Annotated in this window: 54 protein-coding genes (2 of these 54 only partly in view); 36 read left to right on the top strand and 18 right to left on the bottom strand. The window is 68.8% G+C overall.

Going from position 1 to position 56,117, the window contains the following annotated elements:
* The 6 genes from ABT313_RS40290 to ABT313_RS40265 form a co-directional block, all read right to left on the bottom strand.
* Positions 1-298, bottom strand: the 5' portion of a protein-coding gene (locus ABT313_RS40290; protein WP_350865535.1) for a hypothetical protein. It extends 203 nt beyond the left edge of the window; 298 of the gene's 501 nt are visible here — the first part of the coding sequence; its start codon is at positions 296-298; the stop codon falls past the left edge of the window.
* A 17-nt stretch (positions 299-315) separates the two neighbouring features.
* Positions 316-2,790, bottom strand: a complete 2,475-nt coding sequence (locus tag ABT313_RS40285) for a GH116 family glycosyl-hydrolase (protein ID WP_350865532.1) — start codon at positions 2,788-2,790, stop codon at positions 316-318.
* Positions 2,774-3,403 carry a hypothetical protein gene (locus tag ABT313_RS40280; RefSeq protein ID WP_350865529.1) on the bottom strand — a complete coding sequence of 210 codons (630 nt, stop codon included), beginning with the start codon at positions 3,401-3,403 and terminating at the stop codon, positions 2,774-2,776. Before ABT313_RS40280 ends, ABT313_RS40285 begins: the two co-directional genes overlap by 17 nt.
* Positions 3,400-4,212: a carbohydrate ABC transporter permease gene (locus tag ABT313_RS40275; protein WP_350865526.1), complete on the bottom strand. Its 813-nt coding sequence runs from the start codon at positions 4,210-4,212 to the stop codon at positions 3,400-3,402. Before ABT313_RS40275 ends, ABT313_RS40280 begins: the two co-directional genes overlap by 4 nt.
* Positions 4,209-4,874, bottom strand: coding sequence for a carbohydrate ABC transporter permease (locus ABT313_RS40270; RefSeq protein ID WP_350865523.1), 666 nt, complete (start codon positions 4,872-4,874; stop codon positions 4,209-4,211). The genes ABT313_RS40275 and ABT313_RS40270 overlap by 4 nt, the downstream gene beginning before the upstream one ends.
* A 197-nt stretch (positions 4,875-5,071) precedes the next feature.
* Positions 5,072-6,370: an ABC transporter substrate-binding protein gene (locus ABT313_RS40265; protein ID WP_350865521.1), complete on the bottom strand. Its 1,299-nt coding sequence runs from the start codon at positions 6,368-6,370 to the stop codon at positions 5,072-5,074.
* A gap of 331 nt (positions 6,371-6,701) precedes the next feature.
* Between ABT313_RS40265 and ABT313_RS40260 the strand changes: the two genes are divergently transcribed.
* Complete coding sequence (locus ABT313_RS40260) at positions 6,702-7,910, top strand: S53 family peptidase (RefSeq protein WP_350865519.1); 1,209 nt, start codon at positions 6,702-6,704, stop codon at positions 7,908-7,910.
* A 210-nt stretch (positions 7,911-8,120) separates the two neighbouring features.
* Positions 8,121-11,045 (top strand): M36 family metallopeptidase, encoded by a 2,925-nt coding sequence (locus ABT313_RS40255; protein WP_350865517.1) that lies wholly within the window; start codon positions 8,121-8,123, stop codon positions 11,043-11,045.
* Between the two features lie 50 nt (positions 11,046-11,095).
* Here the strand turns inward: ABT313_RS40255 and ABT313_RS40250 are convergent, their stop codons facing one another.
* Positions 11,096-11,638: a helix-turn-helix transcriptional regulator gene (locus ABT313_RS40250; protein ID WP_350865515.1), complete on the bottom strand. Its 543-nt coding sequence runs from the start codon at positions 11,636-11,638 to the stop codon at positions 11,096-11,098.
* 107 nt (positions 11,639-11,745) lie between these two features.
* On the opposite strand from ABT313_RS40250, the gene ABT313_RS40245 reads away from it, so the two are divergent.
* Positions 11,746-12,576 carry an SDR family NAD(P)-dependent oxidoreductase gene (locus tag ABT313_RS40245; RefSeq protein WP_350865512.1) on the top strand — a complete coding sequence of 277 codons (831 nt, stop codon included), beginning with the start codon at positions 11,746-11,748 and terminating at the stop codon, positions 12,574-12,576.
* A 96-nt stretch (positions 12,577-12,672) separates the two neighbouring features.
* Here ABT313_RS40245 and ABT313_RS40240 read toward each other — a convergent pair whose 3' ends face one another.
* Positions 12,673-13,683 carry a LacI family DNA-binding transcriptional regulator gene (locus ABT313_RS40240; protein ID WP_350865509.1) on the bottom strand — a complete coding sequence of 337 codons (1,011 nt, stop codon included), beginning with the start codon at positions 13,681-13,683 and terminating at the stop codon, positions 12,673-12,675.
* A gap of 116 nt (positions 13,684-13,799) precedes the next feature.
* Here ABT313_RS40240 and ABT313_RS40235 point away from each other — a divergent pair, with 116 nt between their 5' ends.
* From ABT313_RS40235 to ABT313_RS40220, 4 genes are all read left to right on the top strand, one after another.
* Positions 13,800-14,708 (top strand): amidohydrolase family protein, encoded by a 909-nt coding sequence (locus ABT313_RS40235; protein ID WP_350865506.1) that lies wholly within the window; start codon positions 13,800-13,802, stop codon positions 14,706-14,708.
* Entirely contained in the window at positions 14,705-15,265 is a 561-nt protein-coding gene (locus ABT313_RS40230; protein WP_350865503.1) for a cysteine dioxygenase, read from the top strand. Before ABT313_RS40235 ends, ABT313_RS40230 begins: the two co-directional genes overlap by 4 nt.
* Before the next feature lie 363 nt (positions 15,266-15,628).
* The gene (locus ABT313_RS40225; RefSeq protein ID WP_350865500.1) at positions 15,629-16,447 is read left to right on the top strand and encodes a class I SAM-dependent methyltransferase; all 819 of its coding nucleotides are present in this window, start codon (positions 15,629-15,631) and stop codon (positions 16,445-16,447) included.
* Positions 16,448-16,460: 13 nt separating this feature from the next.
* Positions 16,461-17,333, top strand: a complete 873-nt coding sequence (locus ABT313_RS40220) for a GNAT family N-acetyltransferase (RefSeq protein WP_350865498.1) — start codon at positions 16,461-16,463, stop codon at positions 17,331-17,333.
* A 3-nt stretch (positions 17,334-17,336) separates the two neighbouring features.
* On the opposite strand, the gene ABT313_RS40215 is transcribed toward ABT313_RS40220, so the two are convergent.
* Positions 17,337-18,431, bottom strand: coding sequence for a TIGR03118 family protein (locus ABT313_RS40215; RefSeq protein WP_350865495.1), 1,095 nt, complete (start codon positions 18,429-18,431; stop codon positions 17,337-17,339).
* Between the two features lie 132 nt (positions 18,432-18,563).
* Between ABT313_RS40215 and ABT313_RS40210 the strand changes: the two genes are divergently transcribed.
* Together ABT313_RS40210 and ABT313_RS40205 are read left to right on the top strand one after the other, a co-directional pair.
* Positions 18,564-18,956 (top strand): RidA family protein, encoded by a 393-nt coding sequence (locus ABT313_RS40210; RefSeq protein WP_350865492.1) that lies wholly within the window; start codon positions 18,564-18,566, stop codon positions 18,954-18,956.
* A gap of 61 nt (positions 18,957-19,017) precedes the next feature.
* Entirely contained in the window at positions 19,018-19,824 is an 807-nt protein-coding gene (locus ABT313_RS40205) for a PhzF family phenazine biosynthesis protein (RefSeq protein ID WP_350865489.1), read from the top strand.
* Here the strand turns inward: ABT313_RS40205 and ABT313_RS40200 are convergent.
* Complete coding sequence (locus tag ABT313_RS40200) at positions 19,821-20,444, bottom strand: hypothetical protein (protein WP_350865487.1); 624 nt, start codon at positions 20,442-20,444, stop codon at positions 19,821-19,823. The genes ABT313_RS40205 and ABT313_RS40200 overlap by 4 nt on opposite strands.
* Before the next feature lie 247 nt (positions 20,445-20,691).
* Between ABT313_RS40200 and kdpF the strand changes: the two genes are divergently transcribed.
* The 7 genes from kdpF (at position 20,692) to ABT313_RS40165 (ending at position 29,320) form a co-directional block, all read left to right on the top strand.
* The gene (gene kdpF / locus ABT313_RS40195; RefSeq protein ID WP_131283897.1) at positions 20,692-20,781 is read left to right on the top strand and encodes a K(+)-transporting ATPase subunit F; all 90 of its coding nucleotides are present in this window, start codon (positions 20,692-20,694) and stop codon (positions 20,779-20,781) included.
* Complete coding sequence (gene kdpA / locus ABT313_RS40190; protein WP_350865484.1) at positions 20,781-22,442, top strand: potassium-transporting ATPase subunit KdpA; 1,662 nt, start codon at positions 20,781-20,783, stop codon at positions 22,440-22,442. Before kdpF ends, kdpA begins: the two co-directional genes overlap by 1 nt.
* Positions 22,443-22,519: 77 nt before the next feature.
* A complete protein-coding gene (kdpB, locus tag ABT313_RS40185) occupies positions 22,520-24,517 on the top strand; it encodes a potassium-transporting ATPase subunit KdpB (RefSeq protein ID WP_350865858.1) in 1,998 nt (665 codons plus the stop codon).
* Between the two features lie 13 nt (positions 24,518-24,530).
* A complete protein-coding gene (gene kdpC / locus ABT313_RS40180) occupies positions 24,531-25,163 on the top strand; it encodes a K(+)-transporting ATPase subunit C (protein WP_350865481.1) in 633 nt (210 codons plus the stop codon).
* Between the two features lie 17 nt (positions 25,164-25,180).
* Positions 25,181-27,751, top strand: a complete 2,571-nt coding sequence (locus ABT313_RS40175) for a sensor histidine kinase (protein ID WP_350865478.1) — start codon at positions 25,181-25,183, stop codon at positions 27,749-27,751.
* Complete coding sequence (locus ABT313_RS40170) at positions 27,748-28,425, top strand: response regulator (RefSeq protein ID WP_130442706.1); 678 nt, start codon at positions 27,748-27,750, stop codon at positions 28,423-28,425. Before ABT313_RS40175 ends, ABT313_RS40170 begins: the two co-directional genes overlap by 4 nt.
* A gap of 52 nt (positions 28,426-28,477) precedes the next feature.
* The gene (locus ABT313_RS40165) at positions 28,478-29,320 is read left to right on the top strand and encodes a prenyltransferase/squalene oxidase repeat-containing protein (RefSeq protein WP_350865475.1); all 843 of its coding nucleotides are present in this window, start codon (positions 28,478-28,480) and stop codon (positions 29,318-29,320) included.
* Positions 29,321-29,362: 42 nt separating this feature from the next.
* On the opposite strand, the gene rpmG is transcribed toward ABT313_RS40165, so the two are convergent.
* Complete coding sequence (rpmG, locus tag ABT313_RS40160) at positions 29,363-29,530, bottom strand: 50S ribosomal protein L33 (RefSeq protein WP_350865472.1); 168 nt, start codon at positions 29,528-29,530, stop codon at positions 29,363-29,365.
* A 102-nt stretch (positions 29,531-29,632) separates the two neighbouring features.
* On the opposite strand from rpmG, the gene ABT313_RS40155 reads away from it, so the two are divergent.
* Positions 29,633-30,715: a CobW family GTP-binding protein gene (locus ABT313_RS40155; RefSeq protein ID WP_350865470.1), complete on the top strand. Its 1,083-nt coding sequence runs from the start codon at positions 29,633-29,635 to the stop codon at positions 30,713-30,715.
* Positions 30,712-30,957 carry a type B 50S ribosomal protein L31 gene (locus tag ABT313_RS40150; RefSeq protein ID WP_134110539.1) on the top strand — a complete coding sequence of 82 codons (246 nt, stop codon included), beginning with the start codon at positions 30,712-30,714 and terminating at the stop codon, positions 30,955-30,957. The genes ABT313_RS40155 and ABT313_RS40150 overlap by 4 nt, the downstream gene beginning before the upstream one ends.
* 12 nt (positions 30,958-30,969) lie before the next feature.
* On the opposite strand, the gene ABT313_RS40145 is transcribed toward ABT313_RS40150, so the two are convergent.
* On the bottom strand, positions 30,970-31,374 hold the full coding sequence (locus tag ABT313_RS40145; protein WP_350865467.1) for a nuclear transport factor 2 family protein: 405 nt from the start codon (positions 31,372-31,374) through the stop codon (positions 30,970-30,972).
* A gap of 86 nt (positions 31,375-31,460) precedes the next feature.
* Between ABT313_RS40145 and ABT313_RS40140 the strand changes: the two genes are divergently transcribed.
* Positions 31,461-32,882, top strand: coding sequence for an aromatic amino acid lyase (locus ABT313_RS40140; protein ID WP_350865464.1), 1,422 nt, complete (start codon positions 31,461-31,463; stop codon positions 32,880-32,882).
* Between the two features lie 5 nt (positions 32,883-32,887).
* Here the strand turns inward: ABT313_RS40140 and ABT313_RS40135 are convergent, their stop codons facing one another.
* Genes ABT313_RS40135 through ABT313_RS40125 form a run of 3 tightly spaced genes read right to left on the bottom strand, consistent with a single transcriptional unit; the run spans position 32,888 to position 34,755 of the window.
* The gene (locus ABT313_RS40135) at positions 32,888-33,646 is read right to left on the bottom strand and encodes an IclR family transcriptional regulator (RefSeq protein WP_350865461.1); all 759 of its coding nucleotides are present in this window, start codon (positions 33,644-33,646) and stop codon (positions 32,888-32,890) included.
* Between the two features lie 24 nt (positions 33,647-33,670).
* Positions 33,671-33,862, bottom strand: a complete 192-nt coding sequence (locus tag ABT313_RS40130; protein ID WP_350865459.1) for a hypothetical protein — start codon at positions 33,860-33,862, stop codon at positions 33,671-33,673.
* On the bottom strand, positions 33,859-34,755 hold the full coding sequence (locus tag ABT313_RS40125) for a GNAT family N-acetyltransferase (protein ID WP_350865456.1): 897 nt from the start codon (positions 34,753-34,755) through the stop codon (positions 33,859-33,861). Before ABT313_RS40125 ends, ABT313_RS40130 begins: the two co-directional genes overlap by 4 nt.
* Positions 34,756-34,862: 107 nt before the next feature.
* Here ABT313_RS40125 and hutH point away from each other — a divergent pair, with 107 nt between their 5' ends.
* From hutH to hutI, 9 genes are all read left to right on the top strand, one after another.
* A complete protein-coding gene (hutH, locus tag ABT313_RS40120; protein WP_502884059.1) occupies positions 34,863-36,404 on the top strand; it encodes a histidine ammonia-lyase in 1,542 nt (513 codons plus the stop codon).
* A 17-nt stretch (positions 36,405-36,421) separates the two neighbouring features.
* Positions 36,422-38,077, top strand: coding sequence for a urocanate hydratase (gene hutU, locus ABT313_RS40115; protein WP_350865452.1), 1,656 nt, complete (start codon positions 36,422-36,424; stop codon positions 38,075-38,077).
* 125 nt (positions 38,078-38,202) lie between these two features.
* Positions 38,203-39,201, top strand: coding sequence for an ABC transporter ATP-binding protein (locus ABT313_RS40110; protein ID WP_350865450.1), 999 nt, complete (start codon positions 38,203-38,205; stop codon positions 39,199-39,201).
* Positions 39,198-39,854 (top strand): ABC transporter permease, encoded by a 657-nt coding sequence (locus ABT313_RS40105; RefSeq protein WP_350865449.1) that lies wholly within the window; start codon positions 39,198-39,200, stop codon positions 39,852-39,854. The genes ABT313_RS40110 and ABT313_RS40105 overlap by 4 nt, the downstream gene beginning before the upstream one ends.
* Position 39,855: 1 nt before the next feature.
* The gene (locus tag ABT313_RS40100; protein WP_350865446.1) at positions 39,856-40,506 is read left to right on the top strand and encodes an ABC transporter permease; all 651 of its coding nucleotides are present in this window, start codon (positions 39,856-39,858) and stop codon (positions 40,504-40,506) included.
* A 78-nt stretch (positions 40,507-40,584) separates the two neighbouring features.
* Positions 40,585-41,508: an ABC transporter substrate-binding protein gene (locus ABT313_RS40095; protein ID WP_350865443.1), complete on the top strand. Its 924-nt coding sequence runs from the start codon at positions 40,585-40,587 to the stop codon at positions 41,506-41,508.
* Positions 41,509-41,855: 347 nt separating this feature from the next.
* Complete coding sequence (locus ABT313_RS40090) at positions 41,856-42,926, top strand: allantoate amidohydrolase (RefSeq protein WP_350865856.1); 1,071 nt, start codon at positions 41,856-41,858, stop codon at positions 42,924-42,926.
* Positions 42,923-44,233 carry a formimidoylglutamate deiminase gene (locus tag ABT313_RS40085; protein WP_350865441.1) on the top strand — a complete coding sequence of 437 codons (1,311 nt, stop codon included), beginning with the start codon at positions 42,923-42,925 and terminating at the stop codon, positions 44,231-44,233. The genes ABT313_RS40090 and ABT313_RS40085 overlap by 4 nt, the downstream gene beginning before the upstream one ends.
* The gene (hutI, locus tag ABT313_RS40080) at positions 44,230-45,393 is read left to right on the top strand and encodes an imidazolonepropionase (RefSeq protein ID WP_350865438.1); all 1,164 of its coding nucleotides are present in this window, start codon (positions 44,230-44,232) and stop codon (positions 45,391-45,393) included. The genes ABT313_RS40085 and hutI overlap by 4 nt, the downstream gene beginning before the upstream one ends.
* Positions 45,394-45,459: 66 nt before the next feature.
* Here hutI and ABT313_RS40075 read toward each other — a convergent pair whose 3' ends face one another.
* Positions 45,460-46,335 carry a DUF559 domain-containing protein gene (locus tag ABT313_RS40075; RefSeq protein WP_350865436.1) on the bottom strand — a complete coding sequence of 292 codons (876 nt, stop codon included), beginning with the start codon at positions 46,333-46,335 and terminating at the stop codon, positions 45,460-45,462.
* A 301-nt stretch (positions 46,336-46,636) separates the two neighbouring features.
* On the opposite strand from ABT313_RS40075, the gene ABT313_RS40070 reads away from it, so the two are divergent.
* On the top strand, positions 46,637-47,071 hold the full coding sequence (locus ABT313_RS40070; protein WP_350865433.1) for a phosphoribosyltransferase family protein: 435 nt from the start codon (positions 46,637-46,639) through the stop codon (positions 47,069-47,071).
* Here the strand turns inward: ABT313_RS40070 and ABT313_RS40065 are convergent.
* Complete coding sequence (locus ABT313_RS40065; protein WP_350865430.1) at positions 47,068-47,538, bottom strand: GNAT family N-acetyltransferase; 471 nt, start codon at positions 47,536-47,538, stop codon at positions 47,068-47,070. The genes ABT313_RS40070 and ABT313_RS40065 overlap by 4 nt on opposite strands.
* A 233-nt stretch (positions 47,539-47,771) precedes the next feature.
* Here ABT313_RS40065 and dnaK point away from each other — a divergent pair, with 233 nt between their 5' ends.
* The 5 genes from dnaK to ABT313_RS40040 all read left to right on the top strand — a co-directional run bounded on the left by dnaK (position 47,772) and on the right by ABT313_RS40040 (position 52,823).
* Complete coding sequence (gene dnaK / locus ABT313_RS40060; RefSeq protein ID WP_350865427.1) at positions 47,772-49,637, top strand: molecular chaperone DnaK; 1,866 nt, start codon at positions 47,772-47,774, stop codon at positions 49,635-49,637.
* Entirely contained in the window at positions 49,634-50,341 is a 708-nt protein-coding gene (gene grpE / locus ABT313_RS40055) for a nucleotide exchange factor GrpE (protein ID WP_350865425.1), read from the top strand. The genes dnaK and grpE overlap by 4 nt, the downstream gene beginning before the upstream one ends.
* Positions 50,342-50,371: 30 nt before the next feature.
* The gene (gene dnaJ, locus ABT313_RS40050) at positions 50,372-51,544 is read left to right on the top strand and encodes a molecular chaperone DnaJ (protein WP_350865422.1); all 1,173 of its coding nucleotides are present in this window, start codon (positions 50,372-50,374) and stop codon (positions 51,542-51,544) included.
* Positions 51,544-51,999, top strand: coding sequence for a heat shock protein transcriptional repressor HspR (locus ABT313_RS40045; protein ID WP_134110498.1), 456 nt, complete (start codon positions 51,544-51,546; stop codon positions 51,997-51,999). The genes dnaJ and ABT313_RS40045 overlap by 1 nt, the downstream gene beginning before the upstream one ends.
* Positions 52,000-52,286: 287 nt before the next feature.
* On the top strand, positions 52,287-52,823 hold the full coding sequence (locus ABT313_RS40040; RefSeq protein WP_350865418.1) for a GNAT family N-acetyltransferase: 537 nt from the start codon (positions 52,287-52,289) through the stop codon (positions 52,821-52,823).
* On the opposite strand, the gene ABT313_RS40035 is transcribed toward ABT313_RS40040, so the two are convergent.
* Positions 52,790-53,965: a glycosyltransferase 87 family protein gene (locus ABT313_RS40035; protein WP_350865415.1), complete on the bottom strand. Its 1,176-nt coding sequence runs from the start codon at positions 53,963-53,965 to the stop codon at positions 52,790-52,792. The genes ABT313_RS40040 and ABT313_RS40035 overlap by 34 nt on opposite strands.
* Positions 53,966-54,132: 167 nt before the next feature.
* Between ABT313_RS40035 and ABT313_RS40030 the strand changes: the two genes are divergently transcribed.
* On the top strand, positions 54,133-56,040 hold the full coding sequence (locus ABT313_RS40030; RefSeq protein WP_350865412.1) for a sensor histidine kinase: 1,908 nt from the start codon (positions 54,133-54,135) through the stop codon (positions 56,038-56,040).
* A protein-coding gene (locus tag ABT313_RS40025) for a response regulator (protein ID WP_350865409.1) crosses the window boundary here: on the top strand, positions 56,037-56,117 show its 5' portion. The gene runs 582 nt beyond the window's last position; the window shows 81 of its 663 coding nt (coding positions 1-81); it begins with the start codon at positions 56,037-56,039; its stop codon lies off the right edge, out of view. The genes ABT313_RS40030 and ABT313_RS40025 overlap by 4 nt, the downstream gene beginning before the upstream one ends.

Below are 56,117 nucleotides of genomic sequence, written 5' to 3'. Positions count from 1 at the left end.
CGGCGTAGAAGCGTTCGTCGGTGGGGGCTGGTGTTGGGCGGCGGTCGGCGCGTTCGTCGCCGAAGTCGGCGGTTAGTCGGTCGACGCGGGTCGCCAGGGTGGTCAGGCCTTTGAGGATCTTGGGGGCGGTTGCGTCGGGGGCGTCGAACATGACGTCGAGGTCGCGGTCGACCATCAGGCCGGAGAGGGCGCTGCCGATCAGGACTGGTTGCCAGGGGAAGGCTGTGCCGAGGTCCAGTTGGGTGAAGAGGGACTGGGCCTCGGCCTGTAGAGCCTGGGCGTCGTCGACGAGGGACATGTCTTCGACGGTAGGGGTCAGGTTGTGGGGATGACCAAAGGTTTTCCGGGAGAGACGCGCGCGTTGACCGAGTGGGTGGTGCCGTCGACGGTGATGGTTTCGAGGTCCAGGTGGCCGGACTGGCAGGCAATTGTCAGGTTGTCTGCGGAGTGGGTGGCGGTGGCCCAGCCGGTGTTGGTGGTGAAGGGGAACTGCCACGTGTCGGCTGAGCGGGCTATCGGCAGCGGGGCGAAGGTGATGGTCTTGGTGAGGGCGTTGTGGTGGTAGCCGGTCAAGGCTTCCAGGACGGACCAGCCGGCGGCGTTGCGGATGTAGTGGTCGCCGCATTCGATCGGGTTGAAGGGGTTGCGACGGCTGCCGTCGTACCGGGTCCAGAGGCCGTTCAGGATCGACATGCATTCGTCGGTGAGGCCTTCGTACAGGCAGTGGGCGGCGACCTGGTACTCCGATCCCGTCCACACCTCGTCGCAGTACCGGGTGGGTACGTCGGGCCGCCCGCCGTGGGGCCACGTGCACATCAGGAGCCCGGTGTCGTCCGCGTCGGCGAAGACGCGGTACGGGTGGTCGAAGTCGTGGAACCCGGTCCGCAGGTTGTGCCGTACGACGTTGCGCAGCGCCGTCCGCACGTGGTCAGCCGGAAGGATGTAGCCGAGCTCGAGCTGATGAGCCCACCACTGCCCGATCAGCTGGTCCGCAAGGCAGCCATCGCCCCACTGGAAGTCCCTGGTCTCGTCGGGTTCGAGGACCTGCCGGTAGTACTCGCCGGTGAACAGCAGCTCGTCGTACGCCGTACTGCCCGCCTCGAAGAGCGCTCTGAAGCCTTTGGAGTCCTCACCGAGCAGCAGCGCCATCTCCTCGGCAGCACGCAACGCAGCCAACCAGAGCGTGCCCATGAACGAGTTGACCCCACACAGGTCGATGTCGTGCGTGCTGGGCTGGATGCCACGCAGTACATCGTCTCGCAACCACTTGCCATGGATGTGGTCGAGCAACCGGACCACCTGGGGCCAGCGTCGACCCAGCCAGTCCAGACCGGCGCCCTGGCGCACCTCGCGGTACGTCTTCAGCACGCTGCCGAGCATCCCGTCCAGTGCGGGCTCCTCCGGCCCACCGATCACCACGTCCCACACCTGCTTCATGTAGAGCGGTGCGCGGACCCGGTGCGGGATGTAGCCCTCGGGCGCCTGCATCACGTCGTACTCCGTGTCCCGCATGTTCTGATCCAGCGACGGGAAGAGGCGGGAGAGCGTCTGCTCGTAGTTCCACACATGCGTGCAGTTGAGCGGACACGAGCCGCCGTACCGGCCGCCCCACATCGCTGTGGACGCACCGAGCACACCCTCGAACCCCAGCACGTCGCCGTCCGCGGTCCGGAAAACCGTCGGGCTCCGTACGTCGGCCACCAGTGCAGCGATCCGTGAGCCCGCCTCACCGGGCAGACTGCTCGACTCGAACGCCTCGGCCCACGCAGTGGTCAGCTCCTTATGCTCGGACCACTGGGCGATGAAGGACTCGGCCGCGGCGACGGCGTCCGGCGTACGACGGGTGTACGCGTTGCCGAGCCAGAAACGGCTGTGGCCGTACTCCGGGTGCGGGCCGAACTGGTTGAAGTCGACATATCGGTTCGGGAAGTGCCAGGCGATCAGGAACCGCACCTGCTTGGTCTCACCCGGCTCGAGGTGGAAGGGAACCGCCAGGCCACCGTTCCAGGTCGTGCCCGCCGCGCTGGAACCGCTGACCGGGTTCACGGGTCCGTTGAGGAAGGCAACGAACTCCTCGGGGCGTGACCATTGCGGGTGGGCGAGCGCGTCAGCTGTGTCGGCCGCCAGCACCAGCTGGCCAGCGCCGGGATGGTCAATGGGCAGGGTGGTGTTCTCGAGGACCAGGTGCGTCCAGTCGCTGGTACGGCGGATGCGGTTGGTGTTGCCGCCGTACTGGCTGCACGTGGTGCCGTCGATGGGGGTGACGCCGTCCCAGCCGACCGAGTTCTGCAACGCACCCGCCAGCTTGCCGTGCAGTGCGATCTCGCCCGGGTTGTGCAACGTGAACGTGAACCCCACCACCGGCTGCGAGCTGACGTCGACATCAGCTGCAACCAGCGGGTTGAACACGTCCAGGCTCAGCCGAAGAGGCAGCTCAGTCTCGTAGTCCACACGTGCCCGGGGGTACGTCGCAGTCACCGTCGTCGGACCGATCGGCCGGATGACCTCCTGCAGGTGCTTCTCAGCGGCGGGCACCACGTCGTCGGTGACCAGCGGAGTCTCAGTCGGCTCCAGCGCTGGCCCTTGCAGCAGGCGGATCTCGTCCAGCGGCGGCTCGACCTGTGAGAGCCGGAGGGCGAAGAAGCTGTCCGGCACGTGCCCCTCGTGGTTGCCGATGTTGTGCAGTTGCCACTGGCGCAGCGCACCGTTGCCGGCCAGCGCGACCGTGCCGGTGCCGAGGCCACCGAGAGGCAGGGCGAAGTGTCGAAGGTTGTCACCGGTGTAGTGCATGTTTCTCCGTCCATGTACCAGCAGAGGCGAACAACGCCACCGGACCGGGGGCGAGCAGAAGTAGTGAGGCAGTTACCGAGGTCCCGAGAACTAGTGCCAACAGAACTAGTGCCAGGACGCCGAGGGGGACAAGTGGTGCACGTGCAACTAGTTGCAATGAAGCTAGCCAGAGCGTCTTACCGCGTAGCCCAGCGGTCACGCGGAGGCTGAAGGCGTGGCAGGCGGCGAGTAGTAGGAGGACGCTCGCGCAGCCGCTCAAGGCCAGCGGGAGGGCGAAGAGAGGCCCGGAATACAGCTGCCAGTTGAGCAACGTGAGTGCAGTGCCGACGGCCGGCACGCAGGCGACCTCGAGACCGGCCGGCGCCTGGCGCTTGATGTTGTGGAGCAGGAGCAGGACGCCCCCGCGATCGTCGCGGACGATCGCGTCGGTTGTGGCGGTGACGGCTGCCCACGTCGGTCCCACGACGACGGCGCCCAGCAGGAGGCTGAGCGGAGACAGGCCGGGGCTGATGAGGACGACGAGGGCCGAAGCGACGCAGACCAGCACACCGGCCGCGGCCAGCACCGGGAGCTCGTGCCACAAGGCCTTGAACGCCCTGGGTAAGTAGGTCATGCGCGAAGGCCCGTCGACGCGATGGAGGCGATGAACGAGCGCTGGAAGATCAGGAACAGCACGAGGATCGGCAACACCACCAGAGTGATCGCGGCGAACAGCACCACCGCCGGACCGCCGCCCATCGCCCCCTGCAACGACACCAGTCCCACCGGCAGCGTCATCTTCTCCGGCGACGACAGGAAGATGTACGGCCAGAAGAAGTTGTTCCACGACGCCTCGAACACGAAGATCCCCAGTGCGGTCAGGCCGGGCCGCGCGAGCGGCAGGATGACCCGGAACAGGATCCAGAAGTGCCCGGCGCCGTCCATGATCGCGGCCTCGTCCAGCTCCCGCGGGATCGAGGCGATGTACTGCCGCAGGAAGAAGATCCCGAACACGTTCACCAACGCCGGCAGCCAGATCGCCACGGTCGTGTCGACCAGATGCAGCCAGCGCATCATGATGAAGATCGGCACCACGGTCAGCTGCACCGGTACGACGAGCGCCGCGAGCAGCACCGAGAAGATCTGATCGCGGCCCGGGAAGCGCAGCCGGTTGAACGCATAGGCCGCCAGCGCGCTGGTCAGCAACGCACCCGCCGTCGTCAGCACCGCGATCTGCAAGCTGTTCCACGCCATCTGCGCGAACGGGATCAGATCCGGCACCTGCTGGAAGTTCTGCAGCGTCGGCGGCCGCGGGATCCACTGCGGCGGCAGCTGGAACGCGTTGATCGGCTCCGACAGCGCGTTCACGATCAGCCACACCAACGGCGCGATCATCACCAGCCCACCGAGTACCAATACCAGGTCGAGCAGCTTTCCCCTCATTGGTGTACCCACCGACGCGAAAGCCGGAACTGCAGGCCGGTCACGACCATGATCACCACGAACAGCACGAGCGACAGCGCGGCGGCGTACCCGACCTCGAAGGACTGGAAGCCCTTCTCGTACGTGTACTGCACGATGCTGCGGGTCGCGCCGTCCGGACCGCCCTGCGTCATGATCACCATCGGATCGAAGATCTGGAACGCGCCGATGAACGTGATCACGGTCGCGAAGAAGATCGTCGGTGACATCACCGGCAGCGTCACGCTCCAGAACCGCCACCACGCGTTCGCGCCGTCCACCCGCGCGGCCTCGTGCAACTGTGCAGGCACCGTTTGCAGCCCGGCGAGCAGGATGATGAACGTGTACCCGATCGTGTGCCACCAGTCGACGACGATCAGCGTCGGCAACGCCCATGTCGGCGACGCCAGCCAGTTCGTCGTCGTCGAGAGGTAGTAGTTCGCCAGTCCGAACGCCGGATCGAGAACGTACTTCCAGATCAGCGCGACCGCGGCCCACGACACCAGGAACGGAAAGAAGTACGCCGTCCGCACGAAGTACTTCGTTCCGCGCGTCATCGTCCGGTGCACGCCGAGGGCCAGCAGCATGCCCAGGCCGATATGCGTCACCACCGACGCCAGCGCGAACACGAACGTGTTGATCACCGCGCGGATCGTGGCGCCGTCGCTGACCAGTTGCTTGAAGTTGTCCAGCCCGGCGAACTCCGGCGTACTCAGCAGGTCCCAGTGGAACAGGCTGAGGCCGAAAGCGGCGACCAGCGGCAGCGCGACGAAGACCAGGAAGAGCAGTACGGCCGGGCTGATGAACAGGTACCCGGGCAGCCAGTCGCGACGTTGGGGCTTCAGACCAATCCCTCCAGCGCGGTCTGCGCCTTGCCGAGCGCGTCGGCCGGCGCGGCGTTGCCGGTCAGCACCTGCTTCCAGCCGTCCTCGATCGCCTTCTGTACGGCGGCGCCCTTGTCCGGCGACGGGATCGGCGTCGCGTAGGACAGCGCCTGGTACAGGTACTCCGTACCCTTCGGCGCGTCCTCGAGGAACGACTGGCTGTTCGCGACCGACTTACGGGCCGGCACGATCGTCCCGCCGAGCTGGGCGAAGAACGACGAGCCTTCCTTCGAGATCAGGAACTTGATGAACGTCCAGGCGTCGTCCTTCTTCTTCGACGCCTTCAGGATCGGGTACCCGTTCCAGCCGACCGGCGAGCCCGGCCCGGCCTTCACCGGCCACGGCACGATACCCATCTTCGCGGTCGCCTTCAGGTTCCGGATGCTGATGATCGGCCAGCGCCCGCCGCCGAACATGGCCAGCTTGCCCTGCGCCGCCGCGGTCGTCGCGTCGAACGTGCCACCCGGTGGCGGCGACAGCTTGTCCGCGACCAGCTTCCGGTTGAAGTCGGCGGCCTCGATGACGCGGGGATCGTCGTACGTCGGGTTCGACCAGTCGTCGCTGAAGCTGCTGGTCCCGTTCGTCAGCAGCCACGGCATGATCGCGGCGAAGTACTCCGGCCCGGCGGCGTACCCGAACGCGCCGGTCTTCGCCTTGATCTGCTCACACGCGTGCCGGAAGTCGTCCCAGGTCCACTTCGCCGTCGGCTCCGGTACGCCGGCCTTGGCGAACAGCTCCTTGGAGTACCACATGCACATCGTGTTGAACTCGCCCGGCAGGTAGTACGTCTTGCCGTCGGTCGACGCGTACTTCTTGTCCCACTCGACCAGGTTCGGGTCCATGTCGCCGTAGTACTCGTCGATCGTCGACTTGTCCTTGGCGATGTAGTCGTCGAGCGGCGCGAGCAGACCCTTCGAGGCGAACAGCCGCTGCCCCTCGGTCGCGATCTGGATGACGTCGGGCACCTGACCGCCGGCGATCCGGGTGGACAGCTTGTTGAAGAAGTCGCCCCAGTTCGACAGCGGGATGCCTTCGGCCTTGAGCTTGATCTCCGGGTGCTGCTCGGTGAACTTCGCGAACAGCTTGTTCCAGGTCGCCTGTTGCTCGGCCGTACCCATGTAGACGAACGACAGCTCCTTGGACGACGAGCCGCCGCCGCTTCCACCGCCGCCACCGCAGGCGGCCAGGCCGGCGGCGAGCGCCGTACCACCCGTCACCTGGAGGAAGTGTCGTCGACTCAACAGGGGCTGATCCATGTCCGCGCCTCCAGGCAGGGAAATCGATTTCTCGAAGGTTCCCGGCAGCATAGCCCCGGCTGTCCAAACCGTGTCAAGACTCGGGCGCCGGGAAACTCAGGGGGAAACCTTCACCGCTTCGCGCACCCTGCGTAAGCCCGTGATTACGCGGAAATTCCGGTCCGATCGGTGCGGGTGTCATGGATTCACCTATGACATTTGTCAGTGGTCCGATCGCTGGCATCGGCTCGCCCGGCGGACGGACGATGCGAACACCCCCCAATAAATGCTGGCCTCCGCCCCGGCCGTCAGGGTTCTCGGAGCGGAGGTCTGCCCAACTCGAGGAGTCCAGTTGAGGCAACGGATTCTCGTGTCCGCCCTGGGCGTCGGCGCACTGGCCGTCGCGGGACTGACCGTCCAAACACTGTCCGCATCGGGAGCCGACGCGGCGACCCCCTACACCGCGGGGAAGCACGCCGCCCGCGTGTGCTCGACCGCCAAGGCCAAGCACACCGCGAGCTGCAACGCGGTGAAACTCGTGAACCCCGACGGGTTCGCGCCGAACGCGAGCGCGCCGCCGTCGACCGGCCTGACCCCAACCGGTCTGCGGGACGCGTACAAGCTCAACGGACTCAGCGCCGGCGGCCGCACGGTCGCCATCGTCGACGCCTACGGCTATCCGAACCTGGAGCGCGACCTCGGCGTCTACCGCTCGCAGTTCGGCCTGTCCGCCTGTACGACAGCCAACGGCTGCCTGAAGGTCATCAACCAGACCGGCGGTACGTCGCTGCCGAGGTTCAACGCCGGCTGGGCCGGTGAGCAGGCGCTCGACGTCGACGCGGTCTCCGCAGCGGCGCCGGACGCGAAGATCGTCGTCGTCCAGGCCAACTCCGCCAGCTTCGCCGACCTCGGCACTGCGGTCCAGACCGCGGCCAAGCAGGCCGGTGTGGTGGCGATCTCGAACAGCTACGGCGGCGGCGACGCCTCCGACTCCACCTACGGCCAGTACTACAACCACCCGGGTATCGCGGTCACCGCGTCCACCGGTGACGACGGCTACCAGGGCGGCAGCTACCCGGCCTCCTCGTCGTACACGACGGCCGTCGGCGGTACGTCGTTGGTTGCCGCCAGCAACTCCCGGGGCTGGAGCGAGAGTGTGTGGAGCGGCGCGGGCTCGGGCTGCTCGACGTACAACACCGCACTGCCGGGCGCTGCGTCGTTCAGCACCGGCTGCTCGAAGCGTGCGATGGCGGATGTCTCCGCCGCGGCCGACCCGGGCAAGGGCGGCATGGCGATCTACTACCCGACGAGCAAGACCGCGTCGACCTGGGCGCAGTTCGGCGGGACGAGTGAGGCCGCACCGATCATCGCCGCGGTCTACGCGCTGTCCGGCAACACCAGCGGCTACGCGAATGCGTTCCCCTACGCCCACCCGGGGTCCCTGTTCGACGTGACCAGCGGCAGCAACGGTTCGTGCCCCACGACCCAGTGGTGCAACGCCCGGACCGGTTGGGACGGCCCGACCGGCCTCGGTACGCCGAACGGCGCCGGCGCTTTCTGAACCCGCGTTAAAACTCAGGGCGACCGGACTGTGGCTGCGTGCAACCATTGTCCGGTCGCTCCTAGTACTGTTCCGAGCACGAAGGACAACCCTCGACTCCGCGACATTCCGGGGATTTCTCTTCCCCGGAAGCCCCCGCAGGCTTAAGGTCAGCCCCCGGGACGGGTCGTGGAGGGCGACCCGCTAATTCGAACTCCATGGAGATTTGCTGTGACAACATCACGCAGAGGGCGGGGGCTCCTGGCAGTCTCAGCCGTCTCCGCGGCCGCCGTCGTGCTGGCCATGACCGCCGGTGGCGCGGACGCCGCGCAGAAGCCCGGCGGCGGCGACGCCAAGAAGCCGGCCCAGGCCGACAAGCCGGCGTCGGGCAAGGAGCGGAAGGGCAACTACGACGCCCGGACGCCGAATGCCAAGACCACCTACGCCCGTAGCGCCAAGGTGCAGGGCAAGGAGACGGCCGCGTCGAAGAAGTTCCGCGACTCGCTCGGCGCCCAGGGTGTCGTCGAGGTCGACCCGAACACCGGCACCCCGGCCCAGGTCACCAAGCTGAACGGCTTCCTGACCGGCAAGAGCGCCAAGAAGGCCACCGACGTCGCCCTCGGCTACGTGCAGGCCCACCCGGAGATCTTCAAGCTCTCCGACGCAGACCTCGGCACGCTGAAGCTGCGCAAGGACTACGTCGACGATCTCGGCACGCACCACATCTTCTGGACCCAGGTGGTCGACGGCGTCGAGGTCTTCGGCAACGGCCTGAAGGCCAACGTCACCAAGAACGGCCAGCTGATCTCCGTGATGGGCTCGCCCGTCGCCGGCCTCACCACGGCCGCGCAGACGCGCTCCGCCGAGGCCGCGCCGAAGGTCTCCGCGTCCGGTGCCCGCAGCGCCGCCATCAAGGACGTCGGCGGTACGGCGAAGTCCGCGACCGCGACCACGTCCGGTGTGAACACCAAGTGGAGCAACGGCGACACCGCCCAGCAGGTGTGGTTCCACACCGCCGACGGGCTGCAGAAGGGTTGGCTGACCTACACCAACTCCGGCGGCCAGAACATCTACAGCCACGTCGTCGACGCCCAGACCGGTGCCACGCTCTACCGCAAGGACCTGGTCAGCGAGGGCAACGGCGACGCGCTGGTGCAGGACTACTACCCGGGCGCGGCCGTGGGCGGCACGCAGCGCACCGAGAACCTGATCTACAACAAGTGGCTGCCGAAGAACGCGAAGACCCTCCTCGACGGTACGTCGGTCTCCGCCTTCGCCGACGTCAACGACGACAACCAGCCGAACCCCGGTGAGACGGTCAAGGTGCCCGGCACCAAGACCGGCTCGGAGTACAAGCTGACGACGTTCCAGAGCGCCTCGTCGTTCTGCTCGGCCGCGTTCATCTGCACCTGGGACCCGGCGAAGCCGGACTCCTGGAAGACCAACATGAATCAGGACGTCACCAACGCGTTCTACCTGGCCAGCAACTTCCACGACTGGCTGGCGAAGCCGCCGATCAGCTTCACCCCGGCGGCCGGCTCGTTCGACGCCGCGGGCGGCGACCCGGTGATGCTGAACGCGCTGGACGGCGCGGCCACCGCCGCGAACGGCGGCCCGGACGCCAACCACATCGACAACGCGAACATGTCGACCCCGCCGGACGGCCAGTCGCCGACCATGCAGATGTACCTGTGGCACTTCCCGGGCACGACCGACCAGCAGGAGGGCTACGTCCCGTCCAGCGGGGCGAACGACGCCAGCATCCTGTACCACGAGTACACCCACGGTCTGTCGAACCGCCTGGTCGTCGACGCCACCGGGAACTCCACGCTGAACAGCATCCAGGCCGGCTCGATGGGCGAGGCGTGGAGCGACTTCTACGCGATGGACTACCTGGTCTCGCACGGCCTGGAGAAGGACACCACCGCTCCCGGTGAGGTCCTCGAGGGCCGGTACGTCTCGCACGGCGAGCTGTTCCGCACGCAGGCGATCGACTGCCGCGTGAAGGCGGTCAGCCCGAACTGCATCCAGCCCGACGGTTCGAAGGGCGGCTACACCTACGCCGACTTCCCGACCATCGGCGGCTCGCCCGAGGTGCACGCCTCCGGTGAGGTGTGGGCGCAGACCCTGTGGGACCTGCGTGAGCGCTTCGGCCGCAGCTACGCGATGAGCATCATCACCCGCGCGATGGAGCTGTCGCCGGCCGACCCGACGATGCTCGACATGCGCAACGCGATCGTCCAGGCCGACCTGGTCGCCAGCGGCGGCAAGAACGCCGACATCATCTGGACCGTCTTCGCCAACCGCGGCATGGGCTGGTACGCCGGTGTCGTCGACGGCGGCGACGCGTTCCCGGCCGAGGACTTCCACAAGCCGCCGACGGGTGCGACCACGACCCTGACCGGCAAGGTGTTGGACAAGGACACCGGCGCTCCGGTGGCCGGCGCGCTGGTCTACGTCGGCGGCCACTCCTCCGGGTACGCCGGTGACTACGCCGGTACGACCGATGCCAACGGCAACTACTCCATCACCGGTGTCGCGGCGGGTACGTACCCGAAGCTCGTGATGTCCGCTCCGGGCTACGAGCTGCTGGTCCAGCCGGCCACGGTCAAGCCCGGCGCCAAGGCGAACTTCGCACCGCGCCGTAACTGGGCCGCCGCTTCCGGCGGTGGCACGGTGGCCGACTTCAACGGTCCGGACTTCTCGCCGCAGTGCGGCCCGGGCTTCGCGATCGACAACGCCCAGGGCACCGGCTGGGGCAGCACGACCGGCGACGACAACGGCACGCCGACCAACACGATGATCGAGAAGCACATCGACATCAAGCTGCCGGCCAAGGTCAACGTCAGCGGGTTCAACATCGACCCGTCCAACACCTGTGGTGACCCAGGCAGCGCCTCGACCGGTGGCTACCGCGTCGAGACGTCGGCCGACGGCACCACCTGGGCAGTCGCGGCGTCGGGCACCTTCGACGCCACGAACCGGGGCAAGTACAACCTGGTCGCCCCGACCGGCAACGCGGCCGGCGTCCAGTACGTCCGGTTCGTGATGACCAGCCCGCAGGTTCCGGACTTCAAGACGAACTGCCCGGACGGCGCCTTCGGCGGTTGCCAGTTCACCGACATGACCGAGATCCAGGTCTTCGGCACGAAGTAACGCAGTACTGCTGAAGTGAAGGCCGGCCGGGCTTCTTGCCCGGCCGGCCTTCACGCATGTTTCGGGGGTTTGGCCGGCGGGACGGTCTGCGCCCATTCGGCCCAGTCGGCGAGTGCGGAGTACAACCGGATGCCGGCTTCGATCGTGACGCGCATCGACTGGGTCTGTTCGCTGTACCCGAACTCGCCGCGGTCCTTGCGGGCGGCGTAGTCGCGGTACTGGTCGGCGAGCTCGCGGTAGTAGGTCGCCTCGGCCTCGAGGTGGCGCTGCAGTTCGTCGGTGTCCATCATCCAGAAGAACAGTGAGCGCAGCAGCGGCTGCAGCCGCATCGTGTGGTCGACGTCGACTTCGGTCAGCCAGCGCTTCACCTCCGCCACGCCGGCCGCCGTGATCCGGTACGCCTTCCGCCGCCGCGGCCCCTCGCTCTCGACCTCGACCAGACCCTCCGCGGCGAGCTTGTTCAGCTCGGCGTAGATCTTCGGGTGCTGCGCCGGCCAGATCGAACCGAGCACCTCGGTGAACCGTCTGGCCAGGTCGTACCCACTGGCCGGCCCTTCGGCGAGCAGTCCGAGCAACCCGTGCCGCAGTGACATGTCCACCTCCTTCGCTGTTCGGCCATCTTGACATGTCCGGTGGGACATGTGCATGCTCAGATATGTCCCTAGGGACATGTCCATGAGAACATCTGTGAGGGGTTTCTATGACTGAGACACGGGCGGTTCTCGTCACCGGCTCGACCGGCGGCATCGGTACGGCGACAGTCCGGCTACTGCAGAGCCGAGGGTTCACGGTGTACGCCGGGGCCCGCGGACCGGCTGCCTTCGAGCCGGGGGTGCGGGTGGTGCCGTTGGACGTCGCGGACCCGTCGAGCGTCGCCGCGGCGGCCAAGCGGGTCGCGGGCGAGGTGGACGGGCTGTGGGCGGTGATCAACAACGCCGGCGTCATCGTGCAGGGGCCGCTCGAACTGGTCCCGGCCGACGAGTGGCGGCGACAGCTGGAGGTGAACACGCTCGGCCCGGCCTCGGTCATCCGCGAGTTTCTGCCGCTACTGCGGTCAGGGGCTGGGCGGATCGTCAATGTCAGCGCGGCGACCGGGCGGGTGGCGATGCCGTTGCTGGGCGCGCTCTCGGCCAGTAAGGCCGGGCTGGAGGCCCTCTCGAACGCACTCCGCCTGGAGTTGACCCCGTGGAAGATCCCGGTGATCGTGATCGAGCCGGGCACAACCGAAACCCAGATCTTCACCCGAGCCGGCGCTGCCGCCGATGCCGCGATGCAGCAGTCCGATCGCGACCAGGTGGACTTGTACGCGGCCCACCTAATGGCGTACGAGAAGGCAATGTCCCGCTTCAAGCCAGGCCCGGTGGACAAGGTCGCCAAGGTCATCGTCCGAGCCGTCGAAGCACGTAGGCCACGGCGCCGGTACGCCATCGCCGAAGCCCGCACCCTCGGCGCCATCCTCCCGAAACTCCCAGCCGGCTTGAGAGACCGCGTCGTCAGCGGAGCCGTCGGCCTGAACGGCATCAAGCCGTGAGCGCGCCGTCCGGATCTTGGACAACGGACAGTAAGTGTAGTGAATTAGTCTAGTTTCGGGCGGGTGGATGTTGCTGTGGATCGGGGGTCGGCTCGCCTAGGTGGAGGGTGGGGCGGCTACCGAGCCGCGTTCGATCAGCGTCGGTGTGAGGGTGGTGCGGCGGACGCGGCGGTTGGTGTCGACGGCGGAGGTGACGCGGGTGACGACGTGGGTGACCAGGTCGTCGAGCGGCCAGTGGAACGTCGACAGGGGTGGCGTGAGCAGCTGGGACATCGGCTGGTCGTCGTAGCCGAGCAGGGACAGGTCCGCCGGGATGCGCAGGCCGAGCTCGCGGCTGGCGGCGTACACGCCGAAGGCCATCGAGTCGGCGAGCGCGAGGATGCCGGTCGGGCGGGGCGTGCTGGTCAGCAGCGTGCGGGCGACCTCGGTCGCGCCGGCCAGGTCGTGCGGGCACTGCAGCAGACGGATCTCCAGCCCGAGGTCGGCCGCCACCCGCTGGGCGAGCTCCTCGGCGGGGCGCTCGACCTCGAAGCGCCGGGTCGGGCTGAGCACGGCGACGCGGCGGTGACCGGCGTCCGCGAGCCGGCGCAGCGCCGTACTGACGCCGGTTTCGTTGTCGAAGACGACCTCGGACTTCGCCTTCGCGCCGGGCAGGGCGTCGCCGATCGCGATCACCGGCGCCTGCTTGGCGATCTCGGCCCAGGCCTTGGCGGCCGGGTCGATCGGGATCACGACGATCGCGTCGGCGCGGTGGTCGACCAGATGCTGGGCGAGCTCGAGCTGCCGGTCCGCGTCGCCGGCGGAGTCGATGATCCAGGCGTTCCGGTCCGGGGCGAGGAGCTCCCGGCCGAGCGCAGCCGCGACCCGCTGCTGCCAGAGGTCCTCGAGGGACGCGCACAGTACGCCGATCGAACCGCTCCGGCCAGAGGCCAGCGCGCGGGCGACCGGATCGGCCTGGTATCCGAGGCGGTCGGCCGCGTCCTGGACCCGCTGCCGGGTCTCGGGCGTGCCGTGCAGACCGCGCAGTGCATACGACACAGCGGCCATCGAGAGCCCGGTCTCGGCGGCGATGTCCTTGAGGGTTGGCCTCCGGCCGGTTCCGGACATGCCCACGACCCTAGCCGCAGCCGTGGACAAAAACTTGACAACGTGGCCTTTGAAGCGCTTCACTCTAAGCATCCTGAAGCGCTTCAATCTGATCAAACCGCGGAGAGGAGGAGCCGATGATCGACGTCCACCAGCATCTGTGGCCGGAAGCGTTCGTCGACCGGCTCCAGGCCCGCGGGAGTCATCGGGAGCCGCCGTACCTCGACGGCTGGACGCTGCACACCGCGACCGAGGCGCCGTACGACGTGGATCCCGCGGCGCACGAGCTCGGCAAGCGGGTGGCACTGGAGCAGGACGCCGGTACGACGCTTGCCGTGGTCTCGCTGTCTAGTCCGCTGGGCATCGAGGAACTCGGCGACGAGCAGCTGCTGGCCGCCTGGCACGAAGGCGCTGCGAGCTTCCCCGAGCCGTTCAGGGCCTGGGCGTCCGTCGCGCTGCCCGAGCCCGACCTCGAGGAGCTGGAATCCCTTCTGGACAAGGGATTTCTCGGCTTGCAGCTGCCTGCGCACGTGCTGAGCGCGCCGTCCTCATGGGAAGCGTTGGGTGAGTTGCTTCAGACCATGGAGCGGTTGAACAAGCCGATCCTCGTGCACCCCGGCTCAGCCCGGTCGAACGAGGCGCCCTGCTGGTGGGCGCCGGTCGTCGACTACACCACTCAGCTGCAAGCGGCCTGGTGGGCGTGGCACGCGTTCGGCGGACGGCGTACGTACCCGCGCCTGCGGTTGTGCTTCGCCGCCGCGGCCGGTCTCGCGCCGGTGCACCACGAGCGGCTGGCCGCGCGCGGCGGGCGGCTCGGCACCATCGACCCCAATCTGTACGTCGATACCTCGAGCTACGGCCCGCAGGGGATCGACGCGGTCGCGCGGATCCTCGGCATCGACCAGGTCGTGCACGGCACCGACCGGCCGTACGCCGGAACCACCGACCTCCGCCAGGGCGACGCCGCAACCGCGGTGATCCGCCACGACAACCCACACCGGCTCCTGTTCGGGGCCGGACCTACTCCTGAGAGGGGAGTGCAGTGACTGCTCAGCCGATCGACGTACCGAACGTTCCGGCTCGCCAGGCCAGCCGGCTCGTGGAGCTCAACAACTGTTTGTCGCTGGACGACCTTCCGGGGCGGGACCTGACGCCCGCCGAGCTGTCCGAGCTGGCCGCGTCGATCGCCGCGCAGCCGCACCTGTGGGAGGACCAGGTCGCGTACTCCGACGAGGAGCGCGTCTTCGCCTCCCTGCACCGGGACGCGAACGTCGACGTCTGGCTGATCTGCTGGACCCCGGTCAACGACACCGGCTGGCACGACCACGACGTGTCCTCGGGTGCGGTCGCGGTCGCCCGCGGCAAGCTCGTCGAGCACAACCTCGCGATCGGCGTCGAGTCGATCGAGACCGAGGTCGAGGCCGGCGACGTCTACGGCTTCGGCCCCGACCACATCCACCGCCTCACCGGCCTCGACAAGGGCAGCGTCACCGTCCACGCCTACAGCCCACCCCTGTGGCGCATGGGCCAGTACTCCGTCAAAGAAGGCGTCCTCCGCCGAGTCTCCGTCTCCTACGCCGACGAACTCCGCCCCATCGACTGACCGACAACCAAAAGAAGCACAAACAAAGACGAAGATGGAGTGGAGGGTTGGGCGCCTGGCTGGATCCGGCAGTCCGCGTCAGCCAGCATCTCGACGGGAGCTCGGCGGTCGCCTGGTTCGCCGAGTCGTGGCGAACGGCCCCTGGACGGTACGCCGAGTCGTGGACCCTGGCTGCAGAAATCTCGCCAGGACCCACCTCCGGCGGACCGCCGAAGGTGGCCACCACTCTAAATCTCTTCTCTTCTTTGTTCTTTATCTCTTCTTTCCTTTCCTCTCGGTCTGTTTGGGGCATCCCGGGGCAGATTGATCTGCCCCGGGATCTGGCCTGCCTGGGGGTGGGTTTTGTGGTCAGGCTTGGGTGTCATGACGATGCACTTGGAGCTCGAGGAGCACTACGGCGAGCGGTACGACGAAGCGAGTCGGCTGGGGTCGACGGTCAAGGGGCGGTTGGAGCTGGCCCGGGTGCAGGACCTGCTGAACAGGTATCTGCCGGCGCCTCCCGCCGCGGTCGCGGACATCGGCGGCGGACCCGGCGTACACGCGAGCTGGTTGAAACGCCGCGGGTACGACGTCGAGCTGCTCGACCCGGTCGAGCGCCACGTCCGGCAGGCGACCGAGGCCGGGATCAGCGCGGTACAAGGAGACGCGCGGCGGTTGCCGTGGGAGGACGAGGAGTTCGACGCGGCGTTCGTGGCCGGGCCGATGTATCACCTGCGGCAGCCGGACGAGCGGCAACTCGCGCTGCGTGAGGCGATTCGGGTGACGAAGCTCGGCGGGTTCGTCGCGGTGGTCGCGATCAACCGGGCGGCGAACCTGATCGGCTCCACCCTGGCGAACACGTTGATCGAACGGCAGGCCGTGGTGACGGACATCCTGCGCGACGGGTACAGCCCGCGCAACGACCGGATGGCGCACACGACTTACCACACCGTGGCCCAGCTTCGGGCCGAGCTCACTCATGCCGGCCTGCGCGGTGTGATGATCCACGGCCTGACCGGGCCGGGCGGCTGGCTGACCGTGATGATCGACGCGCACTACGGGGACCGTCCGCTCCCCGACAGCCTCCTGGAGCCGGATCCGCTACGTACGGCGCTCGAGTGCGCGCGCCTCGCGGACAGGTATCCGGACATGGTCCAGTCGAGTTCTTTGCTGTTCGGGGTAGGCCAACGGGCAGATCTCTGACTAAAGTCAGAGGATGGGTGTTGGCGAGGTGCGGCGGTTCAATCGGATGGTGACGCAGCGGGTGGGGGCGTTGCAGGAGGACTATCTGGCGCGCGGTCGTCCGCTGGGGGAGGACCGGGTGCTGTGGGAGATCGGCGCGGACGGGTGCGACGTGCGGACGTTGCGCGCGAGGCTCGATCTCGACTCCGGGTACATGAGCCGGTTGCTCAGGTCGTTGACGGGCGCCGGGCTGGTGCGGGTCGAGCCGAGTGCGGCGGATGCGCGGGTGCGGATGGCCACGCTGACGACGGAGGGGCTCGCGGAGCGGCGGGTGCTCGACGCGCGGTCGGACGAGTTGGCGGCGTCGATCCTCGAGCCGCTCGACGAGCGGCAGCGGGAGCGGCTGACGGCGGCGATGGACGAGGTGACCAGGCTGCTCACCGCGTCGATGGTCCGGGTCGAGATCGTCGATCCGCGGCTGCCGGCGGCGCAGTACTGCTTGAACGCGTACTTCGAGGAGCTCGGGCGCAGGTTCGAGACCGGGTTCGACCCGGCGCGGAGCATCTCGGCTGACCACGCCGAGTTGACGCTCCCCGCCGGGTTGTTGCTCGTAGCAACGTTGCGGTCGGAGCCGGTCGGCTGCGGTGCCCTCAAGCTGCACGGCTCCGAACCGGCCGAGATCAAACGGATGTGGGTCTCCCCGGATGCGCGCGGGCTCGGCCTCGGCCGCCGGCTACTGGCCGAGCTCGAGCGTACGGCGGCCGCCCACGGCGCTACCGCCGTACGCCTCGAGACCAACCACAACCTGAAGGAGGCGATCGCCCTCTACCGCTCCGCAGGCTTCAAGGAGGTTCCGGCGTTCAACGCCGAGCCCTACGCGCATCACTGGTTCGAGAAACCGCTCTGATTCCTACGGCATCCGGAGTTGGCCGAGGAGCCCGTGGGTCTCGTTGGCGGGACCGGCAGAGAACCAGAGGGTTTCGGTGCCGCCGGTGGTGGCGGTGCCGGGCAGGAGCGCCCAGAGGCCGTCGATCGTCAGCGGCTTGCCGTGGGTGTTGCGGACCTGGCCGGCGAAGTCGAACCTGCCGTGGGACTTCGGATGCAGGATGTTGATCCGGCCGTCGCCGAAGTTGCCGACGAGGAGCGTGCCGGCGGGCTCACCCCAGGACGCGGGTGCCAGCGTCAGACCCCACGGTGCGTTCAGCATGCCCCGGGAGGCGACCCGGGTGACGAACCTGCCGTCGGCGGTGAACTCGTCGACGTACCCGAGTCCGCGTCCGGCCTGGCTGCGGCCGGTCTTCGGGTCGGGCTTGGCGTACGTCACGAAGATCCGGCCGTTCAGGGTCTGCACGTTGAACGGCGCGTACCCGCGCGGCAGCGAGAAGTCGCGGAACGCCCACTTCGACAGCTTCACCGGCATGAACTCGCCGTCGAACACGTCGACCCGGCCCTGCGCGAAGTTCGCCGCGAACAGCCGGTCGGGCATCGCCGCGATGGCGAGACCGGTGTACGCCGCGCCCTTCGTCGTCGCCTTGATGTCGGCGGGTCCCATCAGCGGGTTGATCGTCGGGTTCCAGGCGGCGATCTGCCCGGTCAGGGTGGCGAAGATGAACCGGGCCGGAGCGGACGCGGTCGCGTTGCTGACCAGGAACGCGCCGCCGGCGTTGGACACCTGCCCGGTCGGCAGCGGCACCGTCACCCGGACGGCCGGCGACTTGGTCACCGCGTCCGAGCCCGGCGCGGCGGAGTACAGCGTGGACGTCGACGTACCTTGGTTCGACACCCAGAGCGGGGTGGTCGCGCCGAGCGACAGCCCCCACGGGTTCACCAGGTCAGGGTCGGTCAGGACGGCTTTGCCCGCCTGGTCCGAGACCAGGTTGACCTGTTGTACGGCGAGCGCGTGGTGCGAACCGTGCGCGCTGGCGGTCACCGGGGTGACAAGTGCGAGGCCGCTGACCAGTGCGGTGGCTACCGCGAACGGCCGGCCCTTCGAGCGGAGTGACATGTCACTTTCCTGTCGGTAGGGATGCGGAACACCATCGATACGACCGGGTGGGCTAGGCGGTTCAATCGGCGCAGGGTAGACATGGCGGAGTACTCGGGTGGGGAAGCATTGAGGAAGTCGAAGGGGGAATCCATGCCAGATCTAGCGATCGAGCAGCTGAATCCGTCGATCCTGCCGATGTCGGGCAAGTACAGCCACGGTGTCCAGGTCGACGGCGCGCAGCGGATGGTGTTCGTCAGCGGGCAGGTGCCGTGGGGCAACGAGCACGGCCGGGTGCCGGAGACGTTCGAGGCGCAGTGCCGGATGGTGTGGCGGAACGTGCTGGCGGTGTTGTCCGAGGCGGGGATGGGGATCCGGAACCTGGTGAAGGTGACGACGTACCTGTCCGACCGGCAGTACCGCGCGCTGAACGCGAAGATCCGCGAGGAGGTCCTCGGTGACCACGCCCCGGCGCTCACGGTCGTCATCGCTGACATCTACGCGGAGAACTGGCTGCTCGAGATCGAGGCCGTCGCGATGGCCTGACCGGTCCACCCGGTCCGGAATGGCTATGGAAACCCGCTGCCGTCCTGTTTAGCGTCAGGTTATGAGGATCAGGGTTGTCGACGCGTTCGCCGCTCGTCCGTTCACCGGGAATCCGGCCGCCGTGTGTCTCTTCGACGCCGGGGAATGGCCCGACGAGGCCTGGCTGCAGGCCGTCGCCACCGAGATGAACCACGCCGAGACCGCGTTCGCCAGGCCCTCCGAGCGAGCCGACGCGGACTGGGATCTGCGCTGGTTCACGCCGACGAACGAAGAGGTGCTCTGCGGGCACGCGACGCTGGCGACCACCCACGCGCTGGCCGCGGACGGCAAGGTGTCCGGCAAGGTCGGGTTCGCAACCCTCAGCGGGATCCTCGTCGCGACGGTCGAGGACGACGGGATCAGGCTGGACTTCCCGGTCAATCGACCGTTCGAGGTGCCGGTCCCGGACGGGCTGGCTGCGTCGCTGGCGGTCGAGCCCCTCGAGGTGTACGTCGCGGGCGAGCTCCGTGACCTGCTCGTCGTCGTCCGTGACGAGGCGACCGTGCGCGCGGTCGTGCCGGACTACGACGCGATGGCCGGGATCATCCGGCGCGAGAAGCTGCGCGGCGTGATCGTGACGGCGCAGGGTTCGGAGTACGACTTCGTCTCGCGGTTCTTCGCGCCGGGCAGCGGGATCCCGGAGGACCCGGTGACCGGGAGCGCGCACACCAGCCTGGCGCCGTACTGGGGTGAACGCCTCGGGCGGAACGAGCTGGTCGGCTACCAGGCGTCCGCCCGAGGCGGGGTCGTACAGGTCAGCTCGTCCGGCGATCGCGTCTACCTGAAGGGCCAGGCGATCACGGTCCTGGACGGCGAACTGCTCGTCTAGGCCCAGGTCTCGGCGTGGGTGGCCACGCCGTTCGGGGCGATGAGTTCGGTGACGACGTCCTCGGCGTCGGCGTCGAGCGGCTCGAACGGCGGCTCCGGTACGACGTACGCCCGCGCGCCGGCGACCATCTCGATCCCGGGCAGCTCGAACCAGGCCTCGCCGACCTCGCGGCTGATCTCGTAGATCGCCTGCTCGGCGGAGTCGACCGGCTCCCGCTCGCCGGACTCGTCCAGCTCGGCCGGGTGCCGCTCCTGCGCGGCCCGGCCGGCCTCCAGCAGCGCGTCCAGGTCGACCACGCGCAGGTCGAACCGGGACACCACACTGATCACCTGGTCCGGCTCGACGTCTTCCTCGTCCTCGTCGTCGTCGGACTCGTCCAGCAGCAGCGGCGTCGTACCGGTGTGCTCGAAGACGGCCTCGTTCCAGTCTTCGACCACGCCTTCGAGTGCGGCGTTGTGCTCGAAGAGCTCGGCGTTGTCCTCGTCGCCGGTCATCGCCAGCAGCGCCTCGGTGTGGGCCAGCAGGCGCTCGGCCAGCTTCTGGCTGGCGTCGGCCAGCGCGGCCCGGGTCTCCGCGGAGAAGAACTGCTCGGCGGGGGCGGGGGTGTCCAGTTCAGTCACGTGCGGGATCTTCCCTTGTCTGTCGGTGGGGATGCCAGCCGTAAGTATGTGAGAAGCCTGTGAGAGCTGTGTCAGCGGGTGTGAGAGGCCTGCGAGAACCCTCCTGACCAGGCAGCAAGCGGTGTGCAGTGAACCCATGAGCACTTTTGCAGCGAGGTGGCGCCGTCATGGGTGACGTCGTCTACCTCGCCCTCACCGTCGTCGTGTTCGCGGCCGTCTGGTTCGCGTTGCGTGGAGTGGAGAAGTTGTGAGCGCCGAGAACATCGCCGGCCTGGTCGTGGCCGTTGCTCTGGTCCTCTATCTGATCGCCGCCCTGGTCTTTCCCGAGAGGTTCTGATGTCCGACACCGCAGCCGGCCTGCTCCAGGTCGGCCTCCTCCTCGTGTGCCTCGCGGCCGTGTACCGCCCGTTCGGCGGCTACATGGCCAGGGTCTACACGTCCGACAAGGACCTGCGCGTCGAGCGCTGGACGTACAAGCTGTTCGGCGTCGACTCGAAGGCCGACCAGACGTGGGCCGTGTACGCCCGGTCGCTGATCGCGTTCTCCGCGCTCAGCGTCGTCCTGCTGTACCTGCTCCAGCGCCTGCAGCACTGGCTGCCGCTGTCGCTGGGCCTGCCGAACGTCGAGTCCGGGCTGGCCTTCAACACCGCCGCGTCCTTCGTCTCGAACACCAACTGGCAGAGCTACGTGCCGGAGGCGGTGATGGGCCACCTGGTCCAGTTCGCCGGACTCGCGGTCCAGAACTTCCTGTCGGCGGCTGTCGGCATCACCGTCGCGATCGCCCTGATCCGCGGTTTCACCCGGTCGAAGACCGACCGGGTCGGCAACTTCTGGGTCGACCTGGTCCGGACCGTACTGCGGGTGCTGCTGCCGATCGCGATCGTGGGCACCGTCCTGCTGGTCGCGATGGGCGTCGTACAGAACTTCTCCGGCGGCCACGAGGTCACCTCGGTGGTCGGCCAGACCCAGCACCTTCCGGGTGGCCCGGTGGCCAGCCAGGAGGTCATCAAGGAGCTGGGCACCAACGGCGGTGGGTACTACAACGCGAACTCCGCGCACCCGTACGAGAACCCGAACCCGCTGTCGAACCTGTTCGAGATCTTCCTGCTGCTGCTCATCCCGGTCTGCCTGACCCGGACCTTCGGCGTAATGGTCAAGGACAAGCGCCAGGGGTACGCGATCCTCGGCGTGATGGGGACCATCTGGTCGGCGTTCGTCTTCCTGGCCACCTGGTTCGAGGTCCAGGGCGCGGGTACCGCGACCCGGGCCGCCGGCGCCGCGATGGAGGGCAAGGAGACCCGGTTCGGGGAGTGGGCGTCCTCGCTGTTCGCCGTCTCGACGACCGGTACGTCGACGGGCGCGGTGAACTCGATGCACGACTCGTTCACCCCGCTCGGCGGCGGCGTCCCGCTGTTCCACATGATGCTCGGCGAAGTGACGCCCGGCGGCACGGGGACGGGGCTCTACGGCATGCTGATTCTCGCCGTACTCGCGGTGTTCGTCGCGGGCCTGATGGTCGGGCGCACCCCGGAGTACCTGAAGAAGAAGATCACCGCGCGCGAGATGAAGCTCGTGTCGCTGTACATCCTCACCACGCCGACCGTGGTGCTGGTCGGTGCGTCGATCGCGATGGGGCTGGCGACGGCCCGGGCCTCGATCCTGAACACCGGCAGCCCGCACGGGTTCTCCGAGGTGCTGTACGCCTTCACCTCGGCCGGTAACAACAACGGCAGTGCCTTCGCGGGTATCAGCGCGAACATCCCGTTCTACAACACGGCCCTCGGGCTGGTGATGCTGCTCGGCCGGTTCGTGCCGATCGTGTTCGCGCTGGCGCTGGCCGGTTCGCTCGCCCAGCAGCAGCCGGTGCCGGTGACCCAGGGCACGCTGCCCACCCACAAGGCCTTGTTCGTCACGATGCTCGTCGGCGTCGTGCTGATCGTGACCGGCCTGACGTACTTCCCTGCTCTGACTCTTGGACCCCTCGCGGAGGGACTGTGACCACCGTAACGACGCCGCCTGCGCAGCAGCCGGCGACCACCCCGAAGAAGGCGCCGTCGGGCGCGTTCGACCCGAAGATGCTGCTGACCTCTCTGCCGCACGCGGTCAAGAAGCTCGACCCGCGCCTGATGGTGAAGAACCCGGTCATGTTCGTGGTCGAGGTGGGTGCGGCCGCGTCCACGATCAAGGCGATCACCGATCCGAGCGTGTTCGTCTGGTGGATCGTGGTCTGGCTCTGGCTGACCGTGATCTTCGCGAACCTGGCGGAGGCGGTCGCGGAAGGCCGGGGCAAGGCCCAGGCCGAGACGCTGCGTCGGGCCAAGACCGAGACCACCGCCCGCCGCCTGGTCGGCGACCGGGAGGAAGAGGTGCCGGCCACCCAGCTCAAGCTCGGCGACCTCGTGGTCGTCGAGGCCGGCCAGATCATCCCCGGCGACGGTGACGTCGTCGAGGGTGTCGCGAGTGTCGACGAGTCGGCGATCACCGGCGAGTCGGCCCCGGTCATCCGGGAGTCCGGCGGCGACCGCAGCGCGGTCACCGGCGGCACCAAGGTGCTGTCGGACCGGATCGTCGTGAAGATCACCACCAAACCCGGTGAGAGCTTCATCGACCGGATGATCGCGCTGGTCGAGGGCGCGTCCCGGCAGAAGACGCCGAACGAGATCGCGCTGAATATCCTGCTGGCCAGCCTGACGATCGTGTTCCTGATCGCCACCGCGACCCTGCCGACGTTCGCGAACTATGCGCACACGAACCTGAGCATCGTGATCCTGGTGGCCCTGCTGGTCGCCCTGATCCCGACCACGATCGGCGCGTTGTTGTCCGCGATCGGTATCGCCGGCATGGACCGGCTGGTGCAGCGCAACGTACTGGCGATGTCCGGGCGGGCAGTCGAGGCCGCCGGCGACGTGAACACGCTGTTGCTGGACAAGACCGGCACGATCACGCTGGGCAACCGGCAGGCAGCGGAGTTCATCCCGGTGGGTGGAGTGACCGACACCGAACTGGCCGACGCGGCCCAGCTGTCCAGCCTTGCCGACGAGACGCCGGAGGGCCGGTCGATCGTCGTCCTGGCGAAGACCGGGTACGGACTGCGCGAGCGGCACACCGGAGAGTTGCCGCACGCAACCTTCGTGGAGTTCACCGCACAGACCCGGATGAGCGGCGTCGACGTCGACGACCGGCAGATCCGCAAGGGCGCGGCCGGTGCGGTCAACGCCTGGATCAACCAGCACGGCGGCTCGATCGACGCGCAGCTCGGTGAGATCGTCGACGGTATCTCGGCCTCCGGCGGTACGCCGCTTGTCGTTGCCGAGAGCATCGACGGCGGCGCCCGGGCGCTGGGTGTCATCCACCTGAAGGATGTGGTCAAGGCCGGGATGCGGGAACGGTTCGACGAGATGCGCCGGATGGGCATCCGGACCGTGATGATCACCGGTGACAACGCGCTGACCGCGAAGGCGATCGCCGACGAGGCCGGGGTCGACGACTTCCTGGCCGAGGCGACGCCCGAGGACAAGATGGCGTTGATCAAGAAGGAGCAGGAGGGCGGCCGGCTGGTCGCGATGACCGGCGACGGCACCAACGACGCGCCGGCGCTGGCCCAGGCCGATGTCGGGGTGGCGATGAACTCCGGTACGTCGGCCGCCAAGGAGGCCGGCAACATGGTCGACCTCGACTCGAACCCGACCAAGCTGATCGAGATCGTTGAGATCGGCAAGCAGTTGCTGATCACCCGAGGATCGCTGACCACGTTCTCGATCGCGAACGACGTGGCCAAGTACTTCGCGATCCTGCCGGCCCTGTTCGCGGCGGCGTACCCGGGCCTGGACAAGCTGAACGTGATGGGCCTGCACTCGCCGGAGTCGGCGATCGTGTCCGCGATCGTGTTCAACGCGCTGATCATCGTGCTGCTGGTGCCGCTGGCACTGCGCGGCGTTCGCTACAAGCCGTCGTCGGCGTCGGCGATGTTGCGCCGCAACCTGCTGATCTACGGCGTCGGCGGTCTGATCAGCCCGTTCGTCGGCATCAAGCTTCTGGACCTGGTGATCTCGTTGATCCCCGGGCTGCGCTGAAAGGTAGTTGGTGATGGCAAGCAATCTGCCCGGCTCCGTCCGGCAGTTCGGGGTGGCGCTACGGGCGCTGCTCGTGTTCACGGCGATTCTCGGTATCGCGTATCCACTGGTGATGACCGGTGTCGCCCAGGTGCTGTTCCACGGCAATGCCAACGGCTCGATCGTCAAGGTCGACGGCAAGAACGTCGCGTCGGACCTGATCGGTCAGGCGTACACGATGGACAGCGGCAAGAAGGACTCCGACGGCAAGGCGATCATGGTCGCCGACCCGAAGTGGTTCCAGACCCGCCCGTCCGCGAGCGACTACGACGGCGCGGCCAGCGGCGGTTCGAACCTGGGTCCGAACAATGCGGACCTGGTCGCGGCGGTGGGCGAGCGGCGCAAGGCGGTGGCGGCGCTGGAGGGCGTCGACCCGTCGCAGGTGCCGCCGGACGCGGTCACCGCCAGCGGCAGCGGCCTCGACCCGTCGATCAGTCCCGCGTACGCCGCTCTGCAGGTCAACCGGGTGGCCCGCGAGCGCGGACTGTCGGCGGACCAGGTCAAGCAGTTGGTCAAGGAGAACACGAAGGGCCGCACGCTGGGCTTCCTCGGTGAACCGGCCGTCAACGTTGTCACGCTCAACAACGCCCTGGCCGCGCTCGGCTGACCTGAGATCATTCGAATATGAGCAAGAGCGGCCGTGGGCATCTGCGGATCTATCTCGGCGCCGCGCCTGGCGTTGGGAAGACCTACAAGATGCTGGGTGAGGGTCAGCGCAGGCTGGCCCGGGGCACCGACGTCGTGGTCGGATTCGTCGAGACCCACGGCCGTGAACACACCGCGGAGATGCTGACCGGCCTCGAGCTGGTCCCGCGCCGGATCATCGACTACCGCGGGGCGAGCTTCACCGAGCTTGATATCGACGCGGTACTCGCCCGGCGGCCGGAGGTCGCGCTGGTCGACGAGCTCGCGCACACCAACGTCCCGGGCAGCCGGAACGAGAAGCGCTGGCAGGACATCGAGGAGCTGCTGGCCGCCGGGATCGACGTGATCTCGGCGGTCAACATCCAGCACCTCGAGTCGATCAACGACGTGGTCGAGAAGATCACCGGCGTACCGCAGCGGGAGACGGTCCCGGACCGCGTGGTCCGGGCCGCGGACCAGATCGAGCTGGTCGACATGACCCCGGAGGCACTTCGCCGGCGAATGGCCCACGGCAACATCTACGCCGCCGACAAGGTCGACGCTGCCCTGGGCAACTATTTCCGGGTCGGCAACCTGTCCGCCCTGCGTGAGCTGGCGTTGCTCTGGCTGGCCGATCGGGTGGATGCGGGCCTGCAGCAGTACCGGCAGGAGCACGACATCGACTCGACCTGGGAGGCCCGGGAGCGGGTCGTCGTCGCGCTCACCGGCGGTCCCGAGGGCGAGACGCTGATCCGGCGGGCGGCCCGGATCGCGGCCCGGTCGTCCGGTGGGGACCTGCTCGCCGTCCATGTGGCGCGGTCCGACGGGCTGACCGGTGCGAACCCGAGCAAGCTGGCGGAGCAGCGCAATCTGGTCGAGAAGCTCGGCGGGACCTACCACCAGGTGGTCGGTGACGACATTCCGACCGCGCTGCTGACGTTCGCGAAGGCCGAGAACGCCACCCAGTTGGTGCTCGGCGGCAGTCGACGGTCGCGGATCGGCTCGCTGTTCACCGGGCCGGGGATCGGCGCCACCACGATCCGCGATTCGGGCGATATCGACGTACACATCGTCACGCACTCGTTGATGGGGCGCGGGCGGTTGCCGCGGTTGCGGGGCAGCCTGTCCCGGCGCCGGAAGATCCAGGGCTTCGTCCTGTCGATCGTGCTGCCGCCGGTGCTCGCGCTGGTCCTCGGGCTGGGCGGCGACACGCTGAACCTGACCAGCAACGTGCTCGCGTTCCTGCTGGCGGTCGTCGTAGTGGCGCTGGTCGGCGGGATGTGGCCGGCGATGGTGACCGCGATCGGCGGGTCGCTGGTGCTGAACTGGTTCTTCACCCCGCCGAAGCGGACGTTCACGATCGCCGAGCTGAACAATGCGCTGGCGCTGGTGATCTTCATCCTGGTCGCGGCGATGGTGAGTTCGGTCGTCGACCGGGCGGCACGACGGACCAGGCAGGCGGCCCGGGCGGCCGCGGAATCGGAGACGTTGGCGACCTTGGCCGGATCGGTACTACGGGGAGAGACCGCCCTGCCCGCGCTGCTCGAACGGGTGCGCGAGGCCTTCGGGATGACCGGGGCGTGTCTGATGGAACGTGTGGACGACGACGAGCTGACCGAGGTCTGGCGACCGCTGGCCTCGGCCGGGTCCCTGACCTGCACCCGTCCGGAGGAGGCCGACGCGGAGATCCCGGCGCGGGACGACCTGGTGCTGGTGCTGCAGGGCCATCAGCTGGAGGCCGACGAGCGGCGGCTGGTCGGGGCGTTCGCGGCCCACGCGGCGGCGCTGGTCGACCGGGCCCGGTTGAGCGAGGCGGCCGCCGAGGCGAAGCCCCTCGCCGAGGCCGACAAGCTGCGTACGGCGTTGTTGCGCGCGGTCGGCCACGATCTGCGATCGCCGCTGGCGTCCGCGAAGGCGTCCGTGACGTCGCTGCGTAGCGACGACGTCGAATGGACCGAGTCCGAGCGGGCCGAGCTGCTGGAGACCGCGGACGAGTCGCTGGACCGGTTGTCGCGGTTGGTGGACAACCTGCTCGATCTGAGTCGGCTGCAGGCCGGAGTACTGCCGGTGTTCACGCGGCCGATGGCGCTGGACGAGATCCTGCCCGGCGTACTGGGCGAGCTGGGGGACGACGCCGACCAGGTCACGGTCGACATCCCGCACACGTTGCCGCTGGTCGAGGCGGATCCGGCGCTGCTGGAGCGCGTCGTGGCGAACCTGCTGGCGAACGCGATCCGCTACTCGCCGCCCGGGCGCGCGCCGCTGATCACCGGGAGCGCCCTCGGCGACATCGTCGAGATCCGGGTGATCGACCGTGGGCCGGGGATCCCGCGCGAGGACCGGAACCGGATGTTCGCGCCCTTCCAGCGGCTCGGCGACACCGACAACACGGTGGGCGTCGGGCTCGGTCTGGCGCTCGCCCGCGGGCTCGCCGAGGCCATGCACGGCACGCTGCTGCCCGAGGACACCCCGGGCGGCGGACTCACCATGGTGGTCACCATCCCGACCGCCACCCTCCGCCCGACCGACGCCCCGGTCCCGGGAGCACGCGAACGATCGGAGCAGGAGTGACGAGAGTACTGGTGGTCGACGACGAGCCGCAGATCGTGCGGGCGTTGCAGATCAACCTGAAGGCGCGCGGGTACGAGGTGCATCTGGCCGGCACCGGTACGTCGGCGTTGAAGGTCGCCGCGCAGCATCCGCCCGAGCTGGTGATCCTCGACCTCGGACTGCCGGATTTCGACGGCGTGGACGTGATCCGCGGCCTCCGCGGCTGGACCGACGCGCCGATCCTGGTGCTGTCGGGGCGGACCGACCAGACCGACAAGGTCGAGGCCCTGGACGCGGGCGCGGACGACTACGTGACCAAGCCGTTCGGCATCGACGAGCTGCTGGCCCGGATGCGCGCCGTACTGCGGCGGAGCAACATCGCCCAGGACCAGCCGGTGGTGACCGTCGGCGGCGCGGTCGTCGACCTGGCCGCGAAGCGCGTCACGCTGGAGAACGGCGAGGACATCCGCCTCACTCCGACCGAGTGGCACTTGCTCGAGGTCCTGGTCCGCAACCCCGGCAAGCTGATGTCCCAGCGCCAGCTCCTGACCGAGGTCTGGGGTCCCGGCTACGAGACCGCGAGCGGCAACCTCCGCTTCTACATGGGCCAGCTCCGCCGCAAACTCGAAACCGACCCGGCCCGCCCCAAACACCTGCTCACCGAACCGGGCATGGGCTACCGCTTCGAACCCTGAGCGTGTCCGTTTCGTTCAAGACCTCCGGCGGGATCTGCGGGAGGGTAGGCGCATGGACATCTTCACGGCAGGTCGGGACTTTGTACGGCGGGACGCTCGGCTGCTCGAGCGTCGGCTCTTCGCCACGGTTTTCGAGGGCGCTGATCCGCAGGGCGTGATCGATGCCCTGCGCGGGTTCCAGAACGCCGACGGGGGCTTCGGGTGGGGGCTGGAGCCGGACAAGCGGTGTCCGGACAGCTTGCCGCTCGACGTCGAGGTCGCGTTCAGCACCCTGATCGCGGCGGACGCTCGGGACGACGAGATGATCCGGCGGGCAGCCGATTGGCTGGCGCAACTCGCCAACGCCGATGGTGCGGTCCCGCTGTGCGGTCCGGCGGTGGAGGGCTACCCGCGCGCCGAGCACATCACCGAGTGGACGTACCAGCCCGGCATCAACCCCACCGCGGGCTTGGTCGGCCGGCTGCACACGCTCGGCGTCGAGCACCCGTGGCGCGACAAGGCCGGAGCCTGGTGTGCGGCCGAGCTGGCGAAGGAGTTCCCCGAGGATGCCCACGGGATGCACGAGGCCTTGGAGTTCCTGGAGCACACGGATGACGTCGACGTCGACCGGATCCGCGACTGGCTGCCCAAGCTTCAGTGGTTCCGCGCCGACGCCGCGGATCCGACGTACGGCGTGACGCCGCTGCAGTTCGCGCCGACGCCGGACAGCTTCTGGAAGCAGCTGTTCACCGACGAACAGCTCGAGGCCCACCTCGACCGCCTGATCGCCGACCAGCAGGACGACGGCGGCTGGGCCATCACCTGGGAGCCGCCTGGCCCCGCGGCCACCCTGGAGTACCGCGGCATCGTGACCGTGGGCGCCCTCCAGACGCTCAAGGCCTACAACCGCCTGTAGAGACACCAAAGCCCCCCGCGCCGGCGGGGGGCTTTTGCTGTCTTACCGCTCTTCGCGGAAGTCGACGTGCTGCTGCAGCTTCGGGTCGTACTTGCGGATGATCAGCCGGTCGGGATTGTTCCGGCGGTTCTTCCGCGTTACATAGGTGAAGCCAGTGCCTGCGGTGCTGCGAAGCTTGATGATCGGGCGGAGATCGGTGCGCTTGGCCATGGTGTCCTTTCCCGGATCACCTGGCGGGTGACCCTCAGTACGTGCAACACCATCGGGGTGCTGGCTATTCCGGTTGTCGTTTTCAACAAGACAGGAGAGTCGATGCTGCCGGTGACCTTGCTGACGGGCCTCGACGAGGGGTTCCGCGGCGCTGTCGCGGGGAATCTGCTGGCAGCCGCCGGCCCGGCCGGTGTCCTGGTGGAGTACGACGTGAGCGGCCTGGGCGCCGGCTCCGTCGTCCGGGTCGCCCGGACCGCGGCCGGCGTGATCGACCGCGAGGTGATCACGATGGACCATCCCTGCGTCTCCTGTGCGATGCGCGGCTCCCTGGTCCAGCTGCTCTCCAGCATCGCTGCCATTGAGCGGTACGGCGCGGCAATCGTGAACGTCCCCGCCGCCGGTGACACCCGGGCGATCGCGGCCGAACTCGAGGCGGCCGACGACCTCCGTATCGACGCCGTCGTCACCACCGTCGACGCCGACAGCGTGGTCGCCGACCTGACCGGCGACGAGCTGATCCGGGAGCGCGGCATTCCGACCGCCGTCGAGGACGGTCGCGCGATCGCCGAGGTCGTCGTCCGGCAACTGGAGTCGGCGGATGCCGCGGTGCTGAGCGGCGAGGCTCCGGCCGCGCTGGTCCGGGCGATCAATCCAAGACTGCTGGTCAGGACCACGCCGGCCGGCCTGCTCGGCGTGGGGCTGCATCGTCCGGGGAACGTCGTCGAGCCCGGTTCGATCGCGGCGCCCGCGGACGGCGAGGTGCCGACGCTGGTCTGGCAGTCCAATCGGCCGTTTCATCCGGAGCGCCTGTACGACGCCCTGGAGGACCTGGTGGCCGGATCCGCCCGCGGTCGCGGGACGTTGTGGATCGCGACCCAGCACCGCAACCGGCTCAGCTGGGACAGCTTCGGCACGAACATCGCGATCGGGGTGCTCGGCCCGTGGCTGGCCGACCTGCCGGCCGACCGCTGGCCGTCGGTCGGGCAGCAGCACCAGGCCCGGTCCGCCCTCGAGTGGCATCCGGAGTACGGCGACCGCGCGTCGTACCTGTCGATCACCGGACCCGGTCTGGACGTGCGGGAATTAACCGGCCGCCTCGACGGTTGTGTCCTTCGTGCGGATGAAGCGGTCCATCCCCTGACCGACCCGTTCGCCCCTTATCTGGAAGGAAGTACTGCCGCATGAAGAAGGACATTCACCCCGACTACCGCCGGGTCGTCTTCCGGGACAAGTCCGGCAACTTCAGCTTCCTCACCGGTTCGACCCGCGAGAGCAACGAGACGGTCGTCTGGCACGACGGGAACACCTACCCGGTCGTCGACGTCGAGATCTCGTCCGCGAGTCACCCGTTCTACACGGGCCAGCAGCGCGTGATGGACACCCAGGGCCGGGTGGAGAAGTTCAAGAAGCGCTACGGCCAGAAGTAAGACCTGGTCTTCTCACAGCCCGTCGCCCCCACCGAGGGCGACGGGCTGTTCGTTTGCCGTCGCCTTGTGGCAGAACGCCTGCAGCCAGCGTCCGTCCGAGCGGACGTAGACCTGGCTGATCCATTCCTCGATCTCGTACGGCGCCCCGTCCCAGTTGCCGGTGCTCGCCTTCCGGGCCGTGAGGACGACCGTGTCGCCCACCCGGACGATCCGCTCGCCGCCGACGGTGGTCATGCTGTGATGCTGGAGCCGGCCCGACGCGATCCAGCCGATGATGTCGGCCTTCGGTGTGACGCCGGCGGCGTCGACGGCCACCCAGTCGGCGGTCCAGCAGGCCGCGATCAGTTCGGCGTCGTTGCCGATCAGCACCGCGTCCGCCGCGGCCGCCTCCGCGCGTACTTCGTCCTCGACAGTCATGCCTCGATTTTGCCCGTCTCGGATTCGAGACGTTCAGATGCGCGCGGCGCTTACCCGACCGGGCCGGGCGGTTCCACACTGTGGGGATGGAGCCGGTTGAGCTGACGGGTGCCGGGTTGAGCCCGCTGGAAGCGGTGGCGCTCGGCCAGCGGCGTACGGCGGTTCGGCTGAGTGACGTCGCGCGGAAGCGGATGGAGGCGTCGGCCGCGGTGGTGGCCGAGGTCGCGGGCCGGCGGCCGGTGTACGGACGGACGACCGGCGTCGGCGCCAACCGCGACGTGCTCACGTCCGACCCGGAGCACGGCGCGCGCCTGCTCGGATCCCACAGCACGACCGGTACGACGTCGTACCCGAAGGATGTCGTCCGGCTCGGGCTGCTGATCCGGGTCAACCAGCTCGCCGCGGGCGGGTCCGGGCTGGACCCGGCGGTGGCCGACGCGATCGTTGGTCTGCTCAACGACGACGACCTGCCGGATCTGCATCGCGGCGGCGCGATCGGGACCGGCGACCTCGGTCCGCTCGCGGAGCTCGGGCTCGCGCTCGGCGACGTCGTGGACGGGACAAGTGCGCTCCCGCTGCTGTCCAGCAACGCGCTCACGCTGGCGGAGTGCTGCCTCGCGTACGTCGAGGCCGGCACGCTCATCAACGTCGTACCGCTGGTCGGCGCGCTCTCCCATGTCGCGCTCCGCGGCAATGCCGAGGTGTACGACGTACGCGTGCACGAGGCCCGTCCGCAGCCGGGGCAGGTGCGGGTCGCGCGCCGGATGCGTGGACTGCTCGACGGTCTGCCGTTGCCGCCGGCACGGATTCAGGATCCCTTCGGATTAAGGGCTTTCGCGCAGGTGCTCGGGCCGGCCGTCGATCATTCCGAGGCCCTGGGCAACAGTGTGCGGATCGACATCAACGCAGCCGCGGAGAACCCGCTGGTCGTCGGCGACACCGTGCTGCACAACGGCAACTGGCATGCGATGCCGATCGCGCTCGCCCTCGACTCGCTCCGGCTCAGCCTGCACAGCGTCGCGACCCTCTCGACCACCCGCGTGGCGAACCTGGTCGACCCGGACTACACCGGTCTCAGCCGGTTCCTCGCCAGTGGCGCGGAGGCGAGCTCGGGCGTGATGATGATCGAGTACGTCGCACATGACGCGCTCGCCGCCGTACGGTCCGCCGCCCAGCCCGCCACGCTGGGCACCGCGACGCTGTCCCGTGGCGCCGAGCTCCACGCGAGCTTCGCGCCGCAGGCCGCGGTACTGACAGCTCAGCTCCTGGATGCCCTGCGTGAGGTGATCGCGAGCGAACTCGTCACCGCCGTACGTGCAATCCGTCTGGCCGGCCTGACCCCCGACGACCTCGCCCCGGCCGCCGTCGGCCCGTGGCTGGCCGACGCCCTCGCCGCCCTCCCCGGCGACCTCGCCGACCGCTCCCTCCGCGAAGACCTGGAGATCGGCCGTGGTCTCCTCACCCAATGGGGCGACCGCCAGGTAGAACACCCGGCCGAGGCGGGATAGACCGACTACCCGTGGAGGCGGCGGGTGAGGGCGGTGGCGGCTTGGCGGATGCGGTGGGCCAGGTGGGGGCGGTCGGGTGGTGGTACGGCGTCTGTGCGGAAGGTGACGCTGATGGCGGCGGCCGGGTGGCCGGCGTGATCCACGGCGGCACTGGCGACCGAGGCCATGCCGGGGGTGATGAACGAGTCCTCGACCGCGAAGCCTTGGCGCTTCTCGTCGGCGAGCAAGCGCCGTAGCTGGGTGAGAGTTTGCGGTCCCAGGTCAGTCCGCCGGACGAACGACTCCGGCGTGGGGAAGAGTGCGCGCACCTGAGCTGGAGGTAGCTCGGCGAGGAGAGCACGACCGGATGCCGTGAGGGTGGCGGGTAGCCGCACCCCGACATCGGTGACCAGCGTGACCGGCCGCGGCGGCTGTTCCTTCAGCAGGTAGACGAGCTCCCGGCCGTGCAGTACGCCGAGATGCGCCGTCTGCCCCACCTCGTGCACCAACTGGACCAGCAACGGCCGCGCCAACCGCTCCAACGGGTCGTGCCGCAGGTACGCCGACCCGATCTCGAACGCGGCAACCCCGAGCCCGTACCGCTTCTCCTCCGGCAGATGGACGACGAAACCCTCGTCGATCATTGCCCGCAGCAAGTGGTACGTCGACGAGCGCGGCAGGCCGACCGCGGAGGCGATGCGCTCCATCGGTACCGGACCGGGCTGGGTGGCCAGGAACGTCAGCACCCGCAGCGTGCGGGTCGAGGCGGGAACGTTGCCGCTCACAACGGCAGCGTATCCCGGCAGGCGCTAGATCCCTGACGATTCGCGTTTCTTCGCGCGGCTCCGCCGGAGCCAGAACCGCAGTCCCTCGCCGGCGACCGCGATCGCGAACAGCCCTGCGGCGACACCCCAGTCCAGGAACTCCGAGCCCGAGACCAGCAACCCGACCGCGAGCGACACCAGCAGGAAGAACAGCAACGAGACAACGAGTCGCTTCACAGGGCCTTCTCCGCAGTCCACGCGCCGGACGTCGTCCGGTAGCCGAGCCACTGGTTGACCGCGAGCATCGGTGCGTTGCCCGCGTCGTTACCGGTTGATGCGGTAACGAATCCGGCGTCCCGGGCCGCGGCCAGTGCGTGCGACTTCACCACCTTCGCCAATCCGCGCCCGCGGTCCGACGGGATCGTGCCGGTCAGGTTCGACCAGATCACCCCGCGGTCCGGATCGGCAGTCGTGGTAACGAACGACAGCACCCGGTCACCGTCGAGCACCGCGAAGCTCAGGTCCCGCCGGATGTCCGGGTTGTTCCACGACACCTTGACCCATTCGTCGTACGCCGGTCCGCCCGAGAACCCGCTCGGGTCGTCGTCGCGCACCTGGACCTCGGCGTCGAACACCTGCCGCGGCTCGAGGTCGTCGTACGTGGTCAGACGTAGCCCGGCCGGCGGCGCAACCGGCTCGCGCGCCTCGCACAGCTCGGCGGCGGCATGGCTCATCCGCCGCCCCAGCGCGAACCCGCGCTTGTCCGCGAACGCCTTCGAATCGTCGTCGTCAGCCACGGCGACCAGCAACCGGCCGGCCCCGGCGTTGACAGCCTGCGCCGAGATCGCGGTCAGCAACGCACTGCCGATCCCGCGCTTGCGTTGCGACGGCGGCACCTGGACCGTGATCCGCACCCGCGCACCTGCGGCGCCTACCTCGGGCAGGTAAAGGTTCGAGTACCCGACCACGTCCGGACCGTCCACGGCGAGCAGGATCACGCGGCTGTGACCACCCCGCAGTTCGGTCTCGATGGCCCGCGCCGACTTCACCAGATGCGGCATCACGGCAGCCCAGACCTGGGCGACGCCGACCGCGTCCGCCGGCCGCGCCGGCCGGATCTCGAACACCATGGCCTGACTCTATGTGTTCGCGGGTCCACACCTGACGTCTCAGATACGAGACAGAAACTGGCCTGCCGCTGCTGTCGAGGAGCAGCCCGGCGCGGTCCAATGATCGGGTGGAAGACACGGTGATTGTCGGTACTGGACCGCTGACCCCGGCGGAGGTGGTCGCGGTCGCACGGTACGGCGCGCAGGTACGGATCGACGACCAGGCCCTGGAAGAGATCGCGAAGTCACGCGCCGCGATCGGGGCACTGGCGCATGCGGACACCCCGCACTACGGGGTCTCGACCGGGTTCGGCGCACTCGCGACGCGGCACATCGCGCCGGAGTTGCGCGCGCAGTTGCAACGCAGCCTGATCCGCTCGCACGCGGCCGGCTCCGGCCCAGAGGTGGAGACCGAAGTCGTCCGGGCGCTGGCCCTGCTCAGGCTGTCGACCCTCGCCACCGGCCGCACCGGTGTGAAGGTGGAGACCGCCCAGGCGTACGCCGGTCTGCTCAACGCGCATCTGACTCCGGTCGTGCACGAGTACGGCAGCCTCGGCTGTTCCGGCGATCTAGCACCGCTGTCCCACGTCGCACTCGCGATCCTCGGTGAAGGCAAGGTCCGTGATGCCGACGGCAACCTTCTCGACGCCGGCGAGGCCCTGCGGCAGAACGGTCTGACGCCGGTCGTGCTGGCCGAGAAGGAAGGCCTCGCGCTGATCAACGGGACCGACGGCATGCTCGGCATGCTGGTCCTCGCACTCGCCGACCTCGACCGGCTCTTCAAGACCGCCGACCTCGCCGCCGCGATGAGCGTCGAGGCCCAGCTCGCCACCGACCGCGTCTTCGCGGCGGACCTGCAGGCGCTACGGCCGCACCCCGGCCAGGCCGCGTCGGCCGCCAACCTCCGCGCGATCCTCAAGGACAGCGCGATCGTCGCGAGCCATCGCGGCCCGGACTGCAACCGCGTCCAGGACGCCTATTCTCTGAGGTGCTCCCCGCAGGTCCACGGTGCCGCCCGGGACACCGCTACCCACGCGGCGAGCGTTGCCGACCGCGAGCTCGCGGCCGCGATCGACAACCCCGTCGTACTGCCGGATGGTCGCGTCGAGTCCAACGGCAACTTCCACGGCGCCCCGGTCGGGTACGTGCTCGACTTCCTCGCGATCGCCGTGGCGGACCTGGCCAGCATCAGCGAACGCCGTACCGACCGCTTCCTGGACGTCGCGCGCAACCACGGGCTGAACGCCTTCCTGGCCGACGATCCCGGTGTGGACAGCGGCCACATGATCGCGCAGTACACCCAGGCCGCGATCGTGTCCGAGCTCAAGCGTCTCGCCGTACCCGCCAGCGTCGACTCGATCCCGAGCAGCGCGATGCAGGAGGACCACGTCTCGATGGGCTGGTCCGCCGCACGCAAGCTGCGCAAGGCCGTCGACGGCCTGCAGCGGGTACTGGCGATCGAGATCCTCACCGCCGCCCGCGCGCTCGACCTGCGCGCCCCGCTCGACCCCGCCCCGGCCACCGCGGCCGCGCGCAACGCCTTACGTCAGTACGTCGAGGGCCCCGGCACGGACCGCCACCTGGCGCCCGAGCTCGAGCACTCCGTCCAACTAGTTGCCAACGGCACCTACATCGAAGCCACCCAGGCCGTCACCGGCCCACTCAACTGAGAAAGGCTGGATCACCCATGTCCGGACCCCGTCCTGTGCGCGCACCCCGCGGCACCACCCTGACCGCCCGCGGCTGGCAGCAGGAAGCCGCGCTGCGGATGCTGCAGAACAACCTCGACCCCGAGGTCGCCGAGCACCCCGACGAACTCGTCGTGTACGGCGGTTCCGGCAAGGCCGCGCGGGACTGGAACTCGTTCGACGCGATGGTCCGGACGCTCACCACGCTCAAGGACGACGAGACCATGCTCGTCCAGTCCGGCAAGCCGGTCGGCGTGATGCAGACGCACGAGTGGGCGCCGCGCGTCCTGATCGCGAACTCGAACCTGGTCGGCGACTGGGCCACCTGGGAGGAGTTCCGCAAGCTCGAGGCGATGGGACTGACGATGTACGGCCAGATGACGGCAGGGTCGTGGATCTACATCGGCACCCAGGGGATCCTGCAGGGCACCTACGAGACGTTCGCCGCCGTCGCGGAGAAGCGTTTCGGCGGCACGCTGGCCGGCACGATCACGCTGACCGCCGGCCTCGGCGGCATGGGCGGCGCGCAGCCGCTGGCCGTCACGATGAACGACGGCGTCGCGATCTGCATCGATGTCGACTCGTCGCGGATCGACCGCCGGATCGAGCACCGCTACCTCGACGTACGGGCGAAGGACCTGGACGACGCGCTGCGGCTGGCCGAGGAGGCCAAGAAGGCCCGCCGGCCGCTGTCGATCGGTGTCCTCGGCAACGCCGCGGTGATGGTGCCGCAGTTGCTCGAGCTGGGCGCGCCGATCGACATCGTCACCGACCAGACGTCGGCGCACGACCCGCTGATGTACCTGCCGGTCGGTATCGACTTCGACGACTGGGCGACGGCTCGCGAGAAGGACCCGGCCGGGTTCACCGAGCGCGCGCAGGCTTCGATGGCGCGGCACGTCGCGGCGATGGTCGGCTTCCAGGACGCGGGGGCCGAGGTCTTCGACTACGGCAACTCGATCCGGGACGAGGCGCGCAAGGCAGGCTTCAACCGTGCCTTCGACTTCCCCGGCTTCGTGCCGGCGTACATCCGGCCGTTGTTCTGTGAAGGAAAAGGCCCGTTCCGGTGGGCCGCGCTGTCCGGTAACCCCGCCGACATCGCGAAGACCGATCAGGCGATCCTGGATCTGTTCCCGGACAACGAGCACCTGACCCGCTGGATCAAAATGGCCGGCGAGCGGGTCGCGTTCCAGGGGCTGCCGGCCCGGATCTGCTGGCTCGGACAGGGCGAGCGGGACAAGGCCGGCGTTCGGTTCAACGAGATGGTTGCCTCCGGCGAGCTCGAGGCGCCGATCGTGATCGGCCGCGATCACCTGGACACCGGCAGCGTGGCCTCGCCGTACCGGGAGACCGAAGGCATGCTCGACGGCTCGGACGCGATCGCGGACTGGCCGTTGCTGAACGCAATGGTGAACGTGGCCAGCGGTGCTTCCTGGGTGTCGATCCACCACGGCGGCGGCGTCGGCATCGGCCGGTCCATCCACGCCGGTCAGGTATCCGTTGCCGATGGCACCGATCTGGCCCGGCAGAAGCTGGAGCGGGTGCTCACCAACGATCCGGCGATGGGTGTCATCCGGCACGTCGACGCCGGCTACGAGAAGGCCGTCGAGGTCGCGGCCGAGAAGGGCGTCAGGATCCCGATGCAGGAGTCCTGACCACGGTCAGTATCTCTACCGATACAGTGCACTTTCCCGAGGGGCGAGAAACCGGCCGATCGCGTGGATTCGGTCTCTCGTTCCGCTAGGGTCTTTCGGGCGACCAACGAGCGCGAAGGGGCGCCATGATCGAGTTCGAGGACGTCACCAAGCAGTATCCGGACGGCACCGTCGCCGTCGACAAACTGTCCCTGCGGATCCCGAGCAACCAGATCACGGTGTTCGTCGGGCCCTCCGGGTGCGGCAAGACCACGTCGCTGCGGATGATCAACCGGACCATCGAGCGGACCAGCGGGACGATCTCGATCGACGGCGAGGACATCAACTCCCAGGACGCGGTGACGCTGCGCCGGGGCATCGGCTACGTGATCCAGAACGCCGGACTGTTCCCGCACAAGACCGTTGTCGACAACGTCGCGACCGTCCCGAAGCTGCTCGGCTGGGACAAACGCAAGGCGCACAGTACGGCGATGGAGCTGCTCGAACGCGTCGGCCTGGACATCAAGCTGGCCGAGCGGTATCCGGCGCAGCTGTCCGGTGGCCAGCAGCAACGAGTCGGCGTCGCCCGCGCCCTTGCGGCCGATCCGGCGATCATGCTGATGGACGAGCCGTTCAGCGCCGTCGACCCGATCGTCCGGCACCAACTGCAGGAGGAGTTGCTCCGGCTGCAGCGCGACATCGGCAAGACGATCGTGTTCGTCACGCACGACATCGACGAGGCGATCAAGCTCGGCGACAACGTCGCAGTACTGCAGGTCGGCGGGAAGCTGGCCCAGTTCGCACCGCCGGCCGAGCTGCTCGGTGAGCCGGCCGACGACTTCGTCCGCGGCTTCGTCGGACAGGATCGCGGTTACCGCGCCCTTACGTTCGTGCATCCCGACGAGCTGCCGGTGCAGCCGGTTCCGGACGAGCTCGCGCTGACGGACGGCGTACCGGTCGGCTGGAAGAACGGGTCCGGCGAGCTGCTGCCGATCGGCGCGGTGTTCAAGCGCGGCGATTCGTTGCGCGCGGCCCTCGACGCGGTACTGACCTCGCCCACCGGCTGCGGCATCTGCGTGGACGACGAGGGCCGGGCCGTCGGCGTCATCGACCAATCGACCGTCGCGCAGGCGTTGCGATCATGACGTGGATCGGTGACAACCTCGGGCTGATCTGGGAACAGCTGCGCGAGCATATCTACCTGGCGATCATTCCGGTGATCCTCGGGCTGATCATCTCGGTGCCGTTGGGGTACGTCGCCACCCGGTACTCCTGGCTGGCGAACCCGCTGATCGCGTTCGGCGGCCTGCTGTACTCGGTGCCGTCGATCGCGCTGTTCATCGTGATCCCGGCGGTCATCGGCACCAAGGTACTGTCCACGATCAACATCATCGTCGCGCTGACCATCTATACGGTCTCGCTGCTGATCCGGAACGTGATCGACGGGCTGCGCTCCGTGCCGCCCGACGTACGGCAGTCCGCGATGGCGGTCGGGTACGGGTCGCTGCACCGGCTGGTCGCTGTCGACCTGCCCATCGCCGTACCGGTCATCTTCACCGGACTGCGCGTGGTCACGGTCGCGAACATCTCGATGGTGAGCGTCGGCGCCGTGATCGGGATCGGCGGCCTGGGCGAACTGTTCACACTGGGCTTCCAGAAGGACTTCCTGACGCCGGTCGTGGTCGGAGTCGTGCTGTCGCTGGCGCTGGCTCTGGTCGCGGATCTGATCCTGGTGTCGTTGCAGCGGGTACTGACTCCTTGGGCTCGGGTTTCGACGCCGGTGGCGGAGGTGGCGTGACATGTGGCAGTACTTGACCGACTCGTACAACTGGTCCGGCAACGAGGGGATCTGGGCGCGGATCCTGCAGCACCTCTGGTACACGTTTGCCGCCCTCGGACTCTCCGTGGTGATCGCGCTACCGATCGGACTGCGGATCGGGCACACCCGGCGTGGCGCGTTCCTGGCGATCAACCTCGGCAACGCGGCCCGGGCTCTGCCGAGCCTCGGTCTGCTGATGATCGCGGTCCTGCTGACCAACCAGATCGGCTTCCTGCCGGTGCTGATCGCGCTGGTCGCGCTGGGCGTCCCGCCGATCCTGGCCTCGACGTACGCCGGTCTGTCCGGTGTCGATCCGGCCACGATCGACGCCGCGCGGGGGATGGGGATGACCGGACGCGAGATCCTGACCAAGGTGGAGATCCCGATCGGGCTGCCGCTGATCATCTCCGGCATCCGGAGCGCCACCCTGCAGGTCGTCTCGACCGCGACGATCGCTGCCTTGGTGTCGCTGGGCGGCCTCGGGCGCTACGTGGTCGACGGGCTGAAGCTCCGCGACTTCCCGCAGATGTTCACCGGCGCGCTGCTGGTGGCGCTGCTCGCGCTCCTGCTGGACGCCCTGTTCGCGGCGATCGGCCGGATCACGGTCTCCAAAGGGCTGAAAATCGGCTGAATTGTCCGTCGTACCTGCTGAACTTGAGATGCATCCATCGGCACCGGCCGGTGGCTGACGAGAACACTGGAGGCTCTCGTGTTGAGATCCACACTCATCCGTACTGCGATCGCCGGGGTGGCGGTGCTCGGCCTGGCTGGTTGTGGGGGTGGGGGCGACCAGCTCGGCAGTGACAACGCCGGCAGCTCGCCGGCGCCCTCGAAGGTGACAAGCATCACCGTCGGGTCCGCCGACTTCTCCGAGAGCCAGTTGATCGCGGAGATCTACGGCCAGGCGCTGGCCGCCAAGGGCATCGAGGTGAAGAAGAAGCCGAACATCGGCAACCGCGAGACCTACATGGCCGCGATCAAGGACGGGTCGGTCGACCTGGTTCCGGAGTACACCGGCGCCTCGCTGGCCTACTTCGACAAGAACTCCACCGAGACCGACCCGCAGAAGGCGTACGACGCGCTGAAGAAGGCGCTGACGCCGGGTCTGGAGATCCTGGAGATGTCGCCGGCGACCGACGAGGACACCATCGTGGTGACCAAGGCGACCGCGGACAAGTACAGCCTGAAGTCGATCGGCGACCTGAAGGACAAGAACCTGGTCGCAGGCGGTAGCTCCGAGTTCAAGGTCCGGACCGCCGGGCTGAAGGGCATGAAGGAGAAGTACGGCGTCGAATTCAAGGAGTACAAGACGCTCGACGCGGGCGGTCCGCTGAGCATCAAGGCGCTGGAGGACAACACCATCCAGGTGACCGACCTGTTCACCACCCAGGCCGTGATCAAGGACAAGGGCTGGGTCCAGCTGGACGACCCGGAGCACATCCTGCCGCCGAACAACATCGTTCCGTTGATCCGGACCGACCACAAGTCCGACGACGTCGTCGCCACGCTGAACGCGGTCGACGCCAAGCTGACCACCGACACGCTGACCGACCTGGTCAAGCGGATCGACGTCGGCAAGGAGAGCGCGGACGCGGTCGCCAAGGACTGGCTGTCGAAGAACCCGCTCTCTTGAGTTTCGAATCCCTCTGGGCCGACCAGTCCGCCATCGGCCGCAACCCCGAAACCGGCGGTTACACCCGAGGCGGCTGGTCCCCCACCGAACGCGAGGCAACCCACTGGTTCCTCGACCAGTGCGCCGCCCGCGGCCTACCCGTCGAGTCCGACGGCATAGGCAACCTGATCGCCTGGTGGGAACCGCGTGGAGAGCCGGCCCTCCGGCCGGCTCCCCACGCGGGCGGTGCATCGGAGCCCGGTCCGCACGGTGGTGCTGTTTCTCCCGCACTAGGCGGTACGCCGGCCGCGGACCGCGGCAACCGGGCCGCTGGCGCGGGTCTTGCCTCCGGCAGCATCGGGCGCACTGTGTCCGGCTCGTTTACAACCCCGGGCGGGGAGCCGGCCGGAGGGCCGGCTTCCCGCCCGGGAGGCCCGGGTTACGCGCGGCCGGGTGTGGTTACGGGCAGCCACCTGGACTCGGTGATCGAGGGTGGGGCGTTCGATGGGCCGCTTGGGGTCGTCTCGGCTTTGGCGGCTGTTGATCGGTTGCGGGCGGAGGGGTTTGAACCCGGCGTGCCTATCGGGGTGGGTGCGTTCGTGGAGGAGGAAGGGTCGCGGTTCGGGATGCCTTGTTTGGGGTCTCGGGTGGCGGCCGGTGTGTTGTCTGCCGAGAAGGCGCTGGCGCTGACGGACCGGGCCGGGGTTTCGTTGGCGACCGCGCTGGAGCAGGCGGGGATCGACCCGGCTGGGGTTGGGCCATCGCCTCTGGTGGGGCGGATGGGGACCTTCGTCGAGCTACATGTGGAGCAGGGCAGAGGGCTGACGGCGCCGGTGGGTGTGGCCAGCTCGATCTGGCCGCACGGGCGGTACCGGTTCACCTTCGGCGGTGAGGCCAACCACGCCGGCACCACGCTGATGGAAGACCGCCACGACCCCATGCTCACCTACGCGATGACCGCGCTCGCCGCGAACAAGCAGGCCCGCCTGGCCGGCGCCCGCGCCACCTTCGGCCGGGTATCGGTCGAGCCCAACGGCACCAACGCCGTACCGTCGCAGGTCACCGCCTGGCTGGACGCCCGCGCCGCCGACACCGCAACCCTGGAATTGTTGCTCGCGGCAATCACCAAGCAGGCCACCGAACGCGCCGAGCGCGACGGCACCACGCTCGTGGTCACCCCGGAATCGGTCTCGCCGATCGTCAACTTCCCGACCGGCCTGCGCGACCGGCTCGTCGGCGTACTCGACGGCGCCCCGGTCCTCCCGACCGGCGCCGGCCACGACGCCGGCGTGTTCTCCGACGCCGGCATCCCGACCGCGATGCTGTTCGTCCGCAACCCGACCGGCATCTCGCATTCGCCCGCCGAGTACGCCGAGCAGGACGACTGTCTCGCGGGCGTCGAGGCCTTGGCCGCAGTACTGAAGGATCTTGCGAAGTGACGTCGTACTGGTGTGAGACCGCGATCCTCCCGACCGGCCTCGCGCGCGGCGTCCTGGTGACGGCCGCGGACGGCCGCTTCACCTCGATCGCAACGGATGCCGCGCCCGGCGACGCGACCGTGCTGACCGGGCTCGTCGTCCCGGGCCTGGCGAACTGCCACAGTCACGCGTTCCACCGCGCGCTCCGCGGCCGGACCCAGACCGAGCGCGGCACGTTCTGGACCTGGCGCGACCAGATGTACGCCGTCGCCGCCGCGCTCACCCCCGACACGTACTACGAGCTCGCGAAGGCTGTGTACGGCGAGATGCTGCTCGCCGGGATCACCGCGGTCGGCGAGTTCCACTACCTCCACCACGCGCCGGGCGGCCGCCGGTACGACGACCCGAACGCGATGGGCCTGGCGCTGATCGCGGCCGCGCGTGACGTCGGCATCCGGATCACGCTGCTCGACACCTGCTACATCGCCGGCGGCATCGACCAGCCGCTCAACGACGTACAGCAACGCTTCAGCGATGGCGACGCGACCGCGTGGGCTGCTCGGGTCGCGCAGTTGAGCGGTGACGACGACGTCGTGATCGGCGCGGCCGCGCACTCGGTGCGGGGCGTGCCGCAGGACCAACTCGGTGCGGTGGCGTCGGCGTTTCCCGACGTACCGCTGCATATTCATCTGTCCGAGCAGGTCGCGGAGAACGCGGCCTGTCTCAAGGCGTACGGGCGGACACCGGCGCAGGTGCTCGACGAGGCCGGGTTCCTCAGTGGGCGGACGAGCGCGGTCCACGCCACGCATCTGACCGAGGTCGATGTCGGGTTGCTTGGGAGCTCCGCGACGTACTCCTGCTTCTGCCCGACGACCGAGCGCGATCTCGCCGACGGGATCGGTCCGTCCGTGCAGCTGCGCGCCGCGGGCTCGTCGTTGACGCTCGGTTCCGACAGCCACGCAATCATCGACCTCTTCGAAGAGATGCGAGCTGTCGAGCTCAACGAGCGCCTCGCGTCTCAGGAGCGCGGCCACTGGTCCGCCGCCGAGCTCCTGAAGGCAGCCACCACGGACGGCCACCGCTCGATCGGTTTCGAGGACGCGGGCGCGATCGAGGTCGGAGCCCGCGCCGACCTGGTCGCCATCCGCCTGGACACCGTCCGGACGGCCGGCACCGGCGGGACGTTGGAGACCGCGGTCTTCGCGGCGTCGGCTGCCGACGTCTCCGATGTCGTCGTCTCCGGCCGCGCTGTGGTTGCTGATGGCAAGCATCTTGGCCTGGATGTGTCGTCACAGTTGGGGAATTCGATCGAGGTAGTGACCCGATGACCTCACTCCTGCTCACCAACATCAGCTCACTGGTGACCAACGACCCGACGCACGGCGGTCTCCTCGGCGAGCTCCACGACGCGGCCCTGGTCATCGACGGCACCAAGGTCGCCTGGGTCGGCTCGCGCCGAGACGCGCCGGCGGCCGACGGAGCACTGGACCTCGGCGGCCGGGCCGTCATCCCCGGCTTCGTCGACTCGCACTCGCATCTGGTCTTCGCCGGCGATCGGGCCGAGGAGTTCGCCGCCCGGATGACAGGTACGCCGTACTCCGCCGGCGGCATCCGCACGACCGTCGCCGCGACCCGCGATGCCACTGACGAACAGCTGACCGCGAATGTGTCCCGCCTCGTCACCGAGATGCGCCGGCAGGGCACCACGACGGTCGAGATCAAGTCCGGCTACGGGCTGACGGTTGCCCACGAGGCCCGTGCCCTGGAGATCGCCGGGCAGTTCACCGACGAGACGACCTACCTCGGGGCGCATGTCGTGCCGGCCGAGTACGCCGACGATCCGGCCGGCTACGTCGACCTGGTGACCGGCCCGATGCTCGATGCGGCCGCCAAGCACTCGAAGTGGATCGACGTCTTCGTCGAACGCGGCGCCTTCGATGCGGACCAGGGCCGCACGATCCTCCGGGCCGGCATCGCCCGCGGCCTCAAGGCCCGCGTCCACGCGAACCAGCTCGGCGAGGGTCCCGGCGTACAACTGGCCTGCGAGGTCGGCGCCGCCTCGGCGGACCACTGCACGTATCTCACCGACGCCGACATCGACGCCCTGGCCTCGGCGGGCGTCGTCGCCGGCCTGCTGCCAGCGATCGAGTTCTCCACCCGTTCGCCGTACCCCAACGCCCGCCGCCTCCTGGACGCCGGCGTCACCGTAGCCCTCGCCACCGACTGCAACCCCGGCTCCGGCTACTCCTCCTCCATGCCCTTCTGCATCGCCCTCGCCGTCCGCGAAATGCACATGACCCCCGCCGAAGCCCTCTGGTCAGCCACCGCCGGCGGCGCCGCCTCCCTCCACCGCCCCGACCGAGGCCACCTGACCCCCGGCGCCCAAGCCGACCTGACTGTCCTGAACGCCCCCACCCACCTACACCTCTCCTACCGCCCCGCCGTCCCCCTAATCTCCCAAACCTTCATCGCCGGCCGCCCAGTCTGACGGGCTGCGGACCGCCACCACTCAGTAACCTCCAGGCAGGTCACCACCCCACGCTCAAGCGCCGCCTCAGGCAGCACGAAGTAGGTGCTTAGTGAGTGGTGGACGTCCGACAGCCCGCTCGATAGTGGCCACCACCCAGTCCGGGTCGTACATGATGTCTTCCCAGCTGAAACGAAGCACTCGCCAGCCGCGGATGGTGAGGTGCACCTGCCGGCGGCAGTCCTTGACCAGCGCCCGCCGACTGCCGTGGTGCTCGAATCCGTCGGCCTCCAGGTCGAGGCGGAGCTCCGGATGACCCAGGTCCAGGCGAGCCGAGAACTCTGCGTCCTGCACGACCAACTGAGGAACGAAACCCTCGATCCCGTGCTCGATCAACAAGGATCGAAGGACCGACTCCAGAACAGACTCCGCCCGGCCGTCCGCCAACGCCGCGACGTGCTGCACGCGTCGGCGATACGGGCCCCGAAGCCGAGCCGCCGCGTCGAGGAGCTCATCCTGCTCGATACAACCCGTGCGTAAGGCGGAGTCCGCAATGGCGAGAGCTTCGGCTGGCGGCAAGCTCCGAAGGCAGTCCAAGACGGTCCGAAGCGGGGTAGTGACATCCTCCAGCGCGGGAACGTTCGCCCAGTGCAGGACGCAGGGCAGCCCCGTCCGTCGCCGGACCCGTCCAGGCGCGAGCGTGACGTGCGGCAGAGTCGGTGGGGTGATGACTCCAAGACCCCAGTGCTGCGCAGCACTCAGGTGCGAGACGACGCCTCCGTGGCTGCGGGCCGCGGTCAGCGCGGGTGGCGCCTCCGGCAGCGCGTAGACGCCTTTGGCGACCCGTCGGATCTCCCCGGCCGCGAGCGCGTTGCGGACTGCGCGCGCCGTCACTAGCGCGCGAAGCTCGGCGAGGGTCGCGGATCCGCCACGTCTGCCGATCACCTCGGACACATCAGCCACTCGAACATCATGACGAAATCGGGCCGGCCGAGGCCGCCACTATCCACAGGCGGACCGCCCGCACTCAGTAAACCCGCCGATCCACGGCTGGCCGAAGCGAGCTAGGCGTAGGCGCAGGTGCCTCGGGCGCCTTGCTGAGTGGCGGGTGTCCGCAAACCAGATGCAGCACCCTGCCGCCGGCCGCCATGCTGAGAGCATGACTGGTTTGAGCGAACGGCTGCGTGAAGCATTTGAGTGGCGGACGGACCGCGGGGCGTGAAGTAGATACGCCGACGTCACCGGGTGGTGGCGGGATGGGGAGTTGCTTCGGGAGATTGGGCCTGCGCTGGGTGGGTTGTACGACGAGATGCCGACGGTGGTGCTGGGGCCGGTGTCGCGGGGGTCGTTGGTGGGGGCTTTGACGGCGGCTGCGCTGGGGGTTGGGTTCGTCGAGATGCGGAAGGACGCTGAGCCGGCGGTCGACAGCGATCGGTGGTTACGCCGTACGAGTGGGCCCGACTACCTGGATCGGCATGTCGTCTTCGGGTTCCGGCGCGACCTGATCCGGTCGGGCGATCGTGTCCTGTTCACGGACGACTGGGTGGATACCGGTGCGACGGCGCTGACCGCGCGGGCGTTGGTGGAGGCGGCCGGCGCGCGCTGGATCGGGGCGGCGTGCATCGTCGACGGGCTGACCGAACCGCGGCTCCGGCGTGAGCTGCCCGTCCGGGCGCTGGTCGACGTACGACGGCTCTAGTCGGCCAGTTCTTTGGTGAGGAGGAAGGCGGGGGTGCCGTCGGGGAGGGGCTGCTTGCCTATTTCGATGTAGCCGCGGGTGGTGTGGAAGGTGAGGGCGCCGTCGTCGAGGGGGTGGGTGCGGACGCGGGTGACCGCGCGGTCGAACGGCTTGGCAGCGCGTTCGATGGCGCGGTAGACCTGGGAGCCGATGCCCTCGCGGCGGTGTTCGGTCGCGACGACGATCCGCTCGATCAGCAGGAAGCGGTTCGCGTACGTCTGGGTGAACCAGTCGAACTCGAGGCCGTCGTACGCCGAACCCGGGGTGAAGGTCAGCACGAACCCGGCGGGCTTGCCGTCGAGGTCGATGATCGCGGCGTGCGCGGCGATCAGCCGGAGCCAGTCCAGGCGGTCGGCGCCGAGGGGATCGACGAGGCCGGCGGCGGCGTTGTTCAGCGCGAGGACCGCGCCGTAGTCGGCGGGGGTCATCGGGCGGAGTTTCACAGGAACCAGCGTCCCATGGAAAACGTTTACTTCGGGAGGGGTCTCCCTGGCCGCACCCTGGACCGGACCCCGAAATTCGGACCCGCCCTTGGGAATGACCTGGGCGGTGTGCAATGTTGAGCCTAGTGAACTCAAGTTTGTTCAGTCACGGATTTGAAACCGAGGCGGACGAACGGCAACATTGAGTCTGCATCACTCAACTTCGTGGAGGTAACAGAATGGCCCGCGCGGTCGGAATCGATCTCGGTACGACGAACTCCGTCATCGCCGTACTGGAAGGTGGCGAGCCCACCGTCATCCCCAACGCCGAGGGAGCGCGCACGACGCCCTCGGTGGTGGCTTTCGCCAAGAACGGCGAGGTCCTGGTCGGCGAGGTGGCGAAGCGCCAGGCCACCACGAACGTCGACCGCACCATCCGCTCCGTCAAGCGTCACATGGGTGAGAGCTGGAGCGTCGACATCGACGGCAAGAAGTTCACCCCCCAGCAGATCAGCGCGTTCGTGCTGCAGAAGCTGAAGCGGGACGCCGAGGCGTACCTCGGGGAGCAGGTCACGGACGCGGTCATCACCGTGCCCGCCTACTTCTCCGACGCGCAGCGCCAGGCGACCAAGGAGGCCGGCGAGATCGCGGGCCTGAAGGTGCACCGGATCGTCAACGAGCCGACCGCGGCCGCGCTCGCCTACGGCCTGGACAAGGGCACCGAGCAGACCATCCTGGTCTTCGACCTCGGTGGCGGCACGTTCGACGTGTCGCTGCTGGAGATCGGCGACGGCGTCTTCGAGGTGAAGGCGACCAGCGGTGACAACCACCTCGGTGGTGACGACTGGGACGCCCGGATCGTCCAGTGGCTGGTGACCCAGTTCAAGAACAAGAACGGCACCGACCTGTCCGGCGACAAGATGGCCATGCAGCGCCTCTCCGAGGCCGCCGAGAAGGCCAAGATCGAGCTGTCCGCCGCGGCCGAGACCACGATCCACCTGCCGTACCTGAGCCTGACCGAGTCCGGCCCGCTGCACCTGGAGGAGAAGCTCTCCCGGGCAGAGTTCCAGAAGATGACCAACGACCTGCTCGAGCGCGCCCGCGCGCCGTTCAAGGCCGTCATCAACGACGCCGGCATCGACGTGTCGAAGATCGACCACGTGATCCTGGTCGGCGGTTCGACCCGGATGCCCGCGGTGGCCGACCTGGTCAAGGAGCTGACCGGTGGCAAGGACCCGAACAAGGGCGTGAACCCGGACGAGGTCGTCGCGGTCGGCGCCTCCCTGCAGGCCGGTGTGCTGAAGGGTGAGGTCAAGGACGTCCTGCTGCTCGACGTGACCCCGCTGAGCCTGGGGATCGAGACCAAGGGCGGCGTGTTCACCAAGATCATCGAGCGCAACACCACGATCCCGACCAAGGGTTCGGAGATCTTCACCACGGCCGAGGACAACCAGCCGTCGGTGATGATCCAGGTCTACCAGGGCGAGCGCGAGATGGCCCGCGACAACAAGTCGCTCGGCAACTTCGAGCTGACCGGCCTGCCGCCGGCGCCGCGGAACGTGCCGCAGATCGAGGTCACCTTCGACATCGACGCGAACGGCATCGTGCACGTGAACGCCAAGGACCTGGCCACCGGCAAGGAGCAGCGGATGACGGTCACGGGCGGCTCCGCGCTGCCGAAGACCGACATCGACCAGATGGTCCGCGACGCCGAGCAGTACGCCGAGGAGGACCGGCAGCGCCGCGAGGCGGTCGAGAACCGCAACCAGGCCGAGAGCCTGGTCTACCAGACCGAGAAGTTCCTGCAGGAGAACGAGGACAAGGTCCCCGACGACGTCAAGACCGAGGTCAAGGACGCTGTCGCGGAGCTGAAGAAGGCCCTCGAGGGTGACGACGCCGAGGCGATCAAGGCCTCCTCGGAGAAGCTCGCCCAGTCCAGCCAGAAGATGGGCGCCGCGATGTACGCGAACGCGCAGGCTGCCGGCGGCCAGGCCGACGACAGCGCCACTTCCGACGACGCGAGCTCGAGCAGCAACGACGACGACGTCGTCGACGCCGAGATCGTGGACGAGGACCGGCCGCAGGACAAGACGGAGGACAAGTGACGGATCGACCCACTGGCAGCGAGTTCGGTGACGGCGAGCCCGTCGTCCGGGACAAGCGCCGGATCGACCCGGACACCGGCGCGGCGCGGGAGACTGCGGATTCGTCCGCGGCTCCCGCGCCCGGCGCCCGGCCGGGTACGCCGGGCACCCCGGGCGCACAGCCGCCCCGGGACCCGTCCGACCTGGTCGGTCCGTCCGCCCAGGAGGCTCTGTTGACCGAAGCGCTCGCGGAGCGTACGGCGGACCTGCAGCGACTGCAGGCCGAGTACGTCAACTACAAGCGCCGCGTCGACCGGGACCGGGAGGCGTCGCGGGAGCTGGTGATCGGCTCGGTCCTGACCGAGCTGCTCGGCACGCTCGACGACGTCGGCCGGGCCCGCGAGGCGGGTGAGCTCGAGGGTGCGTTCAAGGCGGTCGCGGAATCGCTGGAGCGCGTCACCGAGAAGCTCGGCCTGGTGAAGTTCGGCGAGAAGGGCGACACCTTCGACCCGCGGATCCACGAGGCCCTGCTGCACAACTACTCCGACGAGGTCGACGGTCCGACCGCGACGATGATCATGCAACCGGGCTACCGGCTCGGCGAGCGGGTCCTGCGCGCGGCCCGGGTGGCCGTGTCGGAGCCGACCGAACAACTGCCGGCCGACGCGAAGGCCGACGTACCGGCGGAGAGCACAGATGATGACGCGGACAGGTCCGCGCAGTAGTAACGACCACGACGGGAGGGGAGGCGTCAGATGAGCACGAAGGACTGGCTCGAGAAGGACTTCTACAAGGTTCTCGGCGTCTCCAAGACCGCCGAGGCCGACGAGATCAAGAAGTCCTACCGCAAGCTGGCGCGCAAGTACCACCCCGATTCCAACGCCGGTGACGCGTCCGCGGAGGCCAAGTTCAAGGAGGTCTCCGAGGCGTACGACGTCGTCGGCGACCCGAAGAAGCGCAAGGAGTACGACGAGGCGCGCCGGCTGTTCGGCAGCGGCGGCTTCCGGATGCCGGGCGGCGGCAGCCAGGGCGGCGGCGGGTTCAACTTCGACGTCGGCGACCTGTTCAACCGCGGCGGCTCCGGCAGCACCGGCGGCGGGCTCGGCGACATCCTGGGCGGCATGTTCGGCGGCGGTGGCCAGCGCACGACCACCTCGACGACGGCCCGTCCGCGGCGCGGCCAGGACATCGAGACCGAGGCGACGATCGAGTTCGCCGAGGCCGTGAACGGCGTCACGGTCGGGCTCCGGATGACCAGCGACGCGCCCTGCCCGACCTGTCACGGGACGGGTGCGAAGTACGGCACGGTGCCGAAGGTCTGCCTGAAGTGCGAAGGCACGGGTATGCAGACCTCGGTGCAGGGCGGCGTGTTCGCCATGACCGAGCCGTGCACCGAGTGCAAGGGTCGCGGCCTGGTCGTCGACCAGCCGTGCGAGACCTGCCACGGCTCCGGCCGCGGCCAGTCGAGCAAGACCATGCAGGTCCGCATCCCCGCGGGCGTGCAGGACAACCAGCGGATCCGGCTCAAGGGCAAGGGCGCGGCCGGCGAACGGGGTGGCCCCGCGGGTGACCTCTACGTCACCGTGCACGTGAAGTCCCACCGGATCTTCGGCCGCCAGGGCGAGCACCTGACGCTGAACGTCCCGGTGAGTTTCACCGAGGCGGCGCTGGGTGCCGAGATCAAGGTTCCGACCCTGGACGGCCTGCCCGTCACGGTCCGGATCCCGGCCGGTACGGCGAACGGCAGCAAGCTGCGCGTCCGCGGCAAGGGATCGGTCCGGCGGGACGGGACCAAGGGAGATCTGCTCCTCACGCTCGAGGTGCAGGTTCCGCACGAGTTGACCGACGAGCAGAAGGAAAAGCTGCAGGAGTTCAACTCCGCGTCGGATCATCCTGATCTGCGGGCCGGGTTGTTCGGGAGTTCGTGATGGGTATCCCGTTCAGCCAGGTGCCGACCTGGGACGACCGCACCCCGATCTACGTGATCTCGGTGGCGGCCCAGCTGGCCGGCATGCACCCGCAGACGTTGCGCCAGTACGACCGGCTCGGCCTGGTGGTGCCGAGCCGGGCGTCCGGCCGCGGCCGGCGGTACTCGGCGTACGACGTGGCGAAGCTGCGCTACGTGCAGCACCTGTCCCAGGAAGAGGGCATCAACCTCGCGGGAATTCGCCACATCCTCGCGCTACAGTCGGAGGTGGAGGACCTGCGTCAGCGGGTCAACCAGCTTCTGGCCGAGGTTCAACGCGGTGTCGGCGCCTCCCGGCGCACCGCCACCAGCCGGGTCTTCTCGGCCGGTCCAGCCGGCGACGTGATCGCCATGGGCCGGCAGCAGACCACGACACGATGGATCCGCACCCAGCCACTGGAACTCGGCTCGCGCTGATCCTTCACCCCGGGGGTTTCACCTGACCACCGGAGGTACTCCGAAACCCACCCTCGGAGGCCTCCGGCTCCGGTGGAGGGCCGTCGTTCCCCCGCGACGCCTCCACAGTCGAAGGCGCGTCATTCCCCCCGGCGCCCTTCGACCCCCGCGGGGTGGTCCGTCATGGACCGCCCTGCGGCCTCTTCGCCAGAGCCTCCGGCCGGACCGGCCGGAGGCTCTGCGTGCGTTCATCCGCCGGACATCCCAGAACCTGTTGTCTGCGGCCACGGACCGCATACTCTGGCGAGGTGACGCTGAAGCTGGAGACGGACCGGCTGCTGATCCGGGACTGGGAGGAAGACGACGCCGACGCCGCGCTGGAGATCTTTGGCTCCGCCGACGTGGCGCCCTGGCTGTCACCGGCCATCGACAAGGTGCCGGACGCCGCGACCATGCGGTTGATCCTGCAGTCCTGGATCGAGGCCCAGCCGAACTTCGTGGTCCCGGCCGGCCGCTGGGCGGTCGTGCGTCGCGACGACGGCGAGCTCGTCGGTGCCCTGCTGATCCGGCTGCTCCCGCCGTACGAGGAGGATCTGGAGATCGGCTGGCAGCTGAGACCGAGCGCCTGGGGCAACGGCTATGCGACCGAGGCCAGCCGCGGGCTGATGAGCTGGGCGTTCAAGGAGGGCGACGTCGACGAGCTGTTCGCGGTCGCCCGCCCGAACAACAAGCGCGCGATAGCGACCGCGACCCGCCTCGGCATGCAGTGGGTCGGCGAGACCGACAAGTACTACGACCTGAACCTGCAGGTCTACCGGATGCGGGCTTCGGAGTTCAGCCGCTGAGCCTTCACCATCAGCACCAACGCCGAGATCAGGTAGGCGTTGGCCACCACGCTCTGCCAGGCGTTGTAGTGGAACTCCTGGTCGTGCGCGAACGGCAGCCACCAGACGATCCCGGTCGCGAACACACCCGTGATCACGAGCGAGCCTGCCGTTCGCCAGGACACCAACGCGGTCCGATGAGACCACAGCACCGCGACCGCGGGCACCGCCCACACCCAGTGGCCGGTCCAGGAGATGGGTGACACCAACAGTCCGGTGAGCGCGGTCACGACGACGGCCTCGAACGCCCAGCCGCGCTCGTGCAGCCGGCGGGCGAGCAGCATCCCGGCGACCCCGACGACAGTTGCCGCTAGCAACCACAGTGGCGCGGCCGCGGCCGAGCCCTGGGTCAGCCGGGCGATCAGGCCGCGCAACGACTGGTTCGCGATGTAGTGCGCGGGTCCCGGCCGGTCGGGGTCGAAGATGTACTTCGTCCAGAAGTCCACCGTCGCCTGCGGAATTACCAGGTACGCGACGACCATCGAGGCCACCGTCGTACCGGCCGCGACGGCTGCCTCCCGGTATCGCCGGGTGATCAGGAGGAACAGGATGAAGATCCCCGGCGTCAGCTTGATCCCGGTCGCGATGCCGACCAGGACGCCGCGGAACCGGCGTGGTACCGAGCCGGTCAGGTCGAGCATCAGCAACGCCAGCAGCACCAGGTTGATCTGGCCGAGGCCGAGTGTCGATCGGACCGGCTCGAACAGCAGCGCCGCGAACGCGACCACCACCGCGGCGACCGGCCCCCACCGCAAGGCCTTCGCCGTCGTCCAGCCGACCACGAGCAGCGACACCGCCGAGGCGAGCGTGATCATCACCTTGGCGACGCCGAGCCCCGCCGCCAGCGGCGCGAACACCAGCGCCGCGAACGGCGGGTAGGTGAACCCCAGGCCCATCCCCGGGAACTTGTGGTGCACGGTGTAGATGTCGTCGCCGTCGACCAGGCCGCGTGCGGCGGCGTAGTACACCCGGAGGTCACCCATGGTCGCCGACCACGGGTGCCAGACCAGCAGGCAGAGCACCGGCAACATCGTTGCCGCGAGCACCAGAACGGCTGTCGGCACCCGCCGCCGGACCCGCTCGGAAACCACGTTCGTCGTCATGGTTCCGACGATCCCGGCGACCCCGGGGCCGGCACATCGCCGCCGAGAGCCAACCGTTGTCGCCGCCGCGAGCCATCCGTATGCGGCCGGTGTCGCACTCGAGAGCGACCGGGGTGTCACTCCTGAGAGTGACGGCAGCGAGCCGCGCGGCCAGCACAATGGGTGCTGTGACCGGACGACTGCGTAACGGCCTGGCCGCCTGGTTCGACCGGCCGGCGGACGCTCGCATCGCCTGGCCGGACGTGGTCCTGGCGGTCCTCGTCACCGCGGCGGTCCAGTTCTGGGTGGTCCAGCGCGACGACTACTGGGTCTGGGGCCCGCGGTGGCTGATCGTCCTGGTTGCCTGGACGCCGTTGTTCGTCGCGGTCCGGCGCCTCGACCCGGCACTGGCGCTCGGTGGGCTGCTCGTCGGCGCGTACGGGATGTCGCTGCTGGCCGGCAGTATCGGCTGGCCGCTGTTCGCTGGTGCCCTGCTCGCCGCCTGGTATCTGCCGAAGCGCTGGGGGACCGTCACCGGTTTGGTCCTCGCCGCCGTTCTCACCGGGCTCCCGGTGCTGGCCGACCTGGCTCGCGCCGACCTGGTGTACCGCGTCTACCCCAACGTCTACACGCATTTCGCTTCCCAGGACGGCAGCACCACGACGATTGGCGGGATCACTGAGGCGTCCTTCGACCGGGTGCTGTACCACCACTGGCCGTGGTGGGCGTCGGTCGCCGTCCTGGCCACGGCCGTGCTGGCGACCGTGGTGCAGCGCCGTCGTGGCGTCGTCCCGGTACGGCGTACCACCGGGCAGTGGGTCGAGGACCTGCAGGCAGCCGCCCGGCCGCGGATCGACGGGTTCCCGGTCCAGGTGCTGGTCGCGGTCGCGCTCGCCGTACCGGTGCTGGTCGAGCTGACCTGGGACATCGGCCGCAACGGCAACTGGTGGACGGCGCCGCGATGGATGCCGTGGGCAATCGCCTTCACGCCGCTGACGCTGGTCGTCCGGCGGCGCTGGCCGGTGATCCCGATCGCGGTGCTCGGGGTGGTTGCCCTGGTGTCCTACTGGCAGACCAACGAGGTCTGGTCGCTGCTGCTCGCGCTCACGGTCGCGCTGCTGTCCCTCGGTACGTCGCCCCGCCCGCTGACGTGGACGATCCCCGGCGCCATCGTTGTGCTGGCCGCGTTGCCGACGATCGCGGAGCTCATCAGATACCGGCAGATGGTGTGGATCTTCCCGCGGATCAAGCACGACGGGTGGGACTTCGGCAGCTTCGGCGAGATCCACAACCGGACCTACGAGGACATCGTCGACCGTCAGTGGCCGTTGACCTGGTCGCTGATCCTGCTCGTGCCGTTGTGCGCGGGGATCGCGGTGCGGCTGTACCGGCGGAACCGGGAGGCGGCCCGGCGGGAGGTCGAGCTCGAGCGGGTCGCCGTCGAGCGCGAGGCCGAGCAGGTCGTGCTGACCGAGCGGTCGTACATCGCGCGGGACCTGCACGACGTGGTCGCCCACGCGGTGAACCTGATGGTGATCCAGGCCGAGACCGGCCCGGACCTGATCCGGCGCGGGGAAGCTGACGTCCTCGCCGGGTTCCAGCGGATCGGGGACGCCGGGCGGCGGGCGTTGAGTGAGCTGGACCGGCTGCTGTCCGCACTGCGCGACGAGGACGGCGTACCGGATCCGCAGTTGGCGCCGCAGCCTGACCTCGGCGATCTGTCACAGTTGGTGACGGACGTGTCGGAGGGTCACCTGCCGATCGCGCTCGAGGTCACCGGCGATTCCGGCCGGCCGCCGCAAGGGCAGCAGTTGGCGACGTACCGGCTGGTGCAGGAGGCGCTGACGAACGTGGTCCGGCACGCGACGGCGACGGCCGCGCGGGTGCTGGTCCGGATCGAGGAGACGGGGGTGCGGGTCGAGGTGACCGACGACGGGAGCGGGTTCGACGTCGCCGCGGCGGCGCGCGGCACCCGGCACGGGCTGGCCGGGATGCGCGAGCGGGTCCGGATCGAGGGCGGGACGCTGGACATCCGCAGTACGCCGGGGACCGGGACGACGGTCGCCGCCTGGTTCCCGGCCGGAGGTGGCCGGTGAACGACCGGCCGATCAAGGTGATGGTCGTCGACGACCAGGACCTGGTCCGGGACGGGATCGCGATGATCCTGGACGGC

It is taken from the genome of Kribbella sp. NPDC000426 (assembly GCF_040300265.1).
Classification (GTDB): Bacteria; Actinomycetota; Actinomycetes; order Propionibacteriales; family Kribbellaceae; genus Kribbella.
The sequence above is the reverse complement of the archived record's forward strand: the minus strand, read 5'-3'. Positions and strand labels throughout refer to the sequence as shown.

What these genes read in the sequence shown, in the direction of transcription:
- ABT313_RS40285 (WP_350865532.1), bottom strand. Translation starts at nt 2,790, where the DNA reads ATGCACTACACCGGTGACAACCTTCGACACTTCGCCCTGCCTCTCGGT.
- ABT313_RS40280 (WP_350865529.1), bottom strand. Translation starts at nt 3,403, where the DNA reads ATGACCTACTTACCCAGGGCGTTCAAGGCCTTGTGGCACGAGCTCCCG.
- ABT313_RS40275 (WP_350865526.1), bottom strand. Translation starts at nt 4,212, where the DNA reads ATGAGGGGAAAGCTGCTCGACCTGGTATTGGTACTCGGTGGGCTGGTG.
- ABT313_RS40265 (WP_350865521.1), bottom strand. Translation starts at nt 6,370, where the DNA reads ATGGATCAGCCCCTGTTGAGTCGACGACACTTCCTCCAGGTGACGGGT.
- ABT313_RS40250 (WP_350865515.1), bottom strand. Translation starts at nt 11,638, where the DNA reads ATGTCACTGCGGCACGGGTTGCTCGGACTGCTCGCCGAAGGGCCGGCC.
- ABT313_RS40245 (WP_350865512.1), top strand. Translation starts at nt 11,746, where the DNA reads ATGACTGAGACACGGGCGGTTCTCGTCACCGGCTCGACCGGCGGCATC.
- ABT313_RS40240 (WP_350865509.1), bottom strand. Translation starts at nt 13,683, where the DNA reads ATGTCCGGAACCGGCCGGAGGCCAACCCTCAAGGACATCGCCGCCGAG.
- ABT313_RS40235 (WP_350865506.1), top strand. Translation starts at nt 13,800, where the DNA reads ATGATCGACGTCCACCAGCATCTGTGGCCGGAAGCGTTCGTCGACCGG.
- ABT313_RS40225 (WP_350865500.1), top strand. Translation starts at nt 15,629, where the DNA reads ATGACGATGCACTTGGAGCTCGAGGAGCACTACGGCGAGCGGTACGAC.
- ABT313_RS40220 (WP_350865498.1), top strand. Translation starts at nt 16,461, where the DNA reads ATGGGTGTTGGCGAGGTGCGGCGGTTCAATCGGATGGTGACGCAGCGG.
- ABT313_RS40215 (WP_350865495.1), bottom strand. Translation starts at nt 18,431, where the DNA reads ATGTCACTCCGCTCGAAGGGCCGGCCGTTCGCGGTAGCCACCGCACTG.
- ABT313_RS40210 (WP_350865492.1), top strand. Translation starts at nt 18,564, where the DNA reads ATGCCAGATCTAGCGATCGAGCAGCTGAATCCGTCGATCCTGCCGATG.
- ABT313_RS40205 (WP_350865489.1), top strand. Translation starts at nt 19,018, where the DNA reads ATGAGGATCAGGGTTGTCGACGCGTTCGCCGCTCGTCCGTTCACCGGG.
- kdpA (WP_350865484.1), top strand. Translation starts at nt 20,781, where the DNA reads ATGTCCGACACCGCAGCCGGCCTGCTCCAGGTCGGCCTCCTCCTCGTG.
- kdpB (WP_350865858.1), top strand. Translation starts at nt 22,520, where the DNA reads ATGCTGCTGACCTCTCTGCCGCACGCGGTCAAGAAGCTCGACCCGCGC.
- kdpC (WP_350865481.1), top strand. Translation starts at nt 24,531, where the DNA reads ATGGCAAGCAATCTGCCCGGCTCCGTCCGGCAGTTCGGGGTGGCGCTA.
- ABT313_RS40175 (WP_350865478.1), top strand. Translation starts at nt 25,181, where the DNA reads ATGAGCAAGAGCGGCCGTGGGCATCTGCGGATCTATCTCGGCGCCGCG.
- ABT313_RS40165 (WP_350865475.1), top strand. Translation starts at nt 28,478, where the DNA reads ATGGACATCTTCACGGCAGGTCGGGACTTTGTACGGCGGGACGCTCGG.
- rpmG (WP_350865472.1), bottom strand. Translation starts at nt 29,530, where the DNA reads ATGGCCAAGCGCACCGATCTCCGCCCGATCATCAAGCTTCGCAGCACC.
- ABT313_RS40155 (WP_350865470.1), top strand. Translation starts at nt 29,633, where the DNA reads ATGCTGCCGGTGACCTTGCTGACGGGCCTCGACGAGGGGTTCCGCGGC.
- ABT313_RS40150 (WP_134110539.1), top strand. Translation starts at nt 30,712, where the DNA reads ATGAAGAAGGACATTCACCCCGACTACCGCCGGGTCGTCTTCCGGGAC.
- ABT313_RS40145 (WP_350865467.1), bottom strand. Translation starts at nt 31,374, where the DNA reads ATGACTGTCGAGGACGAAGTACGCGCGGAGGCGGCCGCGGCGGACGCG.
- ABT313_RS40140 (WP_350865464.1), top strand. Translation starts at nt 31,461, where the DNA reads ATGGAGCCGGTTGAGCTGACGGGTGCCGGGTTGAGCCCGCTGGAAGCG.
- ABT313_RS40125 (WP_350865456.1), bottom strand. Translation starts at nt 34,755, where the DNA reads ATGGTGTTCGAGATCCGGCCGGCGCGGCCGGCGGACGCGGTCGGCGTC.
- hutU (WP_350865452.1), top strand. Translation starts at nt 36,422, where the DNA reads ATGTCCGGACCCCGTCCTGTGCGCGCACCCCGCGGCACCACCCTGACC.
- ABT313_RS40110 (WP_350865450.1), top strand. Translation starts at nt 38,203, where the DNA reads ATGATCGAGTTCGAGGACGTCACCAAGCAGTATCCGGACGGCACCGTC.
- ABT313_RS40105 (WP_350865449.1), top strand. Translation starts at nt 39,198, where the DNA reads ATGACGTGGATCGGTGACAACCTCGGGCTGATCTGGGAACAGCTGCGC.
- ABT313_RS40100 (WP_350865446.1), top strand. Translation starts at nt 39,856, where the DNA reads ATGTGGCAGTACTTGACCGACTCGTACAACTGGTCCGGCAACGAGGGG.
- hutI (WP_350865438.1), top strand. Translation starts at nt 44,230, where the DNA reads ATGACCTCACTCCTGCTCACCAACATCAGCTCACTGGTGACCAACGAC.
- ABT313_RS40065 (WP_350865430.1), bottom strand. Translation starts at nt 47,538, where the DNA reads ATGACCCCCGCCGACTACGGCGCGGTCCTCGCGCTGAACAACGCCGCC.
- dnaK (WP_350865427.1), top strand. Translation starts at nt 47,772, where the DNA reads ATGGCCCGCGCGGTCGGAATCGATCTCGGTACGACGAACTCCGTCATC.
- dnaJ (WP_350865422.1), top strand. Translation starts at nt 50,372, where the DNA reads ATGAGCACGAAGGACTGGCTCGAGAAGGACTTCTACAAGGTTCTCGGC.
- ABT313_RS40045 (WP_134110498.1), top strand. Translation starts at nt 51,544, where the DNA reads ATGGGTATCCCGTTCAGCCAGGTGCCGACCTGGGACGACCGCACCCCG.
- ABT313_RS40035 (WP_350865415.1), bottom strand. Translation starts at nt 53,965, where the DNA reads ATGACGACGAACGTGGTTTCCGAGCGGGTCCGGCGGCGGGTGCCGACA.